42 protein-coding genes and 2 pseudogenes (1 of these 44 cut by a window edge) are annotated in these 57671 nt (G+C 60.8%); 20 read left to right on the top strand and 24 right to left on the bottom strand.

All coding sequences use genetic code 11. From position 1 onward, the window contains the following. Positions 1 to 12: 12 nt before the first annotated feature. Positions 13 to 4110 carry an AAA family ATPase gene (locus ACKI2N_RS32735; RefSeq protein ID WP_420996542.1) on the top strand — a complete coding sequence of 1366 codons (4098 nt, stop codon included), beginning with the start codon at positions 13 to 15 and terminating at the stop codon, positions 4108 to 4110. Positions 4111 to 4892: 782 nt separating this feature from the next. After that, positions 4893 to 6248 carry a hypothetical protein gene (locus tag ACKI2N_RS32730; RefSeq protein ID WP_420996541.1) on the top strand — a complete coding sequence of 452 codons (1356 nt, stop codon included), beginning with the start codon at positions 4893 to 4895 and terminating at the stop codon, positions 6246 to 6248. 1135 nt (positions 6249 to 7383) lie between these two features. Here the strand turns inward: ACKI2N_RS32730 and ACKI2N_RS32725 are convergent. After that, positions 7384 to 7770 carry a hypothetical protein gene (locus tag ACKI2N_RS32725; protein WP_420996540.1) on the bottom strand — a complete coding sequence of 129 codons (387 nt, stop codon included), beginning with the start codon at positions 7768 to 7770 and terminating at the stop codon, positions 7384 to 7386. 1229 nt (positions 7771 to 8999) lie between these two features. On the opposite strand from ACKI2N_RS32725, the gene ACKI2N_RS32720 reads away from it, so the two are divergent. After that, on the top strand, positions 9000 to 10286 hold the full coding sequence (locus ACKI2N_RS32720; protein WP_420996539.1) for a phospholipase D-like domain-containing protein: 1287 nt from the start codon (positions 9000 to 9002) through the stop codon (positions 10284 to 10286). Positions 10287 to 10702: 416 nt separating this feature from the next. Here ACKI2N_RS32720 and ACKI2N_RS32715 read toward each other — a convergent pair. Next, positions 10703 to 10873 (bottom strand): annotated as a pseudogene (locus ACKI2N_RS32715) (transposase domain-containing protein); the annotation flags it as partial. Between the two features lie 197 nt (positions 10874 to 11070). On the opposite strand from ACKI2N_RS32715, the gene ACKI2N_RS32710 reads away from it, so the two are divergent. Continuing rightward, complete coding sequence (locus ACKI2N_RS32710; protein WP_420996538.1) at positions 11071 to 13359, top strand: sacsin N-terminal ATP-binding-like domain-containing protein; 2289 nt, start codon at positions 11071 to 11073, stop codon at positions 13357 to 13359. Between the two features lie 205 nt (positions 13360 to 13564). Next, entirely contained in the window at positions 13565 to 16369 is a 2805-nt protein-coding gene (locus tag ACKI2N_RS32705; protein ID WP_420996537.1) for a protein NO VEIN domain-containing protein, read from the top strand. 962 nt (positions 16370 to 17331) lie between these two features. Here the strand turns inward: ACKI2N_RS32705 and ACKI2N_RS32700 are convergent. Then, entirely contained in the window at positions 17332 to 18276 is a 945-nt protein-coding gene (locus ACKI2N_RS32700; protein WP_420996536.1) for a LysR substrate-binding domain-containing protein, read from the bottom strand. Between the two features lie 157 nt (positions 18277 to 18433). Here ACKI2N_RS32700 and ACKI2N_RS32695 point away from each other — a divergent pair, with 157 nt between their 5' ends. Both ACKI2N_RS32695 and ACKI2N_RS32690 read left to right on the top strand, forming a co-directional pair. After that, complete coding sequence (locus tag ACKI2N_RS32695) at positions 18434 to 19456, top strand: aldo/keto reductase (RefSeq protein WP_420996535.1); 1023 nt, start codon at positions 18434 to 18436, stop codon at positions 19454 to 19456. Between the two features lie 14 nt (positions 19457 to 19470). Continuing rightward, the gene (locus ACKI2N_RS32690) at positions 19471 to 19908 is read left to right on the top strand and encodes an SRPBCC family protein (RefSeq protein ID WP_420996534.1); all 438 of its coding nucleotides are present in this window, start codon (positions 19471 to 19473) and stop codon (positions 19906 to 19908) included. A gap of 600 nt (positions 19909 to 20508) precedes the next feature. Here the strand turns inward: ACKI2N_RS32690 and ACKI2N_RS32685 are convergent. Next, positions 20509 to 22404 carry a tetratricopeptide repeat protein gene (locus ACKI2N_RS32685; protein WP_420996533.1) on the bottom strand — a complete coding sequence of 632 codons (1896 nt, stop codon included), beginning with the start codon at positions 22402 to 22404 and terminating at the stop codon, positions 20509 to 20511. 118 nt (positions 22405 to 22522) lie between these two features. Next, positions 22523 to 24328: a hypothetical protein gene (locus ACKI2N_RS32680; RefSeq protein ID WP_420996532.1), complete on the bottom strand. Its 1806-nt coding sequence runs from the start codon at positions 24326 to 24328 to the stop codon at positions 22523 to 22525. Positions 24329 to 24537: 209 nt separating this feature from the next. Here ACKI2N_RS32680 and ACKI2N_RS32675 point away from each other — a divergent pair, with 209 nt between their 5' ends. Continuing rightward, positions 24538 to 24879, top strand: a complete 342-nt coding sequence (locus ACKI2N_RS32675; protein ID WP_420996617.1) for a helix-turn-helix domain-containing protein — start codon at positions 24538 to 24540, stop codon at positions 24877 to 24879. Between the two features lie 154 nt (positions 24880 to 25033). Here ACKI2N_RS32675 and ACKI2N_RS32670 read toward each other — a convergent pair whose 3' ends face one another. Beyond that, positions 25034 to 25186, bottom strand: a complete 153-nt coding sequence (locus tag ACKI2N_RS32670) for a plasmid related protein (RefSeq protein WP_420996531.1) — start codon at positions 25184 to 25186, stop codon at positions 25034 to 25036. A 229-nt stretch (positions 25187 to 25415) separates the two neighbouring features. On the opposite strand from ACKI2N_RS32670, the gene ACKI2N_RS32665 reads away from it, so the two are divergent. Beyond that, positions 25416 to 26201 carry a site-specific integrase gene (locus ACKI2N_RS32665; RefSeq protein WP_420996530.1) on the top strand — a complete coding sequence of 262 codons (786 nt, stop codon included), beginning with the start codon at positions 25416 to 25418 and terminating at the stop codon, positions 26199 to 26201. Here the strand turns inward: ACKI2N_RS32665 and ACKI2N_RS32660 are convergent. After that, complete coding sequence (locus ACKI2N_RS32660; RefSeq protein WP_420996529.1) at positions 26192 to 27271, bottom strand: type I restriction endonuclease; 1080 nt, start codon at positions 27269 to 27271, stop codon at positions 26192 to 26194. The two genes, ACKI2N_RS32665 and ACKI2N_RS32660, sit on opposite strands and share 10 nt — an antisense overlap. Before the next feature lie 713 nt (positions 27272 to 27984). On the opposite strand from ACKI2N_RS32660, the gene ACKI2N_RS32655 reads away from it, so the two are divergent. Next, a complete protein-coding gene (locus ACKI2N_RS32655) occupies positions 27985 to 28374 on the top strand; it encodes a hypothetical protein (protein ID WP_420996528.1) in 390 nt (129 codons plus the stop codon). Positions 28375 to 28626: 252 nt separating this feature from the next. On the opposite strand, the gene ACKI2N_RS32650 is transcribed toward ACKI2N_RS32655, so the two are convergent. The 4 genes from ACKI2N_RS32650 to ACKI2N_RS32635 all read right to left on the bottom strand — a co-directional run bounded on the left by ACKI2N_RS32650 (position 28627) and on the right by ACKI2N_RS32635 (position 31766). Next, complete coding sequence (locus ACKI2N_RS32650) at positions 28627 to 29517, bottom strand: acetyl-CoA carboxylase biotin carboxyl carrier protein subunit (RefSeq protein ID WP_420996527.1); 891 nt, start codon at positions 29515 to 29517, stop codon at positions 28627 to 28629. A 924-nt stretch (positions 29518 to 30441) separates the two neighbouring features. Beyond that, a complete protein-coding gene (locus ACKI2N_RS32645) occupies positions 30442 to 30696 on the bottom strand; it encodes a hypothetical protein (RefSeq protein WP_420996526.1) in 255 nt (84 codons plus the stop codon). 105 nt (positions 30697 to 30801) lie between these two features. Continuing rightward, the gene (locus ACKI2N_RS32640) at positions 30802 to 31011 is read right to left on the bottom strand and encodes a hypothetical protein (RefSeq protein ID WP_420996525.1); all 210 of its coding nucleotides are present in this window, start codon (positions 31009 to 31011) and stop codon (positions 30802 to 30804) included. A 320-nt stretch (positions 31012 to 31331) separates the two neighbouring features. After that, positions 31332 to 31766, bottom strand: coding sequence for a hypothetical protein (locus ACKI2N_RS32635; protein ID WP_420996524.1), 435 nt, complete (start codon positions 31764 to 31766; stop codon positions 31332 to 31334). A 72-nt stretch (positions 31767 to 31838) separates the two neighbouring features. Between ACKI2N_RS32635 and ACKI2N_RS32630 the strand changes: the two are divergent. Next, positions 31839 to 32002 (top strand): annotated as a pseudogene (locus ACKI2N_RS32630) (transcriptional regulator); the annotation flags it as partial. Here the strand turns inward: ACKI2N_RS32630 and ACKI2N_RS32625 are convergent. The 8 genes from ACKI2N_RS32625 to ACKI2N_RS32590 all read right to left on the bottom strand — a co-directional run bounded on the left by ACKI2N_RS32625 (position 32003) and on the right by ACKI2N_RS32590 (position 38062). Beyond that, entirely contained in the window at positions 32003 to 32647 is a 645-nt protein-coding gene (locus ACKI2N_RS32625; RefSeq protein ID WP_420996523.1) for a hypothetical protein, read from the bottom strand. It lies immediately after the preceding pseudogene. 274 nt (positions 32648 to 32921) lie between these two features. After that, complete coding sequence (locus ACKI2N_RS32620; protein ID WP_420996522.1) at positions 32922 to 33836, bottom strand: hypothetical protein; 915 nt, start codon at positions 33834 to 33836, stop codon at positions 32922 to 32924. A 2-nt stretch (positions 33837 to 33838) separates the two neighbouring features. Then, positions 33839 to 34852 carry a YqaJ viral recombinase family protein gene (locus ACKI2N_RS32615; protein WP_420996521.1) on the bottom strand — a complete coding sequence of 338 codons (1014 nt, stop codon included), beginning with the start codon at positions 34850 to 34852 and terminating at the stop codon, positions 33839 to 33841. A gap of 101 nt (positions 34853 to 34953) precedes the next feature. Next, positions 34954 to 35919, bottom strand: a complete 966-nt coding sequence (locus tag ACKI2N_RS32610; RefSeq protein ID WP_426990889.1) for a DUF932 domain-containing protein — start codon at positions 35917 to 35919, stop codon at positions 34954 to 34956. 102 nt (positions 35920 to 36021) lie between these two features. Beyond that, positions 36022 to 36423, bottom strand: a complete 402-nt coding sequence (locus tag ACKI2N_RS32605) for an antirestriction protein (protein ID WP_420991428.1) — start codon at positions 36421 to 36423, stop codon at positions 36022 to 36024. 227 nt (positions 36424 to 36650) lie between these two features. Then, positions 36651 to 36890, bottom strand: a complete 240-nt coding sequence (locus ACKI2N_RS32600) for a hypothetical protein (RefSeq protein WP_426990888.1) — start codon at positions 36888 to 36890, stop codon at positions 36651 to 36653. Then, positions 36887 to 37483, bottom strand: a complete 597-nt coding sequence (locus ACKI2N_RS32595) for a DUF6927 domain-containing protein (RefSeq protein WP_426990887.1) — start codon at positions 37481 to 37483, stop codon at positions 36887 to 36889. Before ACKI2N_RS32595 ends, ACKI2N_RS32600 begins: the two co-directional genes overlap by 4 nt. Before the next feature lie 255 nt (positions 37484 to 37738). Continuing rightward, positions 37739 to 38062: a hypothetical protein gene (locus ACKI2N_RS32590; RefSeq protein WP_420991431.1), complete on the bottom strand. Its 324-nt coding sequence runs from the start codon at positions 38060 to 38062 to the stop codon at positions 37739 to 37741. A gap of 1777 nt (positions 38063 to 39839) precedes the next feature. Between ACKI2N_RS32590 and ACKI2N_RS32585 the strand changes: the two genes are divergently transcribed. After that, positions 39840 to 40877, top strand: coding sequence for a LysR substrate-binding domain-containing protein (locus ACKI2N_RS32585; protein WP_420998408.1), 1038 nt, complete (start codon positions 39840 to 39842; stop codon positions 40875 to 40877). Between the two features lie 47 nt (positions 40878 to 40924). Here ACKI2N_RS32585 and ACKI2N_RS32580 read toward each other — a convergent pair whose 3' ends face one another. The 5 genes from ACKI2N_RS32580 to ACKI2N_RS32560 all read right to left on the bottom strand — a co-directional run bounded on the left by ACKI2N_RS32580 (position 40925) and on the right by ACKI2N_RS32560 (position 45655). Continuing rightward, positions 40925 to 41869: an AraC family transcriptional regulator gene (locus ACKI2N_RS32580; protein WP_420998407.1), complete on the bottom strand. Its 945-nt coding sequence runs from the start codon at positions 41867 to 41869 to the stop codon at positions 40925 to 40927. Further along, the gene (locus tag ACKI2N_RS32575) at positions 41866 to 42903 is read right to left on the bottom strand and encodes a helix-turn-helix domain-containing protein (protein ID WP_420998406.1); all 1038 of its coding nucleotides are present in this window, start codon (positions 42901 to 42903) and stop codon (positions 41866 to 41868) included. Before ACKI2N_RS32575 ends, ACKI2N_RS32580 begins: the two co-directional genes overlap by 4 nt. Positions 42904 to 43196: 293 nt before the next feature. Beyond that, positions 43197 to 43838, bottom strand: coding sequence for a glutathione S-transferase N-terminal domain-containing protein (locus tag ACKI2N_RS32570; RefSeq protein WP_420998405.1), 642 nt, complete (start codon positions 43836 to 43838; stop codon positions 43197 to 43199). A gap of 153 nt (positions 43839 to 43991) precedes the next feature. Then, the gene (locus ACKI2N_RS32565) at positions 43992 to 44648 is read right to left on the bottom strand and encodes a LysR substrate-binding domain-containing protein (protein ID WP_420998404.1); all 657 of its coding nucleotides are present in this window, start codon (positions 44646 to 44648) and stop codon (positions 43992 to 43994) included. A gap of 623 nt (positions 44649 to 45271) precedes the next feature. Then, positions 45272 to 45655 (bottom strand): LysR substrate-binding domain-containing protein, encoded by a 384-nt coding sequence (locus ACKI2N_RS32560; RefSeq protein WP_420998403.1) that lies wholly within the window; start codon positions 45653 to 45655, stop codon positions 45272 to 45274. Between the two features lie 240 nt (positions 45656 to 45895). On the opposite strand from ACKI2N_RS32560, the gene ACKI2N_RS32555 reads away from it, so the two are divergent. The 8 genes from ACKI2N_RS32555 to ACKI2N_RS32520 all read left to right on the top strand — a co-directional run. Beyond that, positions 45896 to 46561, top strand: a complete 666-nt coding sequence (locus ACKI2N_RS32555; protein WP_420998402.1) for a gamma-glutamylcyclotransferase — start codon at positions 45896 to 45898, stop codon at positions 46559 to 46561. 82 nt (positions 46562 to 46643) lie between these two features. After that, the gene (locus ACKI2N_RS32550; protein ID WP_420998401.1) at positions 46644 to 47636 is read left to right on the top strand and encodes a LysR substrate-binding domain-containing protein; all 993 of its coding nucleotides are present in this window, start codon (positions 46644 to 46646) and stop codon (positions 47634 to 47636) included. Positions 47637 to 47774: 138 nt separating this feature from the next. Further along, positions 47775 to 48587: an alpha/beta hydrolase gene (locus ACKI2N_RS32545; RefSeq protein ID WP_420998400.1), complete on the top strand. Its 813-nt coding sequence runs from the start codon at positions 47775 to 47777 to the stop codon at positions 48585 to 48587. A 242-nt stretch (positions 48588 to 48829) separates the two neighbouring features. Then, positions 48830 to 50005, top strand: a complete 1176-nt coding sequence (locus tag ACKI2N_RS32540) for an efflux RND transporter periplasmic adaptor subunit (RefSeq protein ID WP_420998399.1) — start codon at positions 48830 to 48832, stop codon at positions 50003 to 50005. 23 nt (positions 50006 to 50028) lie between these two features. Continuing rightward, positions 50029 to 53235: an efflux RND transporter permease subunit gene (locus tag ACKI2N_RS32535; protein WP_420998398.1), complete on the top strand. Its 3207-nt coding sequence runs from the start codon at positions 50029 to 50031 to the stop codon at positions 53233 to 53235. 35 nt (positions 53236 to 53270) lie between these two features. Continuing rightward, positions 53271 to 54797: an efflux transporter outer membrane subunit gene (locus ACKI2N_RS32530; RefSeq protein ID WP_420998397.1), complete on the top strand. Its 1527-nt coding sequence runs from the start codon at positions 53271 to 53273 to the stop codon at positions 54795 to 54797. 1157 nt (positions 54798 to 55954) lie between these two features. Beyond that, entirely contained in the window at positions 55955 to 56434 is a 480-nt protein-coding gene (locus ACKI2N_RS32525) for a DMT family transporter (RefSeq protein ID WP_420998395.1), read from the top strand. Between the two features lie 292 nt (positions 56435 to 56726). Then, positions 56727 to 57671: the 5' portion of an MFS transporter gene (locus ACKI2N_RS32520; RefSeq protein WP_420998394.1), read on the top strand. The gene runs 621 nt beyond the window's last position; 945 of the gene's 1566 nt are visible here — the first part of the coding sequence; its start codon is at positions 56727 to 56729; its stop codon lies beyond the right edge, outside the window.

Genomic DNA, 57671 nt, shown 5'->3' with positions numbered 1-57671 from the left:
GAAATGGCAACGATGAACAAAGATGAGCTTTTCACTGCTGGAAATGATGGGCTGGTGCCGCTAGGCGATGTTGCCCGGCAGGCTGTCGATTCACTTCGCGGGTACGCCTATCAGGTAACGGCAGCGGCACTCGCTTGGCTCGATCTCGATGAAGGGGGCCGGCTCTATCTGGAAGTAGCGGAAGATTACGCGGTCGTCGTCCACCAAGCGATCGAAACCGTACAGGTCAAAGATACGGAAGCCTCGGGGAGTGTCACACTCAATACCGGTAGCGTTCGGGACGCGGTTTCGGATTTCGTGTCGTTGACAGCCAGCAACCCGAATGTGGATGTGCACCTTCGATATTTCACGACTTCTGAGATTGGGACGGAAAGAGCGGTAAACGAGCGTCCGGGTGGGATGGCCGGTCTTGCGTATTGGCGGAACGCGGCCACCGGTGCTGATGTTGGGCCGCTTCGCTCGATATTGGAAAGCGACAAGTTCTCGGCGGCGGTCCAGAAATTCGTGAAGGACCGGGAGGATGAGGCTCTCCGCCGCGATATGCTCCGCAAAATCCATTGGGATTGTGGCAAGCCCGACCTCGCTTCGCTTCGCAAGGAATTTGAGCTAAGGCTGGTGGTGGTCGGACGCGATGTCTTCAATCTTCCTGCGCCCGAGGCGACGCGCATTGCGGACGCGCTGATCTACCGAGTGCTTGAGAAAAGCATCGCCAAAAATTCGGCCGACCGCGTCCTAACGCGAGCAGACCTTTATCTCGCCGCGGACCACGCTACTCGGATTTTTGTTCCCCGAGCAATGGCTGACATGCTGGCTTTGATTTCGTCCGGCCTAACAACTTCTGCATTGGCGGGCCTTGGCGCAGGTCTACCCGTCGCCGTCGCGGAGCCAGGTTGGCTCGTCGCCGGCAGCTCGTTACCGCTGGCCAAGGATATGGTGCCGCGCACGGCAATCGAGGCTGACATTGCCGACCGGTTGCGTCGGCTCGGTACTAGCATTGTTACTGGTGCGAGCGGTCTCGGTAAGTCCTCGGTGGCACGCGCGGTTGCGAGGAAGTTGGCAAATGAGTTCGTGATAGTCGATTTTCGAAACAGCGACTCCGGGGAAACGCGTAGCCGCCTCGATGCGATGGTCTCGCGAATCGGCGGTCTCACCTCGTCGATCGTCATCTTCGAAGATCTGAATCATTTGAACGATCCACTTGTCGCGCCGGCCATGGCGCGGGTCTTCGAGGCGCTGCGCCGGCGCGATCGCGCAGCGATCGTCACGTGCTATCTGCCACCCACGGCGAGAGCTCTCTCAACCGCTGGCCTCAATGCGGGCTGCAGAGTTGAGTGTCGGTATTTTACAGAAAGTGAAGCAGCGGAACTGGTGACGGTTCATGGTGGCGATCCTAAGGTTTGGGGACGCCTTTCTTATGTCACCGGAGCTTTCGGGCATCCGCAATTGGTGCATGCATTCATTGTGGGAATGGCCGCGCGCGGTTGGCCTCGCAGCGAAGTTATGGACATCGTCGGCGCTGGACTTTCAACCGGAGATATCGACTCGGAACGGGAAGCAGCGCGGCGCACGCTTGTTTCTGTACTTCCTGAGAACGCGCGCAATTTGCTCTATCGCCTTAGCTTGACCATCGGCCGTTTTGATCGAGCAATGGCACTGACCGTTGCCAACGCACCGCCCCCGCTCGCACGCGCCGGTGAATGCATGGATGCTCTGATCGGGCCGTGGTTGGAAACGGTAGGCCGCGACAGCTATCGTGTTTCTCCGCTGGCGGCTCGGTCTGGCCAAGGGATGATGTCGTCCGCCGAGCAGGCCAGTATCCATAGTGCAATCGCAACGCAGTTCATGGAGAGCGCTACCATCAACGTCGATGACGTCGATGTCATCATACTGCACGCGATGCTTGGCAAGAACGAGCGAGTCTTGTTCGCGCTCGCCCACAGCATTTTGATTTCGGACGAACGCACCATTGGGCTTCTCGTTGATAACCTCACGGCGTTCAAGCTACTTCGTACCGACACGCCGATCTATCCGGACAATCTTCGTGTATCGGGAATGCTGCGGATCGCGCAGTTCAAGATTCTGGTCGCAGCCGAGGAGACCGACAAGATCGCGGAATGCGTGCATGCCTTGTTTAGCGAGACGGAGCAACAACCTGATGGCGAAATGCGTCACGCCTTCCGCGCGCTGTCCTTCGCGGTTGTTCTTAGCACGATGGGCATCGCCAATTATCTCGACAACTGGCTTGACCTTCTGCAGCAATTTCAAGCGATCACGGAAGCAGATGAATTTCCGAGCGGTATTCAGAACAATTTTGAAGAAAAAGGTAAGCAATCTTCAAACCTATTTGGACTGCTCTTTGCCATCGGCAGCGCAAGCCCGTCTACTGTCGCGAAACTTGAAAGTGTGATTAACCAGTTGGACGAGGTTGACCCAGCCCGACACACCCTTTATCTCAACGCCATTGGTGAAATCGCGCCCGATTACTCTGTGTTTATTAATAGTGCCTGGACTTTGGAGCGCCGGCACGGCGCTTTGAATGCTAGCGACGCGGCGGAGCGCTATCGCCGTATGGCGATCAAGACCGTCCCTTGGGCCATACGGGCGATTTCGATCCAGTGCCGGGTCGCGCAATCTGTCATGCTCGACGAATATACCAACGATCGCGAAGGTGCGCTGAAGGTGCTGGACGACGCCGTCGAGGCACTCGGCGATGATGTCTTGCTATCCCGCGCTCGCGCTAAGATCTACTGGCGCGCACAAGATCACGAACGGGCCTTAGCAATCTTGCGTGACATCGCAGACGAGGTTGGCCGTGACAATCATGTCGAACGCGCTTTCGCTCTGCGAGAAGCGGCGATCAGCGCCGCGAAGTGCGGCGAGTGGGCGCAAGCGGAAAAGTGGTTCTTGGAAAGCAAGGAAGCTGCAGCACAGTGTCAACTTCCCGACATGATAGTCATGTCGGTCGGTCTTGGCGCAGATGCTGCCGTGGCCGCTCTTCAAATCGAACAGGTGAAACGTGCACTAACAGGCCTACGAGATGCTCTTGCAGACCTAATGGACATTGATCCTGGATCTTCGCTTCGCGCCGCATATTGTCACCAGGTGGTCCGCCACACGGTGCTTTGGGCGCAGGCGCGAATTGACAGAAACAACCTGGAAATCGACGGAGAGCCCATTACGATAGTGCCAGGCTGTTGCAGTAACCCTGAACCACTAAGGGCTGTTACCGAGCGTCTGCTCGGTCCGATTGACCTTGCCTGGTACATGCTTGCGGGATCCGAAGTGTCGAGTGGTGAGAATGTGAGCATAGCCGACAATTTAAATGAGCGGCTTGCGAGTGGTCCGATCCCCACACTAGAACTCGACCTTCGCGCAAGAAGAGTAACGCGTGACGTAACAGATTTGAACGCGCCTGGTTTTGCGCACCATCTTTGGAGTTACGCCGAGGCGGTTGCACATCTGTTTCCGCAAGCACAACAGGTGGGGGCAACATTAGATATGCTAGAGCCACTGCGAGGAGCCATTCCAGCGGCGCTTCGCATCGACCTTTCCCATCCCGTAGTGTCCGCCGTCGTCAGCGATGCCGTGTTTGCATATCTCATTATCGCCGCCTGCGAGCATTCTGCAGAAGGACTTTCGGACCTTAGTGCGGCACTGAAGGCTAGATTTGGCGGTGATATCGCTGGTGCCACGCTTTCTCGCGCAACTACGAAGCTTCAACTGCCTCCAGCAGCGTCGTTCGACGATGCTTTGGTCGATTCCGTCAGATCGTTCAAGAGCGACGCGAGTCTGACTCCCTTGGCATACGGCGTGGCGGCAATACGATTTGTCCAACAAGCCAGCCGATCGCGATTCAAGACACACCTAATCTCTGCCATTGCCTCATGGCAGCGCAAGGCGTGGACGCGGATTGTCGGGACGGAGACTTTCAGGCTGTCACGGCCTCAGAAGACGGTCCCTGCGATTGAGGCCGCGCTGTCCATAGCTAATGACGACGAGCGCTTCCTCGGTGCTCTGTGTCCCGCCGTTGCGGGTGCTATCGGGGTGACGCTATCGCAAGAAATGCTTGGAGAATTCGCAAATCTGGCCGCGGTCTCTCCGGCTGCATAGCGCCTATCAAGGAAGCGCAGTCAGAACAAACCTCCTCACTCTGAAGCGAACGCACTGAGTTGGCCAACTATCCACGGCAAGAGTCATAAGAACGGCCGTTGTACCATCGAAAGCGGGTCTTCAACATGCGCGGCCATGATTGGCGGTTGTGGGTCGGCAACTGCCCTCCGTGCCCGGCGCTCGTCCCCGTCTCTAGGTCGCTTGCAGACCCAGTGTGTGGCGGCCTGCCAGGCGCGCGTCAGCGTACTCTCCGCATCGAGGTCGATTCGGCGACATGCGCTGGCAACTGGTGGTGTTGGCCCTGGGCGGTCAGCTGGCCGGCGCTGGCGTCGCCTCGGTTCGGGCTGCATGACGGGCTGGCACGTGGGCGCTGGCGTCTTGCGCTCTCCCGCTGGCGTGCGTGCCGGCAGTTGGTCGCGCCGCTGGCTCCCGCCGGCCGGCAGCGGCTGGCGCCGCGGGGCTGTGCGGGCGCTGGCCGGCTCGCAAATGAACGGTTCGCATCGGCGTGCCGGCAGCTGGTGGGTCTGTCCGTGCTGGCACTACAGCGAGTGCGGCGGCCTGGTCGGGCGCGTGCCTGGCCCGCGCCGGCATGCTGGCAACTGACGGCTCGGTAAAACCCGGCAGCCCGGCCGCCGCCGGTGGCCGGGGCGGGCACGCCGCTACAATGGACGTCGCCGCCCACATTCAGGCACTCAGCAGTAGGCAGAATATGACGATGAGCGCGGTCCTGAATGGTCTAAGAGAGGAAGTTTGGGCGCGCCATCTTCACGTTTGGGGGGGGGATGCAAGACATCAAACAGGTTCGTTTTGAGGCGCTGGCCGCGTATTGCCGGCAGCCTTTCGCACTTCTTGCTGGCGAGGAGGTGCGGTGGCTTGAAGCTTACGACGAGGAGGTGCTTGTAGTCGTGATTCGCGACATCACGGATGGCGACTACTCGGCCATGCTGCTTGTGCGAGACCTCAAGGAGCGGTATCGCATGGTCGAAATGACAAAGTTTTTCGACACTGTGGACGAGGCGCTGGCTGCGGCGCCTGACCTTGTTGAGAGAATACATGCTGATTTCGGGAGGCAGAGAGCGCAGGGCGACGAGAAAGGAAAGCCCGTTGAATTCTTCACCCCCATCGTTGCAAAAGCAAAGCTGAACGTCGATTTCTCGACCATCATTTCACTCGAAGAGTACTCGCCAGCCATTGAGCTGATCAAGCCCATGATGCGTTGGTACGAGGACGCGGACGGCAATTTCGTCGAGCAATTTCAAACGACTGGCTTCGATGCTAGGCTCTGGGAGCTGTACCTGTTCGCAGCGCTGGTTGAGTCTGGCTACATCTTTGACAAGGCGTTCGCCATGCCTGACTTCTGTGCACGAAACGCCTTCGGCGAGTTGTTTGTTGAGGCAACGACGGTGAATCCCAGCCGCACATCCACCGGCGAGCTGGTGCCCCCCCCGCCGTTGGACACGGCAGAACAGGTACAGGCATTTCAGAGGCATTACATGCCAATTCGATTCGCGGGGCCGCTGACTGCAAAGCTCGGCAAGAAGTATTGGGAAAAGGAAAATGTCAGGGGGCATCCATTGGTTCTCGCTATCCAAGACTTCCACGCGCCCGGCTCCATGCTCAAGAGCAGGACGGCGCTGCCTATCTACCTTTATGGCAGGGTGTGGGAGTGGCAAAAGGATGTTACGGGTACTCTCGTTACTACCCCAAAGAAGGTCGAAGTACACGTTTGGGGACAGAAGACTGTGGCGTCTGGCTTCTTTGCGTTGCCCGGCGCCGAGAACATTAGCGCCGTGATTTCCAACGCAAGCGCCACGATGGCCAAGTTTAATCGAATGGGCGTTCTTGCGGGATTTGGTTCCAAGCGCGTCCACTTGGTGCGCGAGGGGGCTGCCGCGAATATTGACCCAAATTCCGAGCGACCAACATCCTTCAATCACGACGTAAACTCTTCTAACCACAACGAGACATGGATGGAAGGAATGGACGTGTACCACAATCCCAATGCTGTGCATCCGCTGCATCCAGAGATGCTCCCGGGTGCTGCGCACCACTGGCTGCGGGCGGATGGACAAGTCGAATCCCATGTGCCCAAATGGCAACCCTTCGGGTCCAATACTCGTATTTTCGTCGGGGACTAGTCTCTGGGCCGCTCTGATCCTCTGGGCGGCGTACAGTGCAGTCGATTCATTGAGTGCTCCCTTCGAGAGGACGGACGGTATTGGGTCGTCAGTCGTCCGTCATGTCATCTCGGCAAAGATCCTCGCCTGGAAGGCAAAGGGCGACGCGGTTTTTTAGGTATCCGGTGCGGCGGGCTCTGGCCCCGTTGGGTCGCCGGCGACGTCAGGTCGCCTGCATGACTCGGGCGAGCAAGCGGAAATTGGCTGCCTAGGTCCCGGCAGGTCCGACCGGCGCCGCTGGCTCTCGCGCGTCAGCGCACTCCTCGCATCGAGGCTGGTTCGGCAGCCTGCTGCTGGCAGCTGGTGGTGTTGGTCTTGGGCGGTCAGCTAGTCGGTGCCGGCGTCGCCTCGGTTCCGGTTGCATGGTGAGCGAGCATGTGGGCGCTGGCGTGTTGCGTTCTACGGGTGGTGTCGGTGCCGGCAGTTGGTTGCCCGGCCGGGCGCCGCCGGTGCCGCGGGGCAGTGCGGGCGCTAGCCGGCTCGCGGATGAACGGTTCGTTCCGGTGCGGCGGGAGTTGGTGGGCCTGACCGCAGGCGAGCACTGCGCGAGCCGGGCGCGGCGCTTCAGTGCGCGCGTTGGCCAGGTGGGCGCTTGCCTAGCCCGCGCCGGCGGGCTGGTAAGCGGCGGTTCTCTAGTTCCCAGCCCGCTCGACCGGCGTCGCCGGCGCTCGCGCGCGTCGGCACGATCCCAGCCACGAGGTAGGCCCGGCGTTCTGGCGCAACTCGTGGTGGTGCCGGCCGAGGTCGGCCGCGGCGCCGGTGGCGCTGTGAGGGCACTCCCAAGACTCCGGTCTCGTGTTGTTCCAGCAAGCGCTGAATGGCCGCGTCGTGCACGGTCGGCACTGATGGCCAGTGGCCAACGATCAAGGACGACGCCAGCGTCAGCGTGCCGCCCACGGTTGGATCGCCCAGTGACTTCTGAGCGGCGCGAGCTGGGAGCGGACGGAGGCATGCCACCGCTACAATGGCCGCAGCCAGAAGCGGCCTCTGAGGTCTGCTGCCCCGTCGAGCACCGACGACTTCCTTTAGCTCAGGCTGCGCCAAAGAGGGCCGGGACACTCAGTTTTGCGCCCCGATCTCACGGAATAGGGTCGAGTTATTCGACCTCATCATCGACTGTTTCATCGCCTGGATGGTCACGATCGTAGGCGTTGTAGATGTCGCTTTCGCTGGAACCGAGCAGCCCCTTTTCGATCAGGCGCTTATGGCCCAACTTCGGCCAAGTAGACATCTTGGCGGTTTGAATCGCGGCGAACTCAGTATCGGAATGCTCAATAAAGCGCCAACCATAGGCAGCCATATTTTCCGCGATATCCGATAGAAATGGCTCGCTCAGACGCGCCCAGCCGGAAACACGCCGCAAGACGGTGCGCGAAATACGAAATCGCGATACTTCACGGCTTTTCTCTGCGCCGAACAGCTCCGCGTTCAGGATGAGGAGAAGGGCCGTGACCTCGGCCGGATACTTGGTTCGTTTAGGCATTCAATCTCCAGATTGAGTGATTGGTAACGGAAAGGATTGGCGTCCACATGAGACGGATTGAATCTTCGCACAAAAACAAGGAAAGCACAATAGGTCGTCTAATTAGGCGATTAGATGGCGTTTATTGTTCGAGTTGGCGTGATGACGCTCGTGAGTGCGAACCTCTTTTGCCTCGAGGACTGTCCGCTTAGGGGTCGTCGACTGCCCTCCGTGGCCGGCGCTAGTCCCCGTCTCTAGGTCGCATGCTGACCCAGTCTGCGGTAGCCTGCCAGGCGCGCGCGGGGGCAGAGCCGGATTCAGCCTGCAGGCAATCCGCGGTGTCGAAGATCCCAGCCAGCCTGGCCGGTGCCGCGGGCGCCCGCACGCATCAGTTCACTTCCGGCATCGAGGTTGGGTCGGCGTGCTGTCGGCGCCTATTGGCGGTGCAGGCCTTTGGGGGCGAGTTGGCCGGCGCTGGTGTCGCCTCGGTTCGGGCTGAATGGCGAGCCAGCATGTGGGCGCTGGCGTCTTGCGCTCTCCCGCTGGTGTGTGTGCGGGTAGTTGGTCGCGCCGCTGGCCGTCGCTGGCAGGCCGTGGCCGGGACCGCGGGGCTGTGGGGGGACGCTGGCCGGCTCGCGGACGAACGGTTCTCACCGGCGTGCCGGCAACTGGTGGGCCTATCTGCGCGTGGTGCTGCAGTGAGTGCGGTGTTCTGGTCGGGCGCGTGCGCGGCCTGCACCGGGGTGCGCGGTGCGGCTGCGACGGGGCGTCGGCACGCTCGGCGGCGGTGGCCGGTAGACTTGCCGACCATGCTGGCGCCGCCAACGCTGCCAGCCGTGGCAGGCCCGAATGATGACTTCTGAGAGGTGCGAGCGGGGAGATGGCGTGACGTGCCACAATGGCGGCTACCGGCCACGAGCGGCCATTAGCCTGTGAATGCAAGTGGCTTTCGGAACGCCCAGTCGGAACGGAACAAGCGACGGCTGTCTTCAGTTGCGCTTCTCACGTCCACTGGCGGCACTGCCGTCGCGCGCGGCTCTACGTAATCAGCCCTCCAGCATTACCGACTCAAATACCCGGTATTGCGACCTTCCGGCAGAGGTGCGGTGATGTGATCGCCGAGGAGGGATAAGCAGCGAGGCTCGACTAGGCCGGTCGAGGCTGCGGCGCAGCTACTCGACCGGTCTACACTTACCCGCACGTGATCCCCCGAGCTACGATTAGAATCGCCACCAACAACAAGAAGAACCATGATCCGACGGCTCAAAGTGAAACTCACCTCGGTCGCCACTTGGCTCCAGACGGCAGGTGTCGCCAAAATCTGGCGCTCTGAGGTGAACGAGCAACCATCGGTTGTAGTCCTCTCCCCGTATCTCACATCGAGAACGGCTGACGAAGTGATAGCGGCCGCCGCCGGCCCCGCACGGATCTACACCCTCTTCAAGGCTGAACTCTTCGCAACCGGAGCTTCATCGATCCGTACACTTCGTCGGCTCGCAGAGGCCGGACATGAACTCTACGAACTCGAGGACCTGCATGCCAAAGTGGTGTTAGTCGAGGGCCGGTTTGCCAGTGTTGGGAGCCAAAACCTGACCTCCGGCGGAACGAAGCGGCGCGAACTGACCGCCATGTTTCGAGACATCTCCGCCGTTCGAGCCGTTCAAGCCCTGATTGAGCCTTGGACTGAGGACGCATTCCACATCACCATGGAACGGATTGAGCAAATGGAGGCGCGACTTGGACCGCTGACGAAATTGGCCCGACAGCTAAATGAAGCCGCAGACTTGGTCGACGAGGCTCTGGCGCCTCTAAGGGGGCCGGCTTCGCCGGGGTTCGCCGCCCGAGCTATCGCACGCCAGATCCGCGGCAAGCGTTTGACGAAGCTCCAGGGAGTAATCCGCGAAGCCACGCTTTCCTTTCCCAAGCGCGGTACGGTCCGGCGGGCGGGGGATCGGATGACGCTGAAGGTCAAAGGCCAGTCGTTACTTGAGTGGTATCTGGCCACCTTGGAGTACATCTACCTTCAACCGAAGCACCGCTATCTGTGCATCAACGAAGATCGGGGGATCATCGGCTGGGCACGGGTCAACAAGACCCGAATTACGTTCATCAACGGCGGCCTCAACTTCGAAGAGCCACACGAGATTGGCCCTTACACGTTCCACATCAAATTCAAGGCCCTTTGGGACGATGCGGCTGCCGCCAACCTGGAGATCGAACTGGCGCATGTGGCGATGTGGCGAGGGCTTCGCGTTCGCGCCTGGTTTGATAGCCGGGACCTGGAAGTGATCGACACTGATTTCTGGCCAACCGAGCCCGCAGCCTCGGATCGCTTCGCAAATGCCGCACGCTGGATCCGCGAACACCACGTTCAATTCGCTCAGGTCATTGTCCCCCTGCTGACGGACCCGTTCAAATACAAAGAGAACCTTGTAGGGGCAACGGCCGCCAGCTTCTTTGGACCGGAAGGAACCGAGGTCGATGTCTTCGTTGGAAATGACTGGGGCGTCCCGGTGTTGGTGACCCGCGACGTCTAAGCCGGCTCCAGCACGGGCGCCAACCGATCGGCGAACGCCAGTTTCGCGGCGTCGACGACCTCGCGGTAGTACTCCGTGATTGGCCGCGACGCCTAGAGTGGACGCACGAGTCCTGACATCGGAGGCGCCGAAGCAGTCCGCAATGCGTCTCGCCATTTACGGCTTGCCAGCCAAGCCTCTCTGGCGCCTAGTCCCAGTCGTCATCGTCGATGTCTTCGTCATCGTCGTGTGTGGACACGTACTCTTTGTCTACGAAGAAGCGAAGCTCATGGTGCGAGTACTCAATTGATCGGGTTACGAAAAGCTTCGCACTGTCTGTAACGTACTCAACGGGAAAGCTCAGTAACTGCGTAAGCATCCGGCCATCACCGTCCTTGACGACGGTCGGCGAAGCCAGGTCGTGATGCTTGATGGCGTTATGGCGTTGGCGCGTCGAGGGTCGCCAACTCGGCAGCGACGGCCCAGGGCAGCAGTTTATCGATCCGGTTGATCGGATGATCGGCGATGCGGCTCAGCACATGGCGCAGGTACGCCTCGGGATTGAGGTGGTTGAGCTTGGCGGTGCCGATGAGGGTGAGGATACGCGCCATGAGCGTGCGCTGAAAAGTGATTGCGGACTGTAGCAATCGTGGGTAACTTCCGATGTGCGACGGCAAGTGGTCACCGTGCTTGGCGAGGGACGAGCTATCAAAGCGCCCCGTGCTGCAAGTCCCTTTGACAACATCGAAACCTTGCTTTCATTCCAGGAAGCGCTATCTAAATCGTCCAAACGAAGGGGCCAGGTATGGATCAAGCGGTGATACAAACGGACGACGGCTACGCCAAGAAGTTGGTGGTTACATCTGCAGCGCAGCTCACGTCGGCCGCAGCGCTCATTGATAGCGTCACTCGCTCACAGCTTGAGCACGCTTTAGACGGGCAGCGGCGCGGCCTGAAGGTGTACGAGAGCCTGAGGAGCCTAAACGAGATCATCGGTACGCAGTACAGCGACCGCGTCCTTTTTGAGCTGCTTCAGAACGCCCACGACGCGCATGCCGTCGGCGAGAAGGGCGAGGTCGCCATCCACTTGGTGGTAGACGACGACAAGGGGATACTGCTCGTTGCCAACAAGGGGCGCCCCTTCTCCCACTCGAACTTCGACGCGATCCGCAACATCGGGACGAGCGATAAGGAGATCGGCGAAGGCATCGGAAACAAGGGCCTCGGCTTTAGAAGCGTCGAGGCGCTCACCAACGACGTCCACATCTTTTCCGCTGGCCCCCAAATACCGGCTCCCGTGTTCAACGGCTACTGCTTCCGGTTCGCATCAACCGAAGAGATCGCAGAGCTTTTGGAGGAGATTGGTGCTTCTACCGAGGTGGCCGCTATGGTCGCCGCCGACATTCCACGCTACCTCGTGCCCGTCGCCGTTACTGAGCAGTCGGACGACGTGCGCCGCCTCGCCTCGCTGGGGTACGCGACGGTCGTCTGTTTACCATTGGCTTCGTCGCGCGAGGTCGAACTGGCAGAGAAACAGGTGGCCGCGCTGACGAACTCTGCCGCGCCAGTCCAGCTCTTTCTCGATCGCCTCGCGTCGCTGGAGGTCTCGGTCGTTCGAGCCGGGGTCGAGGTCGAGAAGGCGACGCTGTCCCGCGCGGTTGAACCGCTCTTGCGGTACGCGTCGTCCAACATTCGAATGCAACGCGTCACGCTGAACGATGGGAGCGCTTTTCTCGTTGTCAAGCAGACACTACGTAAGGACGCCGTACTCGCGGCAGTCGCAGAGAGCATTCCGGCGGCGCCGCCACTTAAGCGCTGGCTTGCCTGGAAGGGCGACGCTGTCGTTTCGATCGCCGTGTGTCTCGATAAGGCAGTCGCGCCGCGCTTGTACAACTTTCTTCCAATGGACGACCACGCAGTCTCGCCGATGGCCGGCCACATCGACGCGCCGTTCTTTGCGGACATCGACCGGCGCACCATCAAGCCGGACCTGCCGCTGAACAAGCTGTTGATTGAAGCCGCGGCCGAAACCGCGGCGAAGGCCTGCTTAGCGATCGTCGATGAAGGTTTGGCCTTACCAGCCAGAGCAGTTATCGACATGGCCGCCTGGTCGGGCCCGAGGATAGTGACGATCGTCGAAGCGTTTAAGGCTCTCGGACGGCCGATCACAGACGCCGCGATTTGGCCCGCTACATCTAGCGCAGGCGTCAAGTGGGCGCCGCTCAGAAAGCTCTACGCATGGCCGGACGTCCGGACCAAGCAGATGACCCCGTCGCGGCTTGAGTCGATTGCCGATGCCCATATCCTTGCGAGCGTATCCGACGCTCAGCTCTCCCGGATCAGGGCGCTAGCGTCCGCCGTGTCTATGCCGCTCGATCTGCGTGCGGAACTGCTGTGCGAATGGGTCGAGGCGACGGCGGAGTATCTCTCTTCGAAGAAGAAAAAGACCGCATCCGGGTGGCGCGACTTCTACCAAGACGTGCTCTCGATCTTCGGTGCGTCGAAGATCGACCTGGCCGCGTTGGTGGGCAGGAAGGTGCTTCTGGGCGACAACAACAAACTTCTCGTCGCAACCGCGGATGGCCTGGACGATGCTCCACCCGTGTTTGCGCGGATGCCGGACGCGCGCGGCAAGCGCACCCAGGGGCCACCCAACCCCCCTTCGGCCATTGCGCGCAAGTTCAGGTTCCTGAACCAGCAAGTCGAGGTCCCCAACGACGTCATCAACAGATTCGAGAAGGCAGGCCTCCTTCGGCACTACGACCCCGTCGAGGCGCTGGCTGCGCTCAAGGGGGCGCTGGAGTCCGGAACGGATAACCAGCGACAGGAAGGCCTGATGTGGGCCTTTCGCGTCTGGCTCGCTACAGGCGACAAGTCAGTCGAGACCGCGCTGCGTCAGGCCGATCTGTGCGTGCCGTGCGTGGGCGGCTGGATGCGCGCCGAAGACGCCCTAATGTCCTCGTCGTGGAGCGCCCTCGGACGAACGCTCGAGCAGTATTTCGACGAGGCCGCGCCCGTTTCCCCGGACTGCAAGGCGCAGCGCAACCGCCTCCTGATCGCCTTCTCCAACTGGCCGCGCGCGCGCCGACGATAGGCGCGAGGACTGGACGCGCTTCCTGCAGATTCTCAAAGTTCCGGACGGACTGGAACCCGTAGCTGTCAACCTGCGTCGTGTGGGCACGCCGAACGGCCACTGGAACTCGTTCCTGCGTTCTGGCAACCCGAAGGTAGGGTTCGACGAGACCTGGATTAAATACGCTTCAGGGAACAAGCTGTTATACCCGCAGACTGAGTACAGCATGCGCAGCGACGCATGGAGAGTGCCGGGCCAGCTCGAGCACGATCACCTCCCGAACTCCGCAAAGGAGGCGCTTTCGAATCTACTGGTCGCCTATCTGAGAGCCCACGGGCAGAGGCACTTCGAGTTCGACATCCGACCGTGGCACGGGCATCAGTCCGTCACTCTTCCAACGCCCTTGTACGTCTTCCTACGACATGGCGGGTGGCCGGCGAGCGCCCGCTATGACGAAGTCGTCTTTGCACGGCCTTGCGACAGCTGGTCTACGACGGTGGCCCGGCAGCATCCCCCCCGCTTCGTGGCGCGATTTAAGTCCGAGCCAGGCGCCCGCGAGGAGCTTCCCTCGATCCTATTCGACCCCAAGATCGGTCTTCGCGACTGGTCGGCCCCGTCTAGCGCGCCCGACCGGCTAGCTTCCCTCGCTGCGGTGGCCCCGGACCTTTCCGCCGCCGAAAGGCGCGACCTGCGCGACCAAGTCCGCCGCGCATGGGCCGACATCGTAGAGAGCCGCAGTGCGCTGTCCGCCTCACTTCAACTAATAGTGGAGCGGGCTGGAAGCCTCGAGCTTCTGAAGGGCAGCGAGCAGGACCCGCCAGTCATCTACGTAACGAGCGAGCCTCAGGCCTTCGCTGCTCGTTCCCTGAACGACGCAGGCGAGGCGGTGCTCGACGTGGGGGAGACCGAGGCCTCTCTGATCTGCGAACTGCTCGAGGCGACCGGCTGCTTTTCTCCGCGGCTAACGAACTCCGGCGAAGTGCAGCTGGTCGTTGACGGCGCCCCATTCGAGGCCTTGCCCGACACCCCCCCGCTGGTGGCCGGCGGGCTGTCATGGCTGAGCGATGTGGCCGTCCTGGCGCACGAGCACCTTGGCGACCCTCTGGAGACGCGGACGCTGCCCACGGACGAGCTCGACCGTCGGCTTCGCGCAATACGCGTCAGGCGCTGCCGCGAATTCGCCCTCATTATCTCGGGGCTCGAGATACCGGTGCGCGGGGGGGAACGAGTGCACGCAGTACAACACGCCCGAATCCCGACGCTGCTCGTGAGGACTGACAGTAACATCGACCTGCCGCTACTGCTCGAAGCATCGCAGGCGCTCACCAAACTGCTCGGATCGCGGCGCAACACGCTCGAGCTTCTGCTGGGAAGGTTGCAGCGCGACGGCTACACGGGCGGTGTGGCGGGGCCGTCCGAGGACATGTTGGCCAGGGCCATTGGCAGAGACGTCAGCGTCGTGCGCGAGCACTTCGCCGCGACGAAGGGCGGCATACAACGCCGCGTCGACGCGGTGCTCCCGGCAGTGGCCTTCCTCAAAGACATGGAGGCCGCCGAGCGGCTTCGGGAGCGGCATGCCCAGCTCGGCCCCGCCCTGCAGCTTCGCGCCTGGCTAGTAAGTGAACTCCAGGCGGAGTTGGCCGACCAGTTGCTCGAGGTTGTCGCCGAGACCGACGACCAGAGGGCAATCTGTGTGCGGCTTAATTTGGGCTTCGCCGCCTTCGGCCGCACGCTCGCCGAGCTCGGCTACCCGCCGATGAACGACGAGGCGGACTTTCGCCGCCTCTTCAGTGCGTACCTCGCCGAGTTGGCCCCCTTGATACGCGCTCGACTGAGGCGAGCCTTTCTGCCCGATTGGCAAGCCGCTGCGCCGCTCGACGGGTACGTGATCCTGCGAACGCTTGAGTTCATCCAGTTCGATCCGCAGTGGCTGTCGCAGCTGGAGCAGCTCGATCAAGCCCGGGTCATCGCCCACGCAGATCTGGCGGCGGAGAGAAGGCTCGGGGCCGACGACCCCGCCGTCGAGCTTGAGGCCTTGGAGGTCGTTGTAGCAGCCAACCGGAAGCACGTGACGGCGCGGCACGCGGACCTAACGAACCTGATACGCGCTTGGTGTAGGAAGAACGGCGCCGAACAATCGAGCATCGCGGGCGCGGTCGATGCCCAGCAGCTCGTGCGCAAGCTTGACCAAGCCGGTCTATTGGACTTCGAGACGATCGCGCCAGGTGCTTTGCCGGCACTGCTGCGTCGCGCCGGCTGGTGGCCAGCGAACATGCCAACCACGGAGGCTCTGCATGACTTGGGCCTGACGGCGGAGGACTTGAAGCACGAAGAGCAGGAGGCTCGCGAGCTTAGTCGAAAGGCCGAGGTGACGCGCCGCAGCATCCTTTTTGCGGGACGCTCGCTGGACACCGGAAGCCCCAACTTCATCCTAGAGTTCGAGAACCTCGCGGACGCGGCCATCGCTCAAAGCAACGAGTGGTTCTCCCGCAGTCGCGTCGCTCGCCTGCTACAGCAGGAGGAAGCGGGCAAGCCGCGGCCGGGATCCAGCGGGGGCGGTGGGGGCAAGGGCGGAATCTGGCGCAACCAACCGTCCGATGCAACCCGCACAGCGATGGGCATGGCGAGCGAATGGCTGGTGTGGAAGCTACTCTTCCGGCGCCATCAGAAGGAGATGTCGGACGAGTGCTGGGTCTCGTCAAACCGCGAAAAGTTCTGCACCGGCCCGGCAGGCGACGACTCCTTGGGCTACGACTTCCGGGTCGTGACAGCGCGCCACGAATACCTCTACGAGGTTAAGTCGGCGCTTGATGCTGGCGGCGAGTTCGAGCTAACGGCCCGAGAGCTTGAGGTTGCCGGCAGTGCGAGAGAGGACAGAAAGCGCAGGTACCGCATCCTGTACGTGCCGTTCGTGTTCGACCCGACCCGCTGGACTGTGATGATCCTGCCGAACCCGGCCGGCACCGAAACGCGCGACCAGTTTCGTGTGGTGCGAAGCGGCTCCGTTCGGTATCGCTTTGATCAGCGCTAGACCCAGCGCGGCTGCCGGCACGACGTGCGGAGTGAAAGCAATACTGTCATTGGCTTCGATAAGCCCGGCGACGACCGCGCCAGCAAATAATCCGGCGACGGGCACATTCCTGGCCCACCGACCTGCAAGATAGGGTTGTAGAGGTCTGGAGCATCAGAGTGGCTGCAGCTGCGCACGCCTCGAGTGACTCTGATTAGCCTTTAGCGGACTTGCTCGAATATCGCTTCGGCCGGCCGCTTAAGCCGTACAGCCGCTGTTGTCTTGCGTGAACAGTTGTCTGCTCGACAACCGAAGCGGTCATCAAGGTTCTTCAGATTGACCGGCAGCGATGGGTCGTTAGCTGCCTCCATGCGCGGCGCTCGTCCCCCTCACGGTCGCATGCAGACCCAGTGTGTGGCAGCCTGCCACGCGCGCGTCAGAGAACTCCCCGCATCGGGGGTGACTTGGCGGCATACTGCTTGCAGTTGGTAGCGTTGGCCCCGGGCGGTCAGCCGGTCGGCGCCGGCGTTGTCTGGGTTCGGGCTGCATGGTGAGCCAGCATGTGGCGCTGGCGTCTTGCGCTCTCCCGCTGGGGTGCATGCCGCAGTTGGTTACGCCGCTGCCCTCGCCGGCCGGCCGCGGCGGCACGTGGGGCTGGGCGGTCGCTGGTTGGCTGCGAATGAACGTTTCGCACCGGTGCGCTGGTAGTTGTTGGGCCTGTCCGTGCGTGGTGCTGCAGTGAGTGTGGCGTCTAGGTCGGGAGCGGGCTGGGCCCGCACCGGCGTGCTGGCAACTGGCGGCTTTGCGGATTCCCCCCAACCTAACTGGTTGCGTCCGGCTCGCGCACGTCTCATGGCGGCGGCCGGTCCATTCTGGCGCCCGCGGTGCTGCCAGCCTTGGTGTATGAAGTCTGGAATCTCATCTCGCGGACGAGCTTGCCAGCGGTCAGGTTTATTTCAAGCCGGCAGGGCTTGTGCGATGCCTCAAACCGCAGCAATCTGTCGCCGTTCCCTGGCGGCCATCACCCTCTCGCTCACCCCACTACTCTCCAGCAACATCCTCCGAAAACTCTCCACCAGCGGTCGCAGGTTGATCCTGTGCCACGCGGCCCACAGCGGCGTGCGGTAGCTGAACCACGACAGGTCGCGCAGCACCACGCCGGCGGGCGCTTGGTGGCGCAGGCTCTGCTGAATCATGGTCATGCCGAGGCCGGCGGCGACCAGGCCGAGGGCGGCCAGCGGTTCGGTGGCTTCCATCGTAATGTCGGGCGTGAAGCCGGCGCGCGCGCAGGCGGCGACGAAGGTGTCGTGCCGCAGCGCGCTTTCCTTGTGCATCACGCCGATCCACTTCTGCGCGGCGAGGTCGTCGGGCGTGAGGTGTTCCGTGGCGGCCAGCGGATGGCCTTCGGGCAGCGCCAGCAGCATGGGGTCGTTGAGCACCTGGGCGGCGTCGAGGTCGGGGTCGTCGGCCGGCGGCGGCTCGCAGACCAGGGCGATGTCGAGGCTGCGCTGCCGCAGGCCTTCGAGCTGCGCATCGGACTGCTGGTTGTACAGCGCGATATGCACTGCCGGGCGTTTGCCGCGCAGGTCGCGCAAGGCATTGGGCAGCACGCCGGAGTGCATCGCGTATTCCAGGTAGCCGATGCACAGGCCGCCTTCGTCGCCCTTGCCGAGCCGGCGCGCGAGCGATTCCAGGCGGTTGGCATGGGTCAGGAAGGCGCGCGTCTCGGCCAGGAACGTACGTCCGTCGGTGGTCAGGCGGATACGCTGCTGGGAGCGCTCGAACAGCGTCAGACCGAGCTTTTCCTCGAGCTGGGCGATCTGCCGGCTTAGCGGCGACTGCGAAATGTGCAGCCGCTCGGCGGCCCGGCCGACGTGCTCGTCCTCAGCGACGGCAACGAAATAGTGAAGCTGGCGGATGTCTAGCATGTCGGGCTCTCTTCGGATCCGGTCATCGGCCCCAATCAGACCTGTCAGACCTTGCGGGACTTAAGTTATCCATATTCTGTCTTGGACAGACTTAACTTGCAACCCTAGACTTGCCTCACCCAAGTCACTTATTCACCGGACTTCACTGGAGCAAGTCATGAGCATCAAAGACAAACTGCCCGCCGGCAGCCTCCTCGGCTTTGGCACCGCGCCGCTGGGCAACATGTTCCGCGACATCCCCGAGGCCGAGGCCACCGCCACCGTCGACGCGGCCTGGGACCACGGCATCCGCTATTTCGATACCGCGCCGTTCTACGGTGCCGGCCTATCGGAGATCCGCCTTGGCCGCGCGCTGGCCGGGCGCAACCGTGACGACTATGTGCTCAGCACCAAGGTCGGCCGCCTGATCCTGGACGAGGTGGAAGACGCCAGCGCCCGCGATCTCGGCGAGAAAGGCGGCCTGTTCGCCACGGGCCGGCCAAACAAGATGGTCAACGACTACTCGGCCGACGCCACGCTGCGCTCGATCGAGGACAGCCTCCGGCGCCTGGGCACGGACCGCCTCGACATCGTCTGGGTGCACGACATCGCCCAGGATTTCTACGGCGACGAATGGCTCGCCAGATTCGAGAGCGCGCGCACTGGCGCGTTCCGCGTGCTGACCCGCCTGCGCGAGGAAGGCGTGATCAAGGCCTGGGGCCTGGGCGTGAACCGCGTCGAGCCGATCGAGCTGACGCTGGACCTGGCCGAAGCGCAGCCCGACGGCTTCCTGCTGGCCGGCCGCTACACGCTGCTGGACCATGCGCGCGCGCTGCAGCGCCTGATGCCGGCGGCGGCCGCACGCCGGGCCGAGATCGTGGTCGGCGGCCCATACAGTTCGGGCATCCTGGCCGGCGGCGCACATTACGAGTACCAGACGGCGCCCGCGGAAATCGTCGCCAGGGTCGAGCGCATCAACGCGGTGGCGCGGCGCCACGGCGTTGGCATCAAGGCCGCCGCCTTGCAGTTCTCGCTGGCCAACCCCGCCGTCGCGGCGGTGATCCCCGGCGCTAGCCGACCCGAGCGCATTGCCGAGGACGTGGCCGCGCTGACGGAAACCATCCCGGCGGAGTTCTGGCGCGAGATGCGCGAGCAGAAGCTCGTGGCCGCCGACGCGCCGCTGCCTAGCGATCACGCCTGAGCTGGGAGCCCGACATGGCAAGAGCTTCCGCAACCCTCACGATCACGGCCTCGCCCGAATGTGTCTGGCAACTGATCGGCGGCTTCAACGCGCTGCCTGACTGGCTGCCCTACATCTCAAGCAGCGAGCTGTGCGAAGGCGGCCGCGTGCGCCGCCTCGCCACCCCCAGTGGCGACGTGATCGTCGAGCGCCTGCTGGCGTTCGACGAGGCGAACCGCAGCTACAGCTACGCGATCCTCGAAGCGCCGTTCCCGGTGACCGGCTACCGCTCCACACTGCAGGTGCGGCCCGCCGATGACGGGCAAGGCGCATGCGTCGACTGGTCCGGCGAGTTCACGCCGGCCGGCGTCGGCGACGCCGAGGCCGAGCGCCTGTTCGAAGGCATCTACCGCGACGGCCTGCACGCGCTGGCCGCCGCGTTCGCCGACAGCGGGCCGAGCGCGGCGTCCTGACAGCACAGTCGTCCTCTCCTGCCTCTCGATGTCCAACCATCACCAGTTCTGGTGATGCCGAGCCGGGCCGCTCACGGTAATAATGGAACAGCCGCACCCCCCAACGCCCGCCATCCGCGACGGTCGTTGGCGGGCGGCTGGTCCCGCCCAGGGCGTACCGAACCGCAAGTGCCTTCCCCGGGATACGGCAATGTGCAACGTCATCAACCAGACCGCCACCGGCGGTTGTCGCCTGAGTGCAGCTTTGCCCCGGAGCTCGGCTTCGGCACCAACACCAGCAGCATCCTGAGACTACTCGCAGGACATTCTCGCGGTCGCGTGCGCTGACTGGATCAGAGAACGTGACACGGCATTCTTGGCTTACGTCTATACCTGCTAGCTCCGGCCAAAAAAATGGGCAGCTACGGTGCCCCTCACCCCGCAACTGGTGCGAGGGTATAAGGGCGCCCAATTGCAGAACAAGCCGGATTTATCTCAGGCGTTTGTCCTGCGTGTAAGCGCTCAAGGGTTTCAGCCGATCGCCTAATATCTTGGTAACTTGTACTGAGCGTTTGTCTCCTCTCGCTCAGTGCGCCTCAGTAAATAACGAGGCTGCATGTATTAATCCGGCGCCCGGAGTCGTTCGGAATACGAGGGCTTTTGCTTCAGGCGGGTGACGATCTCCTGAATGGCGGATTCCCAGCCGCCTGGCTGTGATTGGTAAACCCGTTGGGTTGTCGGGTACCAAAAGCTGGACTCGGACCCTGCAAACCAGCGCCAATCGGCCGCAAACGGCAGCATGAGCCACAGCGGTTTATGCATTGCTCCGGCCAAGTGGGCCACCGACGTGTCGATGGAGACGACGGCGTCGAGCTGCTCCACCAGCGCGGCAGTATCCGCAAAATTTTCCACCCTGTCATCAAAGCGATGCAGGTGCGCCGCATGCGGGTGGTCTTTGAGCATATCGAGATCGGCCTCACTGATATCGCGCTGGAGAATGACCCAGTCGATGTCGTCGAGCGCTAGCAAGGGGGTGAGCCGCGCGAGCGGTATGGCCCGATTCTCGTTGTGCCTGATGCGGCCAGACCATGCGAGTCCGATCTTGCGCCCCTTGAGGCCATGTAATACATGGCGCCATTTGGCCCGATAGTCTTCCGGGGCCGCCAGGTAAGGCGCCGGTGAAAGATCTGGAATGAATGTCTCTAATGTCATGCCGAGCACGTATGGCAAGCTCAGGAGCGGGCACTGGACGGCTGCGTCGGGACAGGCGTCATTTTGGGCGATCAGCCGGATGCCCCACGCCTTGGCATTGGGCTCCAAGAGCGGAACAAGCTCTGGTTGCGCGGCCAGGACGAGATGGGGAGCGCGTTGTGCCGCCAGGGGAATAAACCTGACGAACTGAAGTGTATCCCCCAAGCCTTGCTCGGCCTGGATGAGCAGAACCTGATGGTCCAACGCTTCACCTTGCCAGCGGGGCAGGTCGGAAGTGGGAGAGGATGGAACGGGATGGATGGTCTGGAACCGCCATTCATATTCAGGCCACCCCCGCTGGTAGTCCCCCATGGCCAGCCAGGTGTGGGCCCGATTGAGATGGGCCGGGGCAAAGCCGGGGGCAAGGCGCAGGACCTGGTCGAAGGCCTCGAGCGCAGCGCCGTAGGCACGCAGGGCAAGCCGGGCGCAGCCCAGGTTGTACCAGGCCGGCACCAACTGTGGCTGAAGACGAACCGCTGACTCCAGGTGAACGACGGCCTCGGCATAGCGCTCCATCGCGCTGAGTGCACTACCGGCGCCCACCAGGGCGGGGACCGAGGTCGGTTCACATGCCAGCGCGGTCTCGAAGGCCACGGCGGCTTCGGCATTGCGCTCTTGCGCATGGAGGAGGTTGCCCAGATTGATGTGGGCAGACACATAGCCGGGATCCGCGGCAGCGGCTGCCGTAAAGTGCCCGATGGCCCGGTCCGTCTCCTGGAGGGCGTGATGCGCAATGCCGAGATTGTTATGCAGCAAGGCATGGCCAGGTCCGAGCTGCAGCGCCCGCTCCAATACATCCACTGCCTCCTGATGGCGCTGGAGGGCCAGCAGTGCATTGCCGAGGTTGTTGAGCGCGGCCAGGTCATTGGGCTGCAGCCTGACCACGTTGAGGAACGACTCGACCGCCTCAGGATGACGCTGTCCGGCCGCATAGGCGTTACCCAGGTTGTAGTGGGCGGCCGCCATGGCCGGTGACAGTGCCAATGCCTTGCGAAAGCACGCGATGGCCTGGTCAGTGTGGCCGGCCGCGCGGAGTGCAATCCCGAGGTTCAACTGGATTGTCGGGTCGTCTGGCTGCAGTGCGGCGGCCTGTTCGATGTGTTCAATGGCGAGATCGTGTTGCTCCTGTTGATGGTATAGCAGCCCAAGCAGGTGGAGCGCTTGGGCATGGCCGGGATTCTGGGCGATGGCGGCGCGGTAGCCTTGCGCGGCCGCCACCACGTTGCCCCGGCGATGGGCCTGCAAGGCGTCGTCAAAGTCGGTCATGGCGAAAGAAGAAGGGAGGTGTGTTTGTCGAAGTGTTGCAAAAAAAAGACCGACCTCGTCAACGACGTACCGGTCGGTCTTTAACCCAGCGAGTAGCAAGCGCTGGTAAGGGAGGAGACTACTTGGGCTGCCTGGATCGTTTGGACAGCAGGCGGTTCAGATCCACCGGGGTGAGGAGTTGGCTGGGCAGGGCATTGGCAAATTGCACGGTCCTTTGCGCATAGCCTGCGGGGAAGAGCAGACCGCTCTGCAACTGGCCACCCCGCAACGCCATGACCAGCTTGGCGCCCTGGCTGAGGGTCCAGGCGTTATAGCCCAGATCGGCCAGGGTCGTGGCATCCGCGCGCGACATGTCAAACACCATCACGTTCGGGTTGCGCGCGTAGACCGTCCAGGTCGCGTTGACGACCTTCGGCGTCCCTTCGTCCACCGTCAGCTGTGCCTTGCCGTCGGGGGAAATTTGCACTTCGGCGCTAGTGATCACCGGTTCGATGAGCGTGCGACCAACCAGTTGCTGCACGGAGGTGAGAGGGCTTGGCAGCTTCGCGTCATTGAGCGGCTGGTTCGGGTCGTATCGCGGGCGGCTCGGGTCGTACGGAGGCAGGTTGAGGCTGGTGCCAGGCATCCAGGCGGGGCCTGTGGGGCATGCGCCATCCTTCAGGTAGGGGAAGTCGCACTGGCCGCTCAGGCCGAGCGGTAGCACGATGCGATCGCCCGCATACGACTGGATGCCCACATAGCCGGTCGTCCCCGCGGGAAACGACTTGTTGAGCGCCGGGTACAGCGAGACATTGGGACCGAACTGGATATCCGCAATGGCCATCGTCATGGGTTGATGGCTCAGGTCGACGCGGCGCTCCTCAAGGGTGAAGCCGATACCCGTGACCGGATCGGTGCCCGACAGCGTGACCCCTGCCGCTGACAGCGGTTGCGGCGCGTGCCACTGGTCGGGCGTGAGCATGTCCGACCATGTGCCGTCGGCCTGCATGACGAACTGGGCGCGCGGATCCATGAAGCTCACGGGGGCATTGGTGGGCAAGGTCGTCCAGGTCGTGCCGTCGGCTTGCCGTTGCTGATAGGTCGTCTGGAGCATCCCGTTGGCGATCTGCTGGATGGCCTGGGTGGCGCCATCGAGATTGCCCAGATTGTCGGCATCGACCAGGCTGTAGACCGGGTTGGCGAGGACTTCCGCGGCGTTGGCCTGTACATACACGGGCTTGCTGGCCTGGGCATCGACATCCGTCTGGGTGATGGAGGCGATGTCGCCCTTGGCGAGGATGGCGTTGAGCACGTGGCGGATCGTCGCCGGGTCGGCTTTGCCCGCTGATGCAAAGGCGGTCACCTTGTCGACGATCTGGCTGGCGGCCGTGGCCGTTGCGGTGTCGCCATTGGCGACATAGTTGGCCATCGGGTCGACCTTGCTGCCCAGCAGTGCCTGGATGGCGGCGATGGCCTCGGCCTGGGTGAAGCCGGCTTCGATCTGCGCCGCGACCATGGTGGTCAGGGGCGTGACGACCTGGGCGGCAGAGCCTGTCGCGACATTGGAGAGGGTGAAGCTTGCCGGGAACTGGAAGCCGGCGGGACGGGCAAGGTCACGGGTGGACGGGGTGACCTGCACGAGCAGCCGTTTGCCGCTGGCATCGCCGCTGTAGGGCAGCGAGAAGTTGCCATCGGCATCGGTGATCGCGCTTGGCTCATTCGCATCGCAGGCGTTGTTGCTGTTCAGGTCGAGGCAGACGGCTGCGCCGACGAGGTAGCCGTCGATGGCCTTGCCGGTGATGGCCGGAGTTGTGGGCGAAGTGGGTGGTACTGAGTCGGCGGGAGAGCCTTGGCTTCCATCGCCACCGCCGCCGCAAGCCGATACGACGGCGGCTGCCAATGCGCTCAGAACGAATCTATGACCCCGTAAATGAATGGCTTTCAATTTTTGGTTTCCTTTATTGCGTGGTTGGAATAAGTGCCCCGCGTGCATCAGGCGAGCAGAATGCCCTGTCTTGTAGTGTTTACTCTACAGATGGGGGCGTGACGAGACTTGCCTGTACAGGGTTTATCGGCACTTACAGACGAAATTGTAGAATAAAAACGTCAATAAGTGATGTGTATACAACGTCGTTATTAATTCATCAGGCGGGCATCCTGCTCGTCATGACTGCCAAGCGCTCAGACTCCCCTTCTGCCCAGCCCATCTCGATTTCGGTCACGCTGGGCAAACGCGTCAAGCAATGCCGGCATGCCGCCGAAAAGTCGCAGGAGACGGTTGCCTTCGAAGCCCAGGTGGACCGTACCTACATCTCCGCAATTGAGCGCGGTGTGGCAAATCCGTCTGTCGAGACATTGGCAGACATCTGTCATGCAATTGGGATCAGCTTGGCGGAATTGTTCGCCCCGATGACAGCGGTTCCGCGGGCACCGAGCGGAGAGCGTCGGACAAATGCTGCGACTCCCCCGGAGATCAAGCGTAGTCGACTGAGATAGCCCGTATCCGAACTACGATATGTGGATTGTTTCCGGCCTCGTCCTCACTGTCTGGGCTACAGAACGGCAGGTTGCTAGGTTGAATAGACGCTCGGCGACCAACGTGAGCTAGCGGTTTGGGCGCGAGAGGGTAAAGCTTGATGACCTATATTCCTCAGTAGTCATCAGGCAGTAACACGGTCGTCACCGACCGATCCCATTCAGTAATGATCCAGACCGCTCGCCGATTGGGCAGCAGGTAGCTGGAAAGTACACGTTGATGCGCGATGACCGCCAGGTTGTTCTGCAGGCGGTCTTCCTCGGGCACACATTTCCCCAATCGCCCCGGGCGTGCCGGTTGACCAAAGCAAAGACCGATATGCCGGCTTCCTGCGATCCATTGCAGCGGGCGTTGCCAGAAGCCGGCCAAGCCGCAAGCGAGGCGGGGTCAGCGACGGTACGGAAGATTCCGTCATGTTGTTCTCCTGATTGAAGGCGTGCGCCAGCCTCCGGAAATCCGGGATGTGTGCACCGGAGCGGTCTTTGACCGTGGAGAGATGCCAGAGAATCGCAATGCCGCCGGATGGGCTGCGTACTGGCTCCCGTTGATGGGTCTATACACGGGTGCGCGGTCGAGCGAGCTTGGAAAGCTCATGGTCGCTGATGTGCGCGACATGGACGGCGTCCACGTCTTGTCGATCTACGACAGCAAGACGGCTTCTAGCGAGCGGTTTCTACCAATCCATCCGGAGCTAGTGCGCCAGGGATTCCTGGATTACGTTCGTACCATGAGAGAGGCCGGGAATAAACATCTGTTCCCGGCCCTGAACAACACAAGCAAGGGACCATCGACGGTTTTCGGCAAATGGTATCGTCTGCGGTTTGATGAGATCGGTATCACGGGTGACCTAAAGACCTTCCATTCATTCCGGCATACACTCCGGTCTGAGCTTGCGTCCCTGCACATTGGACAGGAAACGACGGACGCAATCATGGGCCATGCCCGCACAGGCTCGACCGGGGCGCAGGTCTACACGCATATCAAGTTGCTCGGCATGGTGGAGGCCCTTGGGAAACTAAAGTATCCGATTGACCTCCAGCGCGTCTACCCGAGTCGCTGGGGGGCACCCGAGGGCAGTGGACGGACGGCTCGGGCGATCCTGGTAGTTCCTGGGCCTACTTGTCCTCAGGGACTCCCAATACTTCTTCAGATGTTTTCCCTTGACCTTCGATTTCCTACCCTCCGCGAGGCTGCCGCCCTGCGAGCAGCCAACGAAGACTACAGGCTTCCCGCGTTCAACCGCCCCCTTGGAACTTGCGCTTGCTCAGTTCCTTATGCTTGAGGTGGGTTTAGGTACGAAGTTACGCAGATTTTGAGTCGGTCGGCAACATCAAAGATGTCATCCAAGCTACTCAGCGGAATGCGCTCTTCCTCCTTGTTATTATCGAACAATCCAATAATCAACCTATTTTCATTATTAAAGCGCAGTCTACAGATTGGCTTTCGGTTATTATTTTCAAATAAGATCGCACAGTAGCTGGCCGCATCGCGCATCGACACCATGCTTGGTTTTACGATTGGGCGGAGTATTGCTCTGATGATCTGAAAAGCTTCCAATTCAATGGCCGATGGTTCGGGCGCATCCACTGGTGCCGTGGTTTCTTCAACGCGCACAGGCTCTGGCAGAAGGGAGGCGTCTGGCGTCATAGCCCCCTTCAAACGCTCATTAATTTTATCGCCAACTAGTTGCTGGAAAGCATGCTTCGCGATAAGCGTAAACTGATCCTTGACTGCCGCTCTGAATTGCTTTCCAGCCAAAAATTCTGCTGACACCAAACGGACAAAATCCTCGGGAGGATTCGTCATCCAATCGCTCAATGTATTCTTGATGGCGCGAGTATACTTCAAATGATTGGCGGTGGTTAATATACTGTCAAGATCAAAAACGGCCTTGGCGAACTTTTTCAACTCATCGACATCTTGATCCCGAAAATCTAAAATATTGAACTCAAAAAATGGTTTTTCATCCATTTTATTGGTCTGCTCTAGGTCCGTGAAAAATCGGTACACAATACCATTCGTGAGAACACCAAACCGCGCCTCGGTAACGTGAAAGTATCTGAAGAGTTGGCTTGCATGATTGATGTGAAGATCGCTTCCGCTTTTCTTACACTCGAAGAGCATAATCGGCTTACCTTCCTTCAAGATTGCGTAGTCGACTTTTTCGCCCTTTTTCGTCCCAACATCCGCAACCAATTCGGGAGTAACCTCCAACGGATCAAATACGTTGTAGCCGAGGAGCTGAATGAAGGGCATCACCATGGCATTCTTAGTTGCTTCCTCTGTCTGCAGCAGATCTTTAGCTGCCGCAACGCGAGATGCAAGTGCTCTAACTTCATCGATAAAATCCACGTACTCACTCCATTTTTGTTGAGGTTGGGCTATGCCGGTTGGCATTTTGATCTGAGAAGCTGACTGGCGCAAGAGGCGGCGGTGTTTCCAATGTTGGCCGCCGTTGATGCCTTCGCAAATCCAACTATCTCAACAGGGCCACAGATCGCGCTGCAAAGGTTCTGCGCTTCGATCGCGGTATGTCAGCGTCCAGGCGAATCCTGAGACCACATGGCGAGGCCGTGATTCTCAACGAGTACGTCAGAACGCAACCCACCCAACTGGCCCGGCCGCGATAGATTTTCTGGAGACGGTCCTGTGTGACCACATGGTCGACGTGGCGACGGGTGAGTCTGTGGCGTAAGCCCTGGAGACTTCCCGTGATCTTCACATACGTTGCCGCTGCTTTCGTTGTTGGCGCGGCGTGCATGGCCTCCCAGGCCCACACGGTAACGTCGTCATCCAAGCGGACTCATATGGTGGTCGTGGCCGCTTTGCGGACGCTCCGCTCAACGATGACCCCTCGCACCCTCTGTCGATCCACAAGGGGTACGGTGCGATCTACGCGGGCTTCCCGATGCGTAAAAGCTCGGTGAAGACAAGGACCCGCTGAAGACGTTCCGCGAGGACGCTAAGTCCCTTGGAAAGAAGCTCCCAGGGATCGCCCCAGACTACGGTGACCTCTACCTTGAGCGTCCGCGTAAGGACGGTCTGATGGCTACCGTGATGCGTCTATGCAACCAATCGCAATCCGCCTGGGCCAAGCCATCGCCATCGAGGGTAAGACCGCGATCCCCTACTACGACCCGCTGTCAGGGTCCATGGAGGAGGTCGAAGGGATCGGCGCCGTGTCCTCGAAGGTCCCCGCGAGTTCCAAGGAGGCCACCAACTTCCTGAAGGACAAGCTGCCTCCTGGGGTCTTCGTGGTCTACAACGAGTCCCAGAATCTGTTCACGCTGTATTACGGGTTCCGCCGAAAGGGCACCGCCGCTGTGCGTGAACAGAAGATCAAAGAGCAGGCCGCAGCCTACAAGCCCCGAGTGGATGAGATGGCCCTTGCCAGGAAGCGGCAAGCCAACATCGACTTTCAACCCTTCGGAGCCAATAGTGCCACTCCCACCTGATGTGCTCCCGCAGAACGTCATGAACACCGCGATACAGGCGCAGATCTACCAAAAGTATCAGGCGAGAGAACCGCCGCGACACCGATTCCGTTCGCCAACGTGAAGTAGTTTCTGTGAGCCGCTCGGCTTCGCGGATGAGGGGTAGCGATGCAAAGAAGGAGGCACGGCGGTCGCGCGGATAGAGTCGGTTATCCGACAAAAGCCGACCATCTGGCACCACCGTTGCCACGCGAGCCCACTGCTCGAACAAGCCTACGCCTCTTTTAACGTTAGCAGCACGTCGCCCTTTTTAACTGCATCGCCTAGCTTCACCATGATGGCAGAAATAACGCCAGATTTCTCCGAGGGATAGTCGTTGACAAATGAGAAGGGTTGATTGGCCACCCCTTCCATCTCCAGGACCAGGAGTATGTCACCGACTTTAACGCGATCACCGACGGAATAAAATACCTTTGAGACGGAGGCTGATTCCCACCCAAACATGTCGTCCAGAGTAATAACGACATCAGAATTATTGGTATCCGGGGCAGATATTTTGGTTGCGTTCTTAATTAACCGTAGGACATCCTCGCTCTTGCCATCAACAAAATTGGCAATCTCCCTCCAGGGTGTGCTCCCAGCGTTGATGATAAAGTGGCCTGTATAGTCGAGAAGGTTAAGTCTGAACGCCATGGCTTCCTTCTTAACCATCTCGATGGCGTTCTCGTTAGGGGCGATTTCACGAAGTCCGATGATCCGGATGGATTCGGCGGCCATCCAAGGCCCAAGCCATTCGTATTTTCTCTCGGCAATCCGACTTCTCGAATACTCGATGGGTGCCATTATCCCGACGAGCGTAGAACGCAGCATGTCTTTGTCACTGAAACCCAGCGCGAATCTCAATGCTTTAATTTGTGCGATAAGGTTCTCAAGCTGGTCGCTTTCCAGCTTCTGACTGAGTCGGCTAACAATCTCCTGAGCTGCGTTGTCAAGTTTCCTCGACATGTCATCAAGCGATGAAAGGAACCTCGAATGGAGTTCTTTTTGGGACTCCAGGGTCGCCATATGTATCCGCTCCTTCCGCTCATCCTTCTCTCGGAGATAAGAGAGGAAGCCCAATGCAAGATCAAATCCCTTATCAATCAGCACAGCACGGTCTGACATGGAAGCCCTTTTTAGCGATGTTTTCGAAACGCAGCGCCCGGCAGCGGTTGACTGGGCAACGTGATGCATTTCGTAGTGCGCGTCATTCTACCCGGCGTTGCTGGGCTTTTTGCGCTTTCTTTAGCCGTCGTACTTTTCCTGATGGGCGCACGCCTTCGTGGTAGGCCGCCAGCCAGCGGCGCGCCATCCGGCAGAGTCTCACATCTGCCGAGGATGTGGTCTACGCTGAAAGCTCTGGCCGATGGAGATCATCATGCCCACCAGCAAGGCGCCCTCAATCACGGAAGCGAATCCACCTGCACCGCCAAATCCGCTCTGGCCGAGCCGGACCGGCAATCCATCTGGCGGCGGTCGAGGCAACAACCCACCTAGCAAGGGTAAGTAGGTCCGAGGGCGGTGGCTACTCGGCAGCCGTCGCCTGCGGCGCGCGGGCGGATGGGATGCGACTGGAGGCGGGGTGGCTGTCTGCCAGTGAGTCAGAACAAAAAGGCGGGGTAGGCGGCAGGGCGACGCCTACCCCCAATTGGAATGACGACGTCGGCTTTGTCAACGTCGCACGCGGAGAAGTATGCTGCAGTGCGGTGGCGGCGGTCATCCCGCTATTCGTGGGGGTAGCGCACAGCGGACGCTCGGCCTGCTACACCGACGATGAAGAGCCTGGGCCATCCGGGCGGAGGAGGCCGGCTACCCGCTCTAACCGGGCTTGGGCGTATGCGAACGCCGCCGCTTCGTCGACCGTCGATCTTCCTGCTCTGAACACGGTTTGGACAATGCCGGCGAGCGTGTGGTGCTTCACCAGGACGAACCCTTGGTACCTGCCTGTGGACAATTGCTGCGTATAGGCGGTCAGATCGTGGTACCCAACGCGTTTTTGGCTTTCCATGTTCTCCTCTTTTTTGAGAGGAGAAATCGTAACATCCTAGACTAATTCTGCGTGGCGCTCAGAGGAGCGCCCAAATCGGCGCGCTGGAACAGGTAGTGCCGGTAGTGCCGATAGGCGTATTCAACCTCGTCATCTGCATCCTTGTGCGCGTCACGCGCATCATCACGGCAATTTCTGCAGGGATGGCGAGTGTCTTCGGTGCCGGTGGTAAGCGTCACGTAGCCTCGATAGCGGCCCGAGGGCAACTCCTCAACGGATGTGACGATAAGTACTTTGTCGCGTTGGAACGATGACATGGGGGGTCTCCCTCTAGCTGCTGGGTGTTTGAGTTTAGCAATCGTAACCGGGATCGCAAATTCCGCCGGGCCATTGCTCAGCCCAGTGCGACGAGCGCTCGCCAGCTACGCATTCTTCTCCGGTGCATTTCCAATCCTGTCGCGTACGTAACGACCATAAGACGTAAGGCGCGGACGCCACTGGCCGTCGCCCAGTTGCTCGAGCGTCACGAGTTGCCGGTCAATCAGGGAATTCAGATCTAGGGGGTTGAGTTCTCGGTAATCGCGGGTGCTGTCGACAATGAGCAATGCCGCGAGCTCGTGATGACTCAGCATTCTCGACTCCAAACCGTGGATTTTGCGATGGTGCTGCTGGCCTTCGCGTGGGCGCAGTGACCGTTGTGTTTTCTGTGGCGTTCTCTGCGCTACAGGCACAAGGAAAGCTCTCAGAATAATGTCTCCTCAGTTTCTGTGCCATCCTCCATTTGGCTAATGGGATACGGCTTTTCCCTTGGTGGTCACCGCAGGTCCGGCCAATCCCCCCCCAGTTGGAAGCGGCAGCTAGTGCGCGCGGGCAGCGATCACCCAGAAAGCCCTGCCATGCTTGACGGGTGATCCAGTATCCTTCCCGAACTAGAGACGCGCTATTACGTACGTCACTGCAGAATATCCAGGAATTCCGATCGGAAGGGCGGGTAAGGGGGCGGCGAGGCCTCGGGAGCGATTGCTTCGAGATCCACAGTCGGATGATGCTGGCATTTAACTGCTATGGCCGCCATCCCGCCGCTGCCGATGGCAATGTAGCGGTAAGTTACCTCGACAGGATGAGGCGACTGCCACCAAGCAGCGGCCGCCCTGTGGGATACAGGGCGAACCCCCTCCAAGTCCTTTTTCACGAGCAGGGCGCCGGCGTCCAAGTCGCCGTTCACCAGCCTCCGCGGCGGGACCAGCAAGCTCAGGTTGCCGGCCAGCCCGACCATCACGCGCTTTGTCTTGTGGACCTTCTTCGCTCCCACCTTCATATGGCTGTCCGAGAGACGGTTGTCAGACCATACCTCCCGAGCGTCCCGATCCACTAGGATCATCGTCATTCGGGCTTCCCCGCTGCGGGCATCGCCTTGGTCTTCCGGAGCATCTCCTGAGCAGCGGTCAGTTGCTCAACGATGGCCAACCTGTCCACTGAGACATTGGCAGACATTTGCCACGCGATCGGGATCAGCTTGGCCGAACGTCCGAACCGATGACGGATGTGCCACGGTCGCCCAGCGGTCAGCGCCGCGCGAACGCCGCGACGCCGCCGGAGATCAAGCGCAGTCGCCTGCGCTGACTATGGCTGCCTCGTGATCAGGCGGATCGAGACGGCACCCTCGAGCGTCACATTGCGTGTGGCCGTTGCGGTAACACAGGCGGTGCGAAGGGATTCCCCGCTTGGCGCAAAGGCCATCCGGGCATTGCAGCCCGCCAGTGAAGGTTCGGCCTCGGCCGGGTCGAGCAGCAGTAATGCCTGAGGCGTCGTGGTACGCCCGACCCGCCGTGCCTCGACGCCGATGGCCAGCGCGGCGTGGTGCCGAGCTGGGTGGCGCTGCCCCCAACCCACGATCACGGGCCACCCGCTAGCCAGTTCCCGCGTGCAGAACCGGAGAAGCGCTGCCGGATTGCCGGACTTCTCTACCGGTCGGACACCGGCATTCAGTTCCCAGAGAAAGCTGGCCAATTCCGTCAGCGTCAGGCCGTGCAGGTAGTGTGGCCATGCCTGATCCCAGAGCTTCGCCGCCGCGGTGCTCTGGCGGCTAGGAATACGGACCGGATCGGGCAGCTTGCCGAGCAACGCCAGTGCCATCGCAACGCAGTGCAGCGTACTGCCACCGTCCCAATCCCCTTGCCGGCTGAAGAGCCGCGCACCGGACGCGGCCAGCGTGAGTTGTCGTCCAAGGCATAACGCCGGATGCAGCGTCTGGATGAGTGCGTCCATCGGGTCGCCCGCATTAGGGTTCCACCGACGGGAGGTCGTGGGTAGCCCACCTCTTCCCGTCTGGTGGGATTTCAACGCCCGTGTCGCTTGCCAGCGGCTTACTTGGGATGCGGATGTGCCGGAGGCGAGCGGCGTGACATATCGAATGTAGATTCATCGGGATTTCTCCAGCCAAGAGATAGCCCCCGCACCGAGGCGAATCGGATGCAAAGGGCACAAAAAATGAAAGCCGGGCAAATGCCCGGCCTATGAAGTGGTGTTGCGCTCGTTTTGCTCATGCGGTTGCCCGGTCTGCTGATGCTTTGCGCTCGAGCTTGTCGCGCAATGTCAGAGGCACGGACGCCGGCTTGTCCGTCGGTCCTTCCGCCTTATCTTGGCTGGTGGCCTCGCCTTCTGGGTAGAACTCCTCGGCCATGGCCGCATTTTCTTCCGGATTGTCTTCGAACGCGCCATTCGCGAATCCGAGCCGCGCCGCCGCATCGAGCGCGCCCTGATCGAACCCAGCCACCTTGCGCCGCGCGTCGATCTCCCGTGCCTCCTGGATCGCGGCTTCCAGGCTGCGGCCGCTTCTCACGCCTAGGTCAACGTAGTAGATCGCCGAGCGGTAGCTGTGCACGGTGGACTTGCCACGCAGCTTCAGCTCCAGCGGCAGGCACGCCAGCAATCCGCCCGACACGGCGTGGAAGTAGCTAAGGCGTGCCGCCAGTGTCCGGATCGAGTTGTATGAGGTTGTCCGAAAGATGAACGAGCCGAGCTCGTCCTCATCCCCGATCACGACATTGAGCCGGCCATAGGGCTTGCAACCGCCTTCGCGTCCGGTCTGGCAGGCAGCCGGCGAGGGGCAGGGCAGACTGACCATGCCTTCATCGGAGACGCGGCGACAGCTCTCGCCATTGCCCACGCACAATTGACGACCCGTCTGTCGATCGAACAGGCAATAGTCTGCTCGCAGATTGAGCGCCGGGTCGTTGAACAGTACACGCACGGGAATGGCGCGCAGTTTGCCGTTTGCCGCCTTGCGCAGCGTCTCGTCGAGGGGATGAAGGATCCAGCCATCGCGATTCTGGATCTGGCTGGTCAGGGTGAACTGATCATCTTTCTCCGGCAGACGTTCACCGTCCTTTTCGACGATGTGCCCGATGGAAATGCGCCCGATGACCGGTGGCGTAATGGCGAGGCCTTTGAGCATGGTTATTGTTCCTTGTTGAGATGGATGAGGAAGCGGCGGCTTCCCGGTTTGGTGACGGCATATCGGGTTCTCAGGGCCGGGTCGTCGGTCAATAGACGTTCGAGGTCGACGCCTGCCCCGTCCTTGCTGCGTTTGTAGGAAACTTCGCCGGCCTCGAACCGGGCGCGGGAGGCATCGCCCATGGCCTGCTGGATCTCTTGCTTGAGTTGGGCCTCCTGTTTGCTTTTGGCTTCCAGTTCGGCGCGGATTTCCACGAGCTCGGCGAATGTCGCGCTCAAGCGTGGGTTTTCGGTGAAGTCCAGCGTATTGCCGACGTCGCGCGGATACAGACAGCGCAATGCGCGTTCGGCCGATTCGGAACCGTCAGCCGGGGGCGGAGTATCGCTGCTGACGAAGTGCCAGAATTGCGCTTCAAGCATGATCAAGCGGAAGATCAGTGCGTCGTCTCGCTCAATCCGATGCACTTCCAGCCGCTGACCGTTGAGCAGCACGGCCACGTCGGCTGCTGGCTTGCCGGTCACGGCAAGCTGGTGCTGTACCTGCAATTGCACGTACTCTGGTACGCCATCACGCCAAAGGCGCGCCCCAAAATCCGCAGCCGTTTTGCATTCGAGGATCTGGACGTCCGGTGCGCCAACGATCTCCCGATCGAGGTTGGCCAGCATGAAGGGGACGGTCGGATGGCGCAGGACGGCGTTGACACGTCGCACGCGATGACCGGTCTGACGCATATAAGCGGCGGCCACGACCGGTTCGAGCATGGTGCCCCAGTAGACCGGCTCCGACGTGTCAGTCGAATCCGGCCGCGGAAGATCCGCGTCGCGCCCGGTCTTGATCATCCACAGCTCAAGCTGACTCATGTAGGGGTTCAGCCCGACCGCGGCGGCGGCGTCGGAGCCGCCAATGCCGGTGCGACGTACCGCCAGCCAGTCGTCGTGGCTGAGCCCTTTGGTGTCCACCAGGCGCAGCGCGGACCGTGCTTTGCTGGAGGGTAGATCCAAAGCGAGAGTGCTCATGTCGTACTCCAAATAAAGGGTGGTCTGGTGCCGAATGCCGCACCAGACCGAGGTGTGAGAGAGAAAGAAAAGGGGGAGAGGGCGAGGGCGGGAAGTCGCGGCTAGGCAACCAGCTTGAGCGCCTCTTCCCAAGCCTTCTGCTTGATGGAAGCGCCTTGGCCGAACCAGGCCGCGTCGCGCCGATGGTCGGTGCTGCGGGCACGGCGCTGGTGATCGACGAATTCGGTCACGCTGTTGACCAGGCCCCAAGCCGTGCTCTCCGCTGAGGCCAGGTTCGACCCCATGCCGCGACCATTGAACAGCGCCAGAGCAGCTCGGATGGCGCGGTCGTTGTTTACCTTGCCGGTACGCTCGGCGGCGGGGATGACCGGGTTGCTCAGGACGCGCTGGAGAAACTTCTCGGCCGTGTAGCCGGTGACCTTGCGCTGGGACAACGCCTTCATCCGTTCCATGAAGCCATCCCAGGACGAGATCGCGACGCCCAGTTGACGCTTGACCGCCTGGGCATCGAACTGACTGCGGTGGGGGACCTTGACCGCGCCAGCGTTGTCGCCGAGCGCAATGGCAAGGGTGTTGTTGCAAACTACCCTGACGGAAGTGAATTGCGCGGTGGTCGCGAGGGACCCGTCGCATGCGGTGGCGAGTAGCAAATAGCCCTTGACCTCGTCTCGGCCGGCGAGGGAGACGCTCTGGCCGGTGCGGGCCAGGGCCCACAGCTTCTTGCCGTCCTTGAGCACGCCAGCCGTCTCCAGCTGATAGCCCCCGACTTCCGTGAGGTCGCGGTAGAACTCGAGGATCTCCGCCGGCTGGACGACTTGGTAGCGATTGGAGACCACGGACAACGGTGCCTTCGTGTCCGAGCGGTACAACACCTTCTGATCTGCAAAGGCGTGGATATGTGTGGCATCGTCGCCATCGGTGACGAAGCGGACCTGGGCCTGCTCGATGCGCCAGTTCATGCCGGCGCGTTCGGCCCAGACTTCCAGCGGTTGATGGGGGGCGAGCTTGTTGCCCAGGCCGTGCCACGGGGTTTCGTTGATGTAAGCCATGGTTTGAACGAGATGCATGACGGGTTCCTTGGAGGGGGGAATGAAAAAGCCCGGCATTGGCCGGGCTGTCGAAATAGGGAGGGGAAAATGGGGCGATGCTTCTGGCGGCGACGAGACGCCTCAGTCAATCAGCGCGAAGATATTTGCGCACTCGGGGTGCTCGAGCGCGAATTCGCGCAACTGGTGGTACTTGTCGCCGAGCGGCTCCATCCCGGGGCGGAATGACAACAAGCTGAAGGTGTAGAGGCAGGCCACAATGCCGGCCGCCTCTGCGCTCATGGTCTCGCTGGAATCGTTGTCGGGATTTTCCAGGTGGAAGGGCTTGTCCGAGTTCGGCGCCATGAAGCAGCCGCCGTTGTCGAGTTCGTAGAAGTGCCAGAGGCCGCCGTCATAGGCTTTGCAGAGCGAGCCCAGTTGAGCATAGATGTTCGGCTCGACCAACATCGCGGCGTGCAAGCCGAAATGCTGGGGCAGGAAGCCAATGCGATTGGCGCTCGGCACGAGCGTTTTGATGATTGTCATGGGGTATTCCTGTTTGGTTGCTGATCAATGCACAGAGCCCGGCAGTAGCCGGGCTCTGTGGGAAGGCGAAGGGGAGGTGTGACGCGGTGCGCCCAAGTCCTTAGGGGACGTGAGCCATCGTGGGTACGGGATGCGTGACAGAGATCCTTTCGATGAAAAGAATGCAAAAAGCCCGGTGCGAGGCCGGGCTTCAAGGTGGATTGAGAGGTAAATGCAGTAGTGGGCGATCAGGCGTCCCGGAGTTCGATTTCGTTGGCGCCACGTGTCTCCAGGTTTTGGTCGACATAGATGGGCCGGTTGTTGCCGGGCTCGGTTTCCGTCTGTTGGCCGTTCCACCACACTTCGGTGTCACCGGAGTAGACGGGTTGACCGCAGGAGTCGAAGCCGTTCACGAAGGCGCAGCCCGGGATCTGCTCGAGCGTGCCGACAATACGCAGATCGGTGCCCTTCACATAGACTTGCTTCACGAGAATGTCACCCCCGATGCGGCCAGGCGTTTCCTGACAAGCGAGCGCGGTACGGCAGCGAGGATGGAGAGCCCCGCCGCCGAGCAGACGAGCCTGGTGGCGCTAGTGCGGAGTACCGTGAACTCGGTGGCCTTGCCGTGTGCGCCGAAGATCAGTGGTTCGGTGAAGCGCAACACCGTACCTGGCGCCATCCGGGGGATGAGCTTGCGCGTGGCGTGGTACCGCCGGCAGGCTGCTCTCCACGCGTTTGCATGTGCACTCTCGGTGGGGGTGAGCAGGTCCAGGATTCGCTCGGGGCAACGCGCCTCGATGGGTCCCATGTCCTCGCTCATGTCCTTGTAGCCGAAGTTGTAACCGCCCGGATGCTTCGCCTTGCGCATGCGCACGAGGAAGATCAATGCGAAGACGATTCGCTCGCCTGTCGTTTTCTCCACGCGTTCGACAGCGGCATACCAGGTACTAGCATGAACGAGCGCGCTCGCTAGAACCCGATAGCGATACGGCGAGTCCTCGCTCCAGCGAGTGGCCCCGTGCCGGTGGAAAAAGTCAGCGAGCGGTTCGCCCTTTGGTTTGTGCGTTTCGGTCCAGCCCATGTCAGTCCTTTTTGTTTACATCCCTGCGGCTGCCAGACGGCATACCCGATTTCGGATGCGAGTGATTGAGAGTCATTTCTCCAGTTGGTCGATGAGCGCGAAGAAGACCGCGCAGTCAGGATGCTCACGCGTATGGGCGAGGGTGATCGTGTTCATGATTACAGGGCATAGAAAGCCTAAAGCCCGGCGCTGGGGCCGGGCTCTAGGCGGGATGGAAAAAGCCAATATGGTCGGCGTGGTGTCACGCCAAGAGCGCTACTGACTCTGGCCCACGCTGAAGACGTGCTGACAATTCAGGCAGCGGAAGTTGTCGAGGACGGTATCGTCGATCGTCTGGCCGATCCGCGCGCCGGCGACGCAACCCGTGGCACCGCCCACGAGTCCGCCAATGATGGCGCCGGCAATCGCGCCGAAGGGACCGCCTGCAGAGCCGATGAGGGCCCCGGCCTCCGCGCCGCTGATGGCAGCCGAGGCACCACCTACGGCGCCGGCGATGCCGCCGATGACGCCAGCACCTTTGCGGGCGTAGTCACGCGTCTCGATGCAAAGGGAGTTGCACAGAGGGCAGGGCGGCGTCATTGCGGGCTCCGTGGGATCAGGCAAGCCAGGCGCACTGCCGTGCTGCTATCCGTGAGTCGGCAGCGCGGTGGATGCCATGAGATGGCCGTCGTTTGCCTGGTGAGCTTGCCGAAGCGAAGGCGTTGCCGGCTGGCCTCTAGGGTAACGATGACCAGAAGCGGTCGGTAAAGCGGTTGGATGGATATCACGCTGACTCCATGAAGAGAAGATTCGATGGGTAAGCCACCCCATGGCAATACCGGAGCAGGCTCGTGTCAGTGATATGGAATTGAAAATTTCTAGGATCGGCTGTGGCTGTCTAGCGAGCGACGTGGGCAATGCTGAGCGCGGCTTAATAGCTGACCGATTCGATTCCAACCTGTGAGATAGGCCGCAATGTTTGCCCACTTGGTGTGAGAAATCGACCCAGATAGTTGGGAACAGTGCTATGCGCCCCCCTTGATTGTCTGTGTAGATGGGCTCAATCGGATGAGTTCTACGACGTGCGGTTGCGCGCTTGGCAGATGCGGGGGGGGGGGGGGTTAGATGCGCAGGGCTGCGGCGGAAGCAGCGCAATCGTGTCATGGCGATCAGGATATTGAGGAATCAGAGTCCCAGCACCACACAGGGGCTGCCAGCCGGTCCGGGCCCACCATTCGACAGCGCCCAGACGCTTTTTCGGGACATTAGCGTTGCCCGTAAACTCTTTTTGCAATGACTTTCATAAACCCAAGTTAGTTCCATATTGGGACTAACGCGAGGAGCTTGCATCTGTCGAGGAAGCAGGCGCAACTCCCGGTGCGGTCCCAAACAGCACTGAAGGTCACTTATTGGGCTGGCCTTTAGGTGACTCGCTGCGGCGGCAGGGTCGCAAGCACCTCAGCAGCCCAGCAGAGCTAGCGCTTGGACTAACGCGATCCGCGGACACTCGCAACCGCTCAAACCGGGTGTGGATGCCGGCATGGCTAATTTCTTACGGACCTTCCGTACGCGCGAAGTGGCGGAAAGCAGCTTGTTGCTGGCCGCACGCGGGACGGTGAGATTTGAAAAAACGTGTTGAGCGGATGCAATACACGTGCGTACATAGGTCCGAGACTGCCAACTAGGTCACGGCACTAACGTGGCGCATAGCAGCGCACCTGCTGGACCCCCGCGCACAATGGCGAAGAGCATCCATGTCGCAAGCAACAGTGATCTATCGGAAGAGCATGGCAGACCGGACTTGAGCCCATTGGCCACTCCGTACTGGGAGGCGCATCTGGTTCTTGGGAAGGTGGGCATTTCATGGCTTGGCGAAGACTTCGCTTATTGCTGCGGCAGCGGTTGCGTGGGTCCTTTCAATTTCACGTTGCGGGGGTGAGTATGAATCAGGGTGTGGACCGTATTGAATGGCTTCGCCTCCATGCGATAGCCTCGGCAAATAACCAAGACGCCAGGATGTGGCGTTGGTTCTCGGACCGAATGGAAGAGGGCAGTCTGAAGTTTGCCAGCCGTGACGGATTCTGGACCGTGCGTGACCGCGAGCGTGTGCTTGCACGCGACCGTTCATTCGACGCCGCTATGCGTGCCGCCTTTCTTGCCATACGGGGGCTTCAGATGCCGTAGCGTCATAGCGTCTGCCATCGCGAGAATAGCGCCGCTTCCGCAGTTCGGGCTTGCAATGGCTGCAAAGGCCGCTGTGACGACTTTCCCGTGGAGGCCAGGGGGGAGCGTACCTCGGTCGTATCGAGTTTCAACAAATTTAGAGTGGAGCGTGAGCTCCGTGGGTGGGGTGGTAACTATGGATAAGTTGCAAGCTATGCAAGTCTTCACCCGCGTCGTCGAAGCGAACAGCTTTTCGCGCGCTGCAGACTCTCTCAATATCCAGCGGGGTTCCGTAACCCGGCTCATCAAAGAGCTTGAGGAGGTTCTTCATGCGCGGTTGCTCAATCGCACGACTAGAAGCCTAAGCCTAACTTCAGCAGGTGCTGCTTACTATGAACGCTGTGCTCATATACTGGCTGATCTCGAAGATGCCGAAGCGACGCTCGTTGAGGCACGACAAGTCCCGAAGGGAAAGCTGAGAGTAGACATGTTCGGAGCGATCGGTCGTCTGATCGTGATTCCGGCGCTGGCTGATTTTCATCAGCGCTTTCCCGACGTAGAGCTTACCCTTAGTCTAGGGGACCGGACAATCGACCTGGTTCAGGAGGGAATTGATTGCGCGATTCGGCTGGGCTCCCTGGAGGACTCGACGCTAGTTGCGCGTCGTATCGCAGTGACGCCACTCGTTACGATTGCAAGTCCCAGCTATCTTGAGCGCTTCGGATTTCCCAATGCCATTTGTGATTTAGAGATGCATTGCGTGGTCAATTATTGCCCGAGTGGATCTGGTCGTATGCCCTTCATGCATTTCACGGTCGACGGCAATCCGTTCAAACTGAGAATACCGTCGCGATTGGTAACCAACGATTTAGAGGCCCATCTGCGTTGCGGGGTACAGGGACTAGGGCTGGTGCAGGTGCCGCTGGCAATGGCGCATCCCTACATCACCAGTGGTGAGGTCGTTGAAGTGTTGGCAAGATGGGCGCCGACACCGTTACCAATTTCGGCTGTCTATCCGCATGGCAGACACCTTCCAGCACTAGTTCGCATCTTCGTCGACTGGATGGCCGAGCTGTTTGCCCGTGAAGATCATTCATCGTCTGCTCTCAGGCTCAGTGCAGAGAGTAACGAACGTGCGTCAGTTACCGCTAACGGACCGGCGTCGCCCCACACGGCAGCACCGCGGAGTGCACAGGTGCGGGAGGCGGGGAGTCAGGTGCCGTCCTCCCGCGGCATTCGCCAGGCTGCCTGACCCTTGGTACTTTTTCCCGCAAGCTCAATCACTACACGGCTTCGAGATCAGGTGCCTTCCGGGTCCTGGTTACCATTTAATCGTACACTACACATCCGCAGCCACACGCCCGGTGTAACCCCAACGCGGGCAGAAAAGACGCGGGTCAGGTGGCTTTGGTCTGCGAAGCCACAGGCGCGAGCCGCCTGGGACAAGCTGACGTGGCCAGTGCGGAGCAGCTGCATCGCAGCATCAAGGCGTTGCTGGATAAGCCATTGATGCGGAGTTTTCCCCGTGGTTTGACGAAACGCACGCACGAAATGATTGATGGACAGGGAACAGTGTGCGGCAACATGTTCAAGCGAAATGCTCTGGGCCAGATGAGCCAGCATAAATTCGGTTGCGCGCTTGAGTTGCCAAGGTGGCAATGCACCTTTAAGAGGCTTCGCACTCGGGTCAAGGCCGCCGTATTGCATCGCTATATATTCATGCATGGCGAGAAGTAAATGCCCAACCAGAAGTGTTTCGTTGGGAAGCCCACTGTGAAGTGCCGGCAAGAGCAATCGAGCTAGTTGGCGCATCACCGAGTCCTGGCGACCGCTTGCGGGCGGGGATCGAAGACTTTTGATGCGACGCGCCCCATGTGCATCCGCAAGCCGATCGAGCGAGTCCTGAGTGACCATGCAGTGGAACACGTCAAACGGATCGTCCATCTGCATGCGCCATTCATCCCGCATGTCGTAAATGGTCACGGTATTCTCGGCGTATGGATCGGTGGAGATCACCCGACCGTTGCACCATTGGCGTGCCAGAACAAAGTCTCGAAGTTGAAGTTGTACGAGGAAAGACGTCTCCGGCGTGTAGGTCTGCGACCTCCCTAGATTGGGGTGCTCGTAGGTCAGGTGGGCTGCTGCGAACTCACCATGGGATATGACACGCATTCCAAGGTCTGGAACGTAGCCGGTCCCGAAGATTTCCTCATAAAGCTTTGGGTAAGGAGCTGGGTTCTTCATGGGAGCTCACCAGGTGATTCATCGCGCCGGACGACGCTAGAAGGAACAAGCCTCGCCAAGTGCGCGATTTCGACATGGCCGGCCAGAGAATCGGCTTCGTCGGAGAACTTTGTGGCAGGGCAGTTTTTTTTGCGCCAAAGACCGGGGGTAATCCCCGTTCGTGCCGAGAACCATCGGTTGAAATGGCTTTGATCCGAGAAGCCGCACAGGAGGGAGATGTCCGCGAGTGATGAATCAGTGCGGCGCATCAACTCGATTGCGGCATCGACCCTGCGTTGCATGAGCCATCGGTGTGGGGTTTCGCCAGTGCTACGCGTGAATGCGCGTACAAAATGATTGACCGATAATCCACAATCCGTAGCTATTTGCTCCAGCGAGACATTGTGGCTTAAGTTCGCGAGCATAAATTCGGTCGCGCGTCTGTAGTGCCACGGGGCCAGCGCGCCCTTTAGGAGCCGGGCGTGTGGGTCGAGGTTCCCATACGCCATTGCCAAGTGCTCGTGAAGTGCGAGAAGTAGGTGCCCAACAAAAAGTTGAGGGGGCTGGGCATCCTGGACTGCTGCTGGAATGAGCAGGTCGGCGAACTGGCGAACCAAGATATCTTCGTGCCTGTGGGCGGGAGCGCAGACCAAGCGATGGATGCGCGGCGCGCCATGCGCATCCGCCAATGCATTAAGTGAATCTTGGGTCACATGACAGATGAATGACTCGAAAGGAGCGTCCAGTTTGGCTGACCACGCGTCACGCATGTCGTAGATGGACACATTATTCTCGGCGTACGGATCTGTCGCGATGCGCCTGCCGTTGCACCAGTGCTCCTTCACTTGGAGCTCGCGAAGTTGTAGCGAAATGAAGTAGGCATCCTCCTGGACATATTGTTTTGTCGTCCCGCGATAGGGCAACTCATGGCGAATGTGCGTTGCACTCATCACGCCTTTGTTGAGAACGTTGACCTCAAGACTGCGAAGGTTTTCTAAATCTACATCGAGAATATCTTTGTACAGTCGAGGATACCTGGATACTGGACGCATCATGGCACTCCGAAGTCGATATTGTCCAAGGGCCGCGACCCTGGGGTCGCAACTCGGTGTTTCGTGTATCGAGATGGTCGCTCTGGCAGAGGCGACCATTATCATTCGTTAAGGCGAAGCCCGCCACTACCGGGCCCTTGGACCGACCACACCTGGACAAAATCACCGGTTGCTGTCGGCACTACACATGTCATCTGGCAGCCAGCGTCTACACGCCGCCCCATCACACACTAGTATCTCTGCAGCAGTCACTCGGATTGACTATGCTCTCCCTCGTAGTCGGTCGGTCGTTTCACTCAGAGAGCCTTTTCGGCTTCATGAATATTGACCATGTCGATCTCGTCCTGAATTGCCTTGATCGCCGAAGGACGAGCGTTGATGCGTGCGATATAAGCCATCAGGTTCTTCAGATGGCCAATCTGCGCGCCCGAGCGCTCGTGCCACATCGTCGCCCATACGTACGCGTCGGCCACCGTGAACTGTTCGCCGGTCAGGTAGGAGCGGCCATCGGCGAGACGCTCGTCCAGCATGGTGTATGCGACGACGAGCTTGTTGCGAGTCCACGCCGCACCGTCTTCCGTCTGCAGCTTGCGCATCAGCGGGATGTGCTTTTGCGCAATTTCTGTAGCGATGAACGTGAGTAGTTGATCCAGCTTGACGCGCTCCAACGTGCCATGCGCCGGGATCAGGCCGGTTTCCGGGTGCTGGTCTGCAAGGTACGAGGCGATGATGGTCGTTTCGGTCAACAGGTCTTGGTGCTCGTTGTCGAGCACCAACACTGGCACATACCCAAGCGGATTGACTTCAGCGAAGTTGTCGCCGTTTGACGTGCTCTTGCCAAACACATCGTAGTGAACCAACTCCGGGTTCAAGCCGATTTCATTGGCAATAATTTGGACTGCCAGCGAGCAGGTCGATTGGGCGATATAGAGTTTCATTGGTTATGTCCTTGTGGTCTCGAAAGCGTTGTGCTTCGAACCACTCGGTCCGTCGCGCCAACGGACCGAACTCTAATGATAGCCAGGACTAAGATAAACTGGCTCAACTGACTCGCTCTGTCTCTATTTTGGAGACAATATCCAATATTCAGGTTAAGGCGGGTCTGGAGCGCGGAGTGTTCCGTCGGTCATCATTGTGTTCACGAACTCGGCGAAAGCAAGCCGCTCGGGACGAGCGACTGAGTTCTCGGTCCATACCAGTCGGAATGTGTGCCGGTTCCGCGTGTGGGGTTCCAAGACGGCCTCCAGCGTTCCGGCCTGAAGCGCATCCCGCACCGAGAACTCTGACATGCAGGTCAATCCCAGCCCCTCGAGCGCGAAATGCAGCCGAGCTTCATTGCTATTGCAGATAACGCGCGGCACCAACAGCGGCGGCTGTTCGTCTTCTGCGAGAAGCAGTGGCCAGTGCATGAGCTGACCGTTATGCGGCAATCTGTATTGGACGATGGCATGGTCGGCCAGATCGCTAGGGCGCACGGGGCGGCCATGCCGGGACAGATAGTCGGGGGACCCCACGACGAATAACGGGAAGCTGCCGAGCTCGCATGACGCCAGGCTGTCATCCTCGACGTTCCCCGTCCGGATGACCACGTCGTAACCCTCTTCCACGAGTTTGACCTTGCGATTGTCGCAGTCGATATCGAGCTCGATCTCGGGATGCGCGAACTGGAACGCAGTTAGCGCCGGCAGGAACTGGACGCTGACTAGCGGGATGCTGACCCGAAGTTGCGAGCGGGGAATTTGCGCCATGTCTATTTCCGTCCGCTTGCGAAGGACTCCAAACAATCTCCCGCACTGGAGAAACCGGCGGGCGCGCAACTTCGGAGGTGCACTTATCAGCATTATATTGCACCGCCGATCTTGGAAGTGTTGCCACTCTGTATGGGAAAAGTATCAGGAGATTACGGCTTTGTCCGCCACTTCGATCACTCAATGTCGCCATGGTGGATACAGATTGTATCCATCGAAGGGCTTTATCGCGGGGAACGAAATCGATACGTTGGTGGCATCTGCCGTTACAGGGCTCGCGAGTGCGCCCCCCGATCCTTCTGCGATGACCACTGAATTCGAACTGCCAGCAACGGCTTCATGGCCGGTGTCGCTTTGTAGATCGACGGCGGCAATAATGCGTAGGGGTTGGCTCACACGCTTTGGGTGGGCTGCACATTGTCCTATCGCTGCAGAAACGCCACGATTTGATTCAGCACGGCGCGCGTCTTAGCAGGCATTTTGAGGCCAAGCGGGATCATGGCGTGCACCGGCGGCCTAAGGACATCGCAGGTGGGAAGGACATGGGCCAACCGGCTAGCGTCGCATGCGGCCGGGCGACGCGGTCGTGGATTTGTGTGAGGCCGAAGCCCTGCACAGTCGTTTTAACCAAGCACGGGATTAAGCGACAGTTCCTTGATATGCGGGCCGTCTGCCATCTTCCAGGGCCGCAAGCGGCCCGTGGGCACGCGAAATACGATGGTGTCGTGACCCGGTAGGTCCGCCGCGGAGCGGATTTCGGCACGCTGACTCAGATAAGCGGGCGCGGCGTAGAGTGCCAGGCGCAAATCGCATAGCTTCCGCACGGTCATCTCGCCGTCGTTTGGTAATTCGCCGATGCGCACAACGATATCCCAGCCTTCGGCGACGGGATCAGACATACGGTCGGTGAGCGCGAGTTCATAGCTCAGGCGAGGGTATTTCACGCGAAGTTCGGCAAGCGCGGGAAACAGAATGCGCCCGAAGCCGGCAAGCAGATCGAGCCACACTTTGCCGATGGGCTCAGCGCGTCGAGCTGCCAATGCCTGGCCAGCCTCGCGCAGTCTTCAAGAGCGGTCTCCGAAACGGATGCATCTATGCGCTCTGACATTGTGTCCTGCTGGGAGACAAAGAAACTCACATTAGCATGTTTATCAGCTTTCTTCCGACAACAATAATGCGGATATACCTGCGACATCAGCAGACCGATTCGGGATCCCGCTCGGCCGCATTGGCAAGAGAGAGAGAACATGTTCACCAGAGAATCAATTCATTCGGGCGCGTGGCTGGGAGGCTTAGACCTTCCCAATGCCCTTGTTTGGACCCAAGCCCAGATCGACGCCTCGCTGGCTGCCGCGATGCGCTCCAAGCCTCCCGGCGAGGACATCTGGGTCTTCGCCTATGGATCTCTGATGTGGAACCCATTGCTCAACTTCGACAGGCGTGAAGTGGCGACACTTCACGGTTGGCGCCGCAGCTTCTGTCTTCGGATAGTGGCAGGGCGCGCGTCGTCCGAGGTGCCCGGAAGAATGCTGGCTCTCGAACAAGGAGGCACCACGCAAGGCGTGGCGCTGCGTCTCGCCGCGGGACACCTCGACGAGGACCTCCGGGTTCTCTGGATGCGCGAAATGATCGTGGGCTCTTACGTGCCGACCTGGGCATCGTTGGAGTTAGGGGACGGCTCGCGCGTGAACGGCATCGTGTTTGTCGCCAATACAGCGGGCATCCAATACGAGCGCGATGCGAGCGTGGGAAGCATCTCATCAATCGTTGCCGGCGCCAAAGGGTCGTTGGGGTCCAACGCGGAGTACGTGCACAAGCTGGACCGCGCGCTTTCCGATTGCGGGTTGAGGGATCAATACATCGCCGATCTCGCCAAAGCGCTCCGCCAGAACTCCAACGGAACGTCGCCTTAACGTCCGCCCAGCCCCGAAATTCCCCACTCTAGAAACACATGTGCGTCGTATTGGCAGCGGCACATTGCACATCGTTAGGATCATGGACAAGCTTCAAGCAATGCGGGTGTTCACCCGGGTTGTCGAGACCAACAGTTTCTCGCGGGCCGCCGAGTCGATGGACCTCCCGAAGGGGTCGGTGACCCGCCTGATTAAGGAGCTGGAGGCCTACCTCGATACGCGATTGTTGAACCGCAACACGCGGAGCCTCAGCTTAACTTCCGGGGGCGCGGCGTATTACGAGCAATGTGCACGGATCCTCGCCGAGATTGACGAAGCGGAAGCCCCCTTCACAGAGGCGCCACGCGCGCCCAAGGGTAAGTTGCGCGTCGACATGCCGAGTTCCGTCGGACGCCTCATCGTAGTGCCAGCGCTCGACGAATTCCGAGCTAAGTACCCGGACGTCGATCTGACGCTTGGCTTTGGCGACCGGCTGGTGGACTTGGTGCATGAAGGCATTGACTGCACCTTGCGCATTGGCAATCTCGGCGATTCCACGCTAGTGGCGCGGCGCGTCGGCTTGTTTCACCTGCTGACGGCTGCCAGCCCTGGTTATATCCGCGAGTTCGGTGTTCCTAAATCACCACATTTACTCGAGGGGCATCGCGCGGTGAACTACTTCTCGAGTCGTACTGGTCGCATGATAAACATGAACTTCCAGATGGCCGGTGAGGCGATAACCGTCAAGGTGCCTTCAACGCTCGCTGCAAACGACGGCGATGCCCATCTGTTGTGCGGGCTCAAGGGCTTCGGTCTCATCCAGATTCCGCGCATCTTGGCGCAGCCCCACCTCGATAACGGTGAGCTGGTCGAAGTGCTGTCGGATTGGAACCCCGCACCCCTTCCTATTTCGGCGGTGTTCCCGCAGAGCCGCCATCTCTCGCCGCAAGTGCGGGCCTTCGTGACCTGGGTCTCTGAGACTTTCGAGCGCTGCACGTCATTGCGACCCGAGTCGTCCCATCAAGCAAACCAACGTGATGCCGGGTTGCAGTTCCTGAGGGGCCCCCTCTATGGGGGCATCATTCACGGAATATGAAAAGTCTTCCATTGCCGCTGCCAATTATCTTCTTGCGCACAAGCAGTACAGTTCGAGCCGTGCACTGGATGGGAGAGTCGGTCGACTCGTGTAAGACCCTCCAGGTTCCTGGCAGCAGATACGAACACTGGCGCAACAATGCATTCAAATCTCGAGATACAGGAAGTACCCATTTCCGGGTATGCGCAGCACATCACCTTGCGCTGCTATCGACCGAAGTTTGAAAAAGCGACCGTGCCGATCCTGGTGTATTGCCACGGCGGTGGATTCGTCGACGGCGACCTCGACGAGTCCGACTACCAGGCGTCGGTGCTGGCAGAGCAGATTCGTGCCTGGGTTGTGTCGGTGGGCTACTCGTTAGCTCCAGCGTATCCATTCCCCGCGGCGCCGGAGGATGTCTATTTGGCGTTGCAATGGGCAATTGAACATGCGTGGCAGTCCCAGGCCGATAGCCGTCGGATTGCCGTAGCGGGGCATGACGCGGGAGCAAGCATCGCAACTGGCGTTGCTGCAATGGCTCGAGACCGCGGTGTGGTTAGCCTGGCTGCCCAGGCGTTGATTGCTCCCCTGCTGGATCCGAGCATCACACGACTAACAGACGGGCCGGCGAACCCCGGTCCGGAGGCGGATCCTCTTAAACGTGCGCGTCAATACAAGGCTTATTTGCCGGGGACGGCGCAGTGCGTCCACCCGTACGCGGCGCCACTCGACTCTCGCCGCTTGGCGGGGTTGCCGCCGACGCTCATCGCCAGTGCCGAGCGCGATGGCGCGAAGAGTGAAGGGGAGCAATATGCAGGGCGGTTGATTGTGGCAGGTGTGTCGACAGAAGCACGCCGATATTCAGGCGTATGCCACGCCGAACTGCCGAACAGTTCTGCGGCACTCGACGACGTAGCAGGCTTCCTGCGTCGTCATCTGGCAACAAGAATCGGCCGCGCATCGACCCGATGAGCCGAGTTGCTTACACAGGATAACTACCTAGTTTCAACAGACGCCGCCACACCCCTTCTTGCGTATTGTATCCATAGACGACACAAAGTGACCAAAAAACCAGTCTTTATTCGCGGCTTCGCGCGACCAATACTGGTTTCCAAGCTAGAGGCACACCCGCGCGGCGTACTCAATGGATGGGGCTCCTGGACCGAAGTATCCGATTTGCTTCGCAACGACTTAGACGGAAAAGGATTCGCATCATGATTACCAATCGCAGGAAAGTCTCGATGGCAGTAGGGGTGTTGTTCGTCGTGGGTGTTGCAGGTCTGGCGCTCACCCATGGCAGCGTTCATCCCGTAGCGAGTGCTACGGCTGCCGCAACTGCCGCGCCCGCCATTGATGTCGACGCGGCCACCGTGGTCAGCCAATCCATCGTGGAGTGGCAGGACTATTCGGGCAGGCTCGAAGCCATCGACAAGGTGGAGATTCGCCCGTTGGTGCCGGGCAAGATCGTGGCGGTTCACTTCAAGGACGGCCAGCTTGTCAAAAAGGGTGATTCACTCTTCACTATCGACCCTCGCCCCTATCAAGCTGAAGTTGACCGCGCCGCCGCTCAACTTGCTGCTGCCGAGGCTCGCGCCAGCTACACCACTAGCGACGCGTCCCGTGCCGACCGCCTGATTGAAAGCAATGCCATTGCCCGCCGTGATTTCGACGAGAAGCACAACGCCGCGCGCGAAGCCTCCGCCAGCGTGAAAGCGGCGCGTGCCGCGCTCGAGGCAGCCAAGGTCAACCTGTCGTACACCGAAGTGGCCGCGCCGGTGGCCGGCCGCGTGTCGCGCGCCGAACTGACGGTCGGCAACATCGTGTCCGTCGGCGCCGGCGCACCGCTACTCACGACGCTCGTGTCGGTGTCGCCGATCTACGCCTCGTTCGATGCCGATGAACAGACTTACCTGCGCTCGCTGCGTCGCGGTGCCAATTCGCCGTTGCCGGTGGAGCTGGGCCTTGCCGACGAAACCGGTTATTCGCGCAAGGGCGTTATCGTCTCGGTCGACAACCATCTCGACACCACGTCGGGAACCATCCGCGTCCGCGCTCGCATCGACAACACTGACGGTGCACTGGTGCCGGGCCTCTACGCGCGCGTCAGGGTAGGCGGCGGCGAGGCCCACCCCGCTGTGATGGTCGACGACGCCGCCATCGGTACCGACCAGGCCAAGAAGTTCGTGCTCGTGGTCGATGCCAACAACCGAGCCCAATACCGCGAAATCACGCTCGGCGCGATCCATGAAGGCCTGCGCATTGTGACAACCGGCTTGAAGCCAGGAGAGCGCATCGTCGTCAACGGCATCCAGCGCGTGCGCCCCAACGACATCGTCAAGGCGCGCACCGTCGACATGGTGAATGCAGGTAACGCCAAGCCGGCTGCCTGATACCGGTCAACGGGAGTCCCATCATGAACATCTCTAAGTTCTTCATCGATCGGCCCATCTTCGCGGCCGTGCTGTCGGTGGTCATCCTGCTGGGCGGCGTGATTTCGCTATTCAAGCTGCCCACGGCCGAGTATCCGGAAGTCGCTCCGCCCTCGGTAGTGGTGCGCGCGCAGTATCCAGGTGCCAACCCGAAAGTCATCGCCGAAACCGTCGCCTCGCCGCTGGAGGAGAAAATCAACGGCGTCGAGGACATGCTGTACATGCAGTCGCAGGCCAACAGCGACGGCAACATGACTACCACGGTCACGTTCAAGCTCGGTACCGACCCCGACAAGGCCGCGCAGCTCGTGCAGAACCGCGTCAACCAAGCCCTGGCGCGTCTTCCCGAAGAAGTGCAGCGCCTGGGCGTGACGACGATCAAGTCGTCGCCGACGCTGACGATGGGGGTGAACATCGTTTCGCCCAACGGCAAATACGACCTGACATACCTGCGCAATTACGCACTCATCAACGTCAAAGACAGGCTCGCCCGCGTGCCTGGCGTCGGCGAGGTCGCGCTTTGGGGCGCCGGGGACTACTCGATGCGCGTCTGGCTCGACCCGCAGAAGGTGGCTCGCCAGAATATGACCGCCACCGATGTCGTCAAGGCGATTCGCGAACAGAACGTGCAGGTGGCGGCCGGTATCATCGGTGCTTCGCCGATGGCATCTAACGTGCCGGTGCAACTGAGCGTCAATGCCCAGGGGCGCCTGAAGACGGAAGAGGAGTTCCGCGGCATCATCCTCAAGACCACACCGGACGGTGGCGTGGTGCGTCTGTCGGACGTGGCGCGCATCGAGCTGTCATCGGCGGAGTACGCGCTGCGTGCGATGCTAGACAACAAGGACGCAGTGCAGGTCGTGATCTTCCAGCAGCCGGGAGCAAACTCGCTGCAGATCTCCGACGACGTGCGCGCCATCGTGGCCGAATTGCAGAAAGACATGCCTGACGGCGTGAAGGCCGAGATCGTATATGACCCGACGCGTTTCGTACAGGAAAGTATCGACGCCGTGATCCACACGCTGTTCGAAGCCATTGCTCTCGTGGTGCTGGTTGTCATCGTCTTCCTACAGACCTGGCGGGCGTCGTTGATTCCGCTGCTAGCTGTGCCTGTCTCCATTATCGGCACGTTCACGCTAATGCATGCATTCGGCTTCACCATCAATGCACTGTCGCTGTTCGGTATGGTGCTGGCCATCGGTATCGTGGTGGACGACGCCATCGTGGTTGTCGAAAACGTCGAACGTAATATCTCGGAAGGTCTGTCGCCCCGTGAGGCTACGTACAAGGCCATGCAGGAGGTGAGCGGCCCGATTATCGCCATCGCGCTGACACTGGTTGCAGTGTTCGTGCCTCTCGCTTCGATGTCGGGCCTGACTGGTCAGTTCTACCAGCAGTTCGCCATGACCATTGCCATCTCGACGGTCATCTCGGCATTCAATTCACTGACGCTGTCGCCGGCCCTGGCCTCGCTGTTGCTCAAGGACCACCACGCACCGAAAGACCGCCTGACTCGCGTGATGGACCGCATCCTTGGCCCGTTCTTCAATGGCTTCAACAAGGTCTTCCACCGCGGTTCGGAATCCTACGGCAAAGGCGTCGCAGGCGTGATCCATCGCAAGCTCATCATGTTCGTGTTGTACGGCCTGCTGCTGGGCTTGGCCCTGCTGGTGGGCAAAGTAGTACCTGGTGGTTTCGTGCCAACGCAAGATAAGGACTACCTGGTCAGCATTGCGCAACTGCCGGCGGGTGCCTCGCTGGACCGCACTGAAGAGGTGGTGCGCGAGATGGGTGAAATCGTACTGAAGCAGCCGGGCGTAGTGCATGCACCGATGTTCCCGGGCCTGTCGGTGAATGGCTTGACCAACTCGTCGAGCAGCGGCCTAGTGTTCCCAGTGCTCAAGCCATCGAAGGAACGCGGCAAGGGTGAGTCGGCCGCGGAGATCGCTGCTGCGCTGAACGAAAAGTTTGCGCAAATCAAAGGCGCGCAGATCGCTACGTTCCCGCCCCCGCCGGTGTCGGGCCTAGGTACGCTGGGTGGATTCAAGCTCCAGCTCGAAGACCGCGGTGCACTCGGCTACGAAGCGCTAAACGATGCGACGCAGGCCTTCATCAAGGCGGCCTCCAAGGCGCCGGAATTGGGCCCGATGTTCACCAGCTATCAGATCAACGTGCCGCAAATCGACGTCGACCTGGACCGTGTGAAGGCCAAGCAACTTGGCGTACCGGTGACGGACGTGTTCGACACCATGCAGATCTACCTCGGTTCGCTGTACGTGAACGACTTCAACAAGTTCGGCCGCGTCTATCAAGTGCGTGCCCAAGCCGACCAGCAATTCCGTGCTACCGCCGCCGACATCCTGCAACTCAAGACGCGCAACGCCGCCGGGGAAATGGTGCCGCTGTCCTCTCTGGTGACGGTAAAGCCGACGTATGGCCCGGAAATGGTGGTGCGCTACAACGGCTTCACCGCTGCAGATATCAACGGTGGTCCGGCACCCGGTTACTCGTCGGGCCAGGCTAAGGCTGCGATCGAGCGCATTGCCGCCGAAACGCTGCCGCGCGGCATCAAGATGGAATGGACCGACCTGACGTATCAGCAAATCCTGACTGGTAACGCAGCCTTGTGGGTGTTCCCCATCAGCGTGTTGTTGGTGTTCCTGGTGTTGGCTGCCATGTACGAAAGCCTGACGCTGCCGCTGGCGATCATCCTGATCGTGCCGATGAGCATCCTCTCGGCGCTGCTCGGTGTGTGGCTGACCAACGGCGACAACAACATCTTCACGCAGATTGGCCTGATGGTGCTGGTGGGGCTGTCGGCCAAGAACGCCATACTGATTGTCGAGTTTGCTCGCGAGTTGGAGATGCAGGGCCGTACGATCATGCAGGCCGCCATCGAGGCGAGCCGGCTGCGCCTGCGCCCGATCCTGATGACCTCGTTCGCTTTCATCATGGGTGTGATTCCCCTGGTGGTGTCGACCGGCGCTGGCTCAGAAATGCGCCGTGCCATGGGTATCGCGGTGTTCTTCGGCATGTTGGGCGTGACGCTGTTCGGACTGCTGTTGACCCCGGTGTTCTACGTCGCGCTGCGCAAGATGGCGGGTAGCAAGCCGATTGTTGACAGGCACCACATACATGCCGGACCGGTGCGCGCCGAGCAACCGGTGCACGTCGTCAAGTCGGCTGAATGAACAGGGAAACGAGGGAGATCATCATGAACTCATCTATGACCCAATGGTTAAGCAAGGGCTCGATGTTGCTGGCGTCCCTGCTCGTTTTGGCCGGCTGCTCGCTGGCGCCGGCCTACGACAAGCCGGCGGTGCCCACGGCCGGTTTCAAGGAAGCGTCGGCCGACTGGACGCAGACGCAGATCAAGCCCGCTGAAGCGGGTACCTGGCAGCCCGCCAAGCCGTCGGAAGAAGTGGCGCGCGGCGAATGGTGGACCGTGTTCGGCGACGACCGGCTCAACGCGCTGGAGCAGCAGGCGCTCGAAGCCAACCAGGACCTGGCGGCCGCCGCCGCGCGCCTGAAGGAAGCGCGGGCGCTCAACCAGGCCGCGCGCGCCGGGCTGTTCCCGTCGCTGGACGCGGGCTTCGGCCCGACCCGCGAGCAACTCTCGGCGGCGTCGCAACTGCTGCCCGACGGCACCAGCATCCCGCAGCAGACGCTGTGGCGCGCGCAGGCCAGCGCCTCCTACGAGGTCGACCTGTTCGGCCGCGTGGCCTCCTCGGTGGATGCCGCGCGCGCCGACACGCAGCGCAGCGAGGCGCTGTTCCGCTCGGTGCAGCTCGCGCTGCAGGCGGACGTGGCGCAGACCTACTTCACGCTGCGCGGGCTGGATGCCGAGGCCGAGGTGTTCGCCCATACCGTGAACCTGCGCGAGCAGGCGCTCAAGCTGGTGCAGAGCCGCTTCGACGAAGGCGACATCAGCGAGCTCGACGTGGCCCGCGCCAAGGCGGAGCTGGCCACGGCGCGCTCCGACGCGATGAGCGTGCAGCGCCTGCGCGCGGCCTCGGAGCACGGCCTGGCCGTGCTGCTGGGCAAGGCGCCGGCGGAGTTCTCGATGCCGGCGGCGCCGCTCAAGGCGGTCAACCTGCGCATCCCGGCCGGGCTGCCGTCGTCGCTGCTGGAACGCCGCCCGGACATCGCGGCGGCCGAGCGCGCCATGGCCGCGGCCAATTCGCGCATCGGCATTGCCCGCGCTGCGTTCTTCCCGTCGCTGACGCTGACCGGCACGGGCGGCTTCGAGTCGGCCACGCTGGGCGACCTGTTCAAGTGGAGCAGCCGGGCGTTCCTGCTGGGGCCGCTGGCCGGCACCGCGCTGAACATCCCGATCTTCGACGGCGGGCGCCGCAGCGCCAACCTGGCGAACGCGCGCGCGGTCTACGAGGAAGACGTGGCCAAGTACCGCCAGCAGGTGCTGACGGCGTTCCGCGAGGTGGAGGACGGCCTGTCCGACCTGCGCATCCTGGAAGCGCAGACGCAGACGCAGGCCGACGCGGTGCAGTCCGCCACGCGCGCCGCGGACATCTCGCGCACGCAATACCGCGAAGGCGCGATCAACTTCCTCGACGTGATCGACGCGGAACGCACCGCGCTGCAGACCCGGCGCGCGGCGGTGCAACTGCAAAGCGTGCAGGCCGCCGCCACGGTCAACCTGATCCGCGCGCTCGGCGGCGGCTGGGGGGACCCTTCGTCGGCAGATATCGCCAAGACTGACGAGCCAAATGAAGCCAATGTTGTGAAGCGTTGATTCGAACGGCACTTGCCTGCCGCGTTGGAATATGGCGTCCTAGGCCATGGCGCTGGTGTGCTCAAAGGTGTTCTGGAAGCAGCTCGGCGAAATAGCACTGGGTTCCCGCGCCATGCCTTCATGCGAGCGTGACGGTTCGTGTGGTCGAAGGCACGACTCGCCACACACCGCTGGGACATTTCTACATTTACGTTGCGGGGGACTAGCACCTCGGATCAGCTTATAGGGCGTCGCCGGCGGGCGTCGGTGCCGCGCAGAGACATCTGGTCCGGAACAACCCATGCATCCCAAACCTCGTTCGTCGCAGCAGATTGCGGCATAACCGACAGAATGATCTGGTGGAAGAGAGTCCGCTCCTTGTTCATGCCATGCTGGTCCAGCAGCGTATCGACCGAGGCCAGCACCTGAGAACGAACCGTCAGTTGCGACCGATCTATTGTTGGCTCGTCCTCGCTCGCCGTTACCGTCGTTGCGCATGCTGAAGCTCCGACTTGGCCGGTAAGGCCCGTTCGCCTCGTTGTGCCTTTTCGGCGGAGCGGCATCGACATGCAAAAGCAACTCTAATCAGACTAGCCTTTAGACTTTCGATAGCAGGAGGAGAGTTCTCCCGGAATTCGCGAAAAAAAAGCACAGCCGAAGCTGTGCCTGAAGCCTATGTGAGCCTTGCTACTGAGAGGAGGTCAACGCTGGACGGCTTCAAAAATCGGCGGACAAGAGCGCCAGGAACTTGCCGCGTCTTCCCATGAAGAAGGAAGAGTACTCCAGTCACAAAGATAGCAAGCGCTGGGTCGGGAATAAATGCGGATTGCATGAAAACAGTATTTCACCTTCGCGAGTTGAGGCGCCGCTTCCTCCGTTAAGCCTCGCTACGCCGATGCGCAGAAGGCTCAAACTGATCCCCTCGATTTGTCTCTGCTATAGAGACAAAGAAACCTCGTTACAGGCATTTATCAACCTTCGGTCGGCAACCATAATGCCTTTACCGTGGTTGATAAGTTACCTCTCGGCCGAAGCAGACCTCGACCAGATATGTGGTAAGCCTCAAAGCCTGAGAGCGGTACCGGGTCGGCGAAAGCCCCTACAGCTTGCTGAGGAACAACTGCCTCAGGCATGCGTAGGTCGGCATATTCGAATCCACTTCAGAAAGCTCCACACCAATGACACCACTCCTGATGATTGCCCCATTAGCTGGGGGCGCCGCCGCGGCGCTGGAGACGTGGGTCAACGGGCGGCTGGCCGCGGGGCTGGGAAACGATCGGCTGATGGCAGCACTGGTCTCGTTCGTAATCGGTTCTCTCGTGCTTGCCGGTGTTGCCTTTGCGCGAGGCGGCGTCTCTCCAACGATGGGAACCCTGCTCGCTCAGCCATCGTGGCGGTTGGGCGGAGGACTCCTGGGCGCAGTGGCGATATGCGCGAGCCTGCTTGCATCACCTCGAATCGGTAGTGTCAACACTGTCTCGCTGTTCGTGTTTGGTCAGTTTCTCGCAGCAATGCTCATTGATCAGCATGGCCTCACAACTGCCGTTCCGCGGTCAATGACCGTGGTGCGAACTGCAGGCGTGCTCGTGATCCTTTGTGGCGTCGTCCTGGTTTTATTCGGCGACAAGATCGCCGCGGCAATCAGTCGGTCGTCGTAGTGAGAGGCGTCCGGCCCTCGCTACAAGTCCTGGCAGACCGTCAGCGATTGTTTTGATTCTGGATGCGCGAATCACCATTCGAAGCCTTTATCTACGAGGAGTCAAACGCTACTTTCCCGCTTTCCTACGACGCCGACATGTGGCTAATCGCTGCGGTGAGCGTTACGCGCAATTTGCTTTCCGTGAAACATGCATTGTCGGATGGTGTGCCTAACAGCCGTTGGCGGGTCGCAGCCAGGTCCGCGCATCCTCGATGCCGTCAACGGCATCCCATACACTTTCAGAATTATCAATGAACTCACCAGACTCTTCAACGGACGACCACGCGTCTGAGCGTGGCAAACCTCTCATCCTGCTAGCGGTGTGTATGGCCGCCATCGTTCTGCCGCTGAGCTTCACCGGCGGCGCTGTCTCCACGCCCGCTATTGGACGCGAGCTTGGCGGCAGCGCCACTTCGCTGACCTGGATCACCAACGCCTTCATGCTCAGTTTCGGCAGCTTGCTGATGGCGGCCGGTGCGCTGGCTGACGTGTATGGGCGCAAGCGCTTGTTCAGCATCGGCATCGGCTTCTTCGTTCTCACGTCGCTGGTACTCGCTGCCGCGCCATCGGTCCTCTGGCTCGATATCCTGCGCGCCGTACAGGGTATTGCTGCCGCAGCGGCACTATCCGGCGGTGGTGCTGCACTGGCGCAGGAGTTCGATGGCCACGCGCGCACCCGCGCGTTCAGCATGCTGGGCACGAGTTTTGGCATCGGACTCGCTTTCGGCCCGCTCCTGGGCGGCGTGCTCATCGATGCGTTCGGTTGGCGCTCAGTGTTCCTGTCGACGGCACTGATCGGGGCGGTCGCTATGATGTTCGGGGTGCCACGCATGCGTGAGACGCGCGATCCGAATGCGCAGGGTCTCGATTGGCCCGGCACCATGTCCTTCACCACCACGCTCGTATTGTTCACGTTCGCTGTCATCCAAGCACCTGAAAGCGGTTGGTCCAGCGCGCTGGTGGCGGGTTCGCTCGCTGCTTCAGCGTTGATGCTCGCCATCTTCATTTATGTCGAATCTCGCTCGGTGCGCCCCATGCTCGACCTGAGCCTGTTCCGCATTCCTCGCTTTGTTGGTGTGCAAATGCTCCCCATTGGCACATGCTACAGCTACATCGTGCTTGTGGTGATGCTGCCGCTGCGGTTCATCGGCATCGAAGGTCTGAGCGAAATCGATGCGGGTATTCTGATGATTGCA

The sequence above is a fragment of the Cupriavidus sp. 30B13 genome, from assembly GCF_049059565.2.
In the GTDB taxonomy this organism is placed as follows: domain Bacteria; phylum Pseudomonadota; class Gammaproteobacteria; order Burkholderiales; family Burkholderiaceae; genus Cupriavidus.
This window is presented reverse-complemented; position numbering and strand designations above follow the sequence as displayed.

What these genes read in the sequence shown, in the direction of transcription:
- ACKI2N_RS32530 (WP_420998397.1), top strand. Translation starts at nt 53,271, where the DNA reads ATGACCCAATGGTTAAGCAAGGGCTCGATGTTGCTGGCGTCCCTGCTC.
- ACKI2N_RS32525 (WP_420998395.1), top strand. Translation starts at nt 55,955, where the DNA reads ATGACACCACTCCTGATGATTGCCCCATTAGCTGGGGGCGCCGCCGCG.
- ACKI2N_RS32655 (WP_420996528.1), top strand. Translation starts at nt 27,985, where the DNA reads ATGCAACCAATCGCAATCCGCCTGGGCCAAGCCATCGCCATCGAGGGT.
- ACKI2N_RS32605 (WP_420991428.1), bottom strand. Translation starts at nt 36,423, where the DNA reads ATGACAATCATCAAAACGCTCGTGCCGAGCGCCAATCGCATTGGCTTC.
- ACKI2N_RS32700 (WP_420996536.1), bottom strand. Translation starts at nt 18,276, where the DNA reads ATGCTAGACATCCGCCAGCTTCACTATTTCGTTGCCGTCGCTGAGGAC.
- ACKI2N_RS32595 (WP_426990887.1), bottom strand. Translation starts at nt 37,483, where the DNA reads ATGGGCTGGACCGAAACGCACAAACCAAAGGGCGAACCGCTCGCTGAC.
- ACKI2N_RS32585 (WP_420998408.1), top strand. Translation starts at nt 39,840, where the DNA reads ATGCAAGTCTTCACCCGCGTCGTCGAAGCGAACAGCTTTTCGCGCGCT.
- ACKI2N_RS32590 (WP_420991431.1), bottom strand. Translation starts at nt 38,062, where the DNA reads ATGACGCCGCCCTGCCCTCTGTGCAACTCCCTTTGCATCGAGACGCGT.
- ACKI2N_RS32685 (WP_420996533.1), bottom strand. Translation starts at nt 22,404, where the DNA reads ATGACCGACTTTGACGACGCCTTGCAGGCCCATCGCCGGGGCAACGTG.
- ACKI2N_RS32710 (WP_420996538.1), top strand. Translation starts at nt 11,071, where the DNA reads ATGGATCAAGCGGTGATACAAACGGACGACGGCTACGCCAAGAAGTTG.
- ACKI2N_RS32650 (WP_420996527.1), bottom strand. Translation starts at nt 29,517, where the DNA reads ATGTCAGACCGTGCTGTGCTGATTGATAAGGGATTTGATCTTGCATTG.
- ACKI2N_RS32725 (WP_420996540.1), bottom strand. Translation starts at nt 7,770, where the DNA reads ATGCCTAAACGAACCAAGTATCCGGCCGAGGTCACGGCCCTTCTCCTC.
- ACKI2N_RS32665 (WP_420996530.1), top strand. Translation starts at nt 25,416, where the DNA reads ATGCCAGAGAATCGCAATGCCGCCGGATGGGCTGCGTACTGGCTCCCG.
- ACKI2N_RS32640 (WP_420996525.1), bottom strand. Translation starts at nt 31,011, where the DNA reads ATGCTGAGTCATCACGAGCTCGCGGCATTGCTCATTGTCGACAGCACC.
- ACKI2N_RS32690 (WP_420996534.1), top strand. Translation starts at nt 19,471, where the DNA reads ATGGCAAGAGCTTCCGCAACCCTCACGATCACGGCCTCGCCCGAATGT.
- ACKI2N_RS32610 (WP_426990889.1), bottom strand. Translation starts at nt 35,919, where the DNA reads ATGCATCTCGTTCAAACCATGGCTTACATCAACGAAACCCCGTGGCAC.
- ACKI2N_RS32730 (WP_420996541.1), top strand. Translation starts at nt 4,893, where the DNA reads ATGCAAGACATCAAACAGGTTCGTTTTGAGGCGCTGGCCGCGTATTGC.
- ACKI2N_RS32545 (WP_420998400.1), top strand. Translation starts at nt 47,775, where the DNA reads ATGCATTCAAATCTCGAGATACAGGAAGTACCCATTTCCGGGTATGCG.
- ACKI2N_RS32570 (WP_420998405.1), bottom strand. Translation starts at nt 43,838, where the DNA reads ATGAAACTCTATATCGCCCAATCGACCTGCTCGCTGGCAGTCCAAATT.
- ACKI2N_RS32695 (WP_420996535.1), top strand. Translation starts at nt 18,434, where the DNA reads ATGAGCATCAAAGACAAACTGCCCGCCGGCAGCCTCCTCGGCTTTGGC.
- ACKI2N_RS32645 (WP_420996526.1), bottom strand. Translation starts at nt 30,696, where the DNA reads ATGTCATCGTTCCAACGCGACAAAGTACTTATCGTCACATCCGTTGAG.
- ACKI2N_RS32620 (WP_420996522.1), bottom strand. Translation starts at nt 33,836, where the DNA reads ATGCTCAAAGGCCTCGCCATTACGCCACCGGTCATCGGGCGCATTTCC.
- ACKI2N_RS32575 (WP_420998406.1), bottom strand. Translation starts at nt 42,903, where the DNA reads ATGATGCGTCCAGTATCCAGGTATCCTCGACTGTACAAAGATATTCTC.
- ACKI2N_RS32705 (WP_420996537.1), top strand. Translation starts at nt 13,565, where the DNA reads ATGCGCAGCGACGCATGGAGAGTGCCGGGCCAGCTCGAGCACGATCAC.
- ACKI2N_RS32735 (WP_420996542.1), top strand. Translation starts at nt 13, where the DNA reads ATGAACAAAGATGAGCTTTTCACTGCTGGAAATGATGGGCTGGTGCCG.
- ACKI2N_RS32550 (WP_420998401.1), top strand. Translation starts at nt 46,644, where the DNA reads ATGGACAAGCTTCAAGCAATGCGGGTGTTCACCCGGGTTGTCGAGACC.
- ACKI2N_RS32565 (WP_420998404.1), bottom strand. Translation starts at nt 44,648, where the DNA reads ATGGCGCAAATTCCCCGCTCGCAACTTCGGGTCAGCATCCCGCTAGTC.
- ACKI2N_RS32535 (WP_420998398.1), top strand. Translation starts at nt 50,029, where the DNA reads ATGAACATCTCTAAGTTCTTCATCGATCGGCCCATCTTCGCGGCCGTG.
- ACKI2N_RS32555 (WP_420998402.1), top strand. Translation starts at nt 45,896, where the DNA reads ATGTTCACCAGAGAATCAATTCATTCGGGCGCGTGGCTGGGAGGCTTA.
- ACKI2N_RS32540 (WP_420998399.1), top strand. Translation starts at nt 48,830, where the DNA reads ATGATTACCAATCGCAGGAAAGTCTCGATGGCAGTAGGGGTGTTGTTC.
- ACKI2N_RS32615 (WP_420996521.1), bottom strand. Translation starts at nt 34,852, where the DNA reads ATGAGCACTCTCGCTTTGGATCTACCCTCCAGCAAAGCACGGTCCGCG.
- ACKI2N_RS32580 (WP_420998407.1), bottom strand. Translation starts at nt 41,869, where the DNA reads ATGAAGAACCCAGCTCCTTACCCAAAGCTTTATGAGGAAATCTTCGGG.
- ACKI2N_RS32635 (WP_420996524.1), bottom strand. Translation starts at nt 31,766, where the DNA reads ATGACGATGATCCTAGTGGATCGGGACGCTCGGGAGGTATGGTCTGAC.
- ACKI2N_RS32625 (WP_420996523.1), bottom strand. Translation starts at nt 32,647, where the DNA reads ATGGACGCACTCATCCAGACGCTGCATCCGGCGTTATGCCTTGGACGA.
- ACKI2N_RS32720 (WP_420996539.1), top strand. Translation starts at nt 9,000, where the DNA reads ATGATCCGACGGCTCAAAGTGAAACTCACCTCGGTCGCCACTTGGCTC.